The organism is Pseudodesulfovibrio sp. S3, from assembly GCF_004025585.1.
GTDB lineage: Bacteria > Desulfobacterota > Desulfovibrionia > Desulfovibrionales > Desulfovibrionaceae > Pseudodesulfovibrio.
The window spans coordinates 55,736-101,023 of record NZ_QTZO01000011.1 but is presented as its reverse complement, the minus strand read 5'-3'; the positions used below and the strand labels follow the sequence as shown (position 1 = coordinate 101,023).

Annotated in this window: 47 protein-coding genes and 1 tRNA gene (1 of these 48 running past the window's edge); 26 read left to right on the top strand and 22 right to left on the bottom strand. The window is 57.0% G+C overall.

Annotated features, from left to right (window positions below):
* On the top strand, positions 1-1,568 hold a 1,568-nt coding region (locus DWB63_RS12605), incomplete at its 5' end, for a molybdopterin cofactor-binding domain-containing protein (RefSeq protein WP_164879885.1).
* Positions 1,569-1,650: 82 nt separating this feature from the next.
* Here the strand turns inward: DWB63_RS12605 and DWB63_RS12600 are convergent.
* Positions 1,651-3,690: a methyl-accepting chemotaxis protein gene (locus DWB63_RS12600; RefSeq protein ID WP_128329196.1), complete on the bottom strand. Its 2,040-nt coding sequence runs from the start codon at positions 3,688-3,690 to the stop codon at positions 1,651-1,653.
* A complete protein-coding gene (locus DWB63_RS12595) occupies positions 3,675-4,754 on the bottom strand; it encodes an HD domain-containing phosphohydrolase (RefSeq protein WP_206613165.1) in 1,080 nt (359 codons plus the stop codon). Before DWB63_RS12595 ends, DWB63_RS12600 begins: the two co-directional genes overlap by 16 nt.
* Here DWB63_RS12595 and DWB63_RS17340 point away from each other — a divergent pair.
* The gene (locus DWB63_RS17340; RefSeq protein ID WP_206613164.1) at positions 4,753-5,037 is read left to right on the top strand and encodes a hypothetical protein; all 285 of its coding nucleotides are present in this window, start codon (positions 4,753-4,755) and stop codon (positions 5,035-5,037) included. The two genes, DWB63_RS12595 and DWB63_RS17340, sit on opposite strands and share 2 nt — an antisense overlap.
* 462 nt (positions 5,038-5,499) lie before the next feature.
* Here the strand turns inward: DWB63_RS17340 and DWB63_RS12590 are convergent, their stop codons facing one another.
* From DWB63_RS12590 to DWB63_RS12550, 9 genes are all read right to left on the bottom strand, one after another.
* Positions 5,500-5,925, bottom strand: coding sequence for a hypothetical protein (locus tag DWB63_RS12590; RefSeq protein WP_128329194.1), 426 nt, complete (start codon positions 5,923-5,925; stop codon positions 5,500-5,502).
* A 52-nt stretch (positions 5,926-5,977) separates the two neighbouring features.
* Entirely contained in the window at positions 5,978-6,475 is a 498-nt protein-coding gene (locus tag DWB63_RS12585) for a PocR ligand-binding domain-containing protein (RefSeq protein ID WP_128329193.1), read from the bottom strand.
* A 39-nt stretch (positions 6,476-6,514) separates the two neighbouring features.
* On the bottom strand, positions 6,515-6,889 hold the full coding sequence (locus tag DWB63_RS12580) for a CGGC domain-containing protein (RefSeq protein ID WP_128329192.1): 375 nt from the start codon (positions 6,887-6,889) through the stop codon (positions 6,515-6,517).
* Positions 6,886-7,362: an iron-sulfur cluster assembly scaffold protein gene (locus DWB63_RS12575; protein WP_128329191.1), complete on the bottom strand. Its 477-nt coding sequence runs from the start codon at positions 7,360-7,362 to the stop codon at positions 6,886-6,888. The genes DWB63_RS12580 and DWB63_RS12575 overlap by 4 nt, the downstream gene beginning before the upstream one ends.
* 79 nt (positions 7,363-7,441) lie before the next feature.
* Entirely contained in the window at positions 7,442-7,777 is a 336-nt protein-coding gene (locus tag DWB63_RS12570; protein ID WP_128329190.1) for a DUF5320 domain-containing protein, read from the bottom strand.
* A gap of 21 nt (positions 7,778-7,798) precedes the next feature.
* Entirely contained in the window at positions 7,799-8,338 is a 540-nt protein-coding gene (locus tag DWB63_RS12565) for a hypothetical protein (RefSeq protein WP_128329189.1), read from the bottom strand.
* Positions 8,339-8,515: 177 nt separating this feature from the next.
* Positions 8,516-9,904: a sigma 54-interacting transcriptional regulator gene (locus tag DWB63_RS12560; RefSeq protein ID WP_128329188.1), complete on the bottom strand. Its 1,389-nt coding sequence runs from the start codon at positions 9,902-9,904 to the stop codon at positions 8,516-8,518.
* Between the two features lie 46 nt (positions 9,905-9,950).
* Positions 9,951-10,244: a hypothetical protein gene (locus DWB63_RS12555; protein ID WP_128329187.1), complete on the bottom strand. Its 294-nt coding sequence runs from the start codon at positions 10,242-10,244 to the stop codon at positions 9,951-9,953.
* A 508-nt stretch (positions 10,245-10,752) separates the two neighbouring features.
* Positions 10,753-11,556, bottom strand: coding sequence for an IclR family transcriptional regulator (locus tag DWB63_RS12550; protein WP_128329186.1), 804 nt, complete (start codon positions 11,554-11,556; stop codon positions 10,753-10,755).
* A gap of 775 nt (positions 11,557-12,331) precedes the next feature.
* Here DWB63_RS12550 and DWB63_RS12545 point away from each other — a divergent pair.
* The 12 genes from DWB63_RS12545 to DWB63_RS12490 all read left to right on the top strand — a co-directional run bounded on the left by DWB63_RS12545 (position 12,332) and on the right by DWB63_RS12490 (position 24,624).
* Positions 12,332-13,402 carry a pyruvate ferredoxin oxidoreductase gene (locus DWB63_RS12545; RefSeq protein ID WP_128329185.1) on the top strand — a complete coding sequence of 357 codons (1,071 nt, stop codon included), beginning with the start codon at positions 12,332-12,334 and terminating at the stop codon, positions 13,400-13,402.
* 1 nt (position 13,403) lies between these two features.
* Positions 13,404-14,165, top strand: a complete 762-nt coding sequence (locus DWB63_RS12540; protein WP_128329184.1) for a thiamine pyrophosphate-dependent enzyme — start codon at positions 13,404-13,406, stop codon at positions 14,163-14,165.
* Positions 14,155-14,709: a 2-oxoacid:acceptor oxidoreductase family protein gene (locus tag DWB63_RS12535; RefSeq protein ID WP_128329183.1), complete on the top strand. Its 555-nt coding sequence runs from the start codon at positions 14,155-14,157 to the stop codon at positions 14,707-14,709. The genes DWB63_RS12540 and DWB63_RS12535 overlap by 11 nt, the downstream gene beginning before the upstream one ends.
* A complete protein-coding gene (locus tag DWB63_RS12530) occupies positions 14,706-14,927 on the top strand; it encodes a 4Fe-4S binding protein (protein ID WP_128329182.1) in 222 nt (73 codons plus the stop codon). The genes DWB63_RS12535 and DWB63_RS12530 overlap by 4 nt, the downstream gene beginning before the upstream one ends.
* 25 nt (positions 14,928-14,952) lie before the next feature.
* On the top strand, positions 14,953-17,118 hold the full coding sequence (locus DWB63_RS12525; RefSeq protein ID WP_128329181.1) for an acetate--CoA ligase: 2,166 nt from the start codon (positions 14,953-14,955) through the stop codon (positions 17,116-17,118).
* Between the two features lie 74 nt (positions 17,119-17,192).
* The gene (locus DWB63_RS12520) at positions 17,193-17,567 is read left to right on the top strand and encodes a Rid family detoxifying hydrolase (RefSeq protein ID WP_128329180.1); all 375 of its coding nucleotides are present in this window, start codon (positions 17,193-17,195) and stop codon (positions 17,565-17,567) included.
* Between the two features lie 227 nt (positions 17,568-17,794).
* Positions 17,795-19,183 (top strand): MFS transporter, encoded by a 1,389-nt coding sequence (locus DWB63_RS12515; RefSeq protein ID WP_128329179.1) that lies wholly within the window; start codon positions 17,795-17,797, stop codon positions 19,181-19,183.
* 167 nt (positions 19,184-19,350) lie between these two features.
* Positions 19,351-20,556, top strand: coding sequence for an FAD-dependent oxidoreductase (locus DWB63_RS12510; protein ID WP_128329178.1), 1,206 nt, complete (start codon positions 19,351-19,353; stop codon positions 20,554-20,556).
* 11 nt (positions 20,557-20,567) lie between these two features.
* Positions 20,568-20,876: a (2Fe-2S)-binding protein gene (locus DWB63_RS12505; RefSeq protein WP_128329177.1), complete on the top strand. Its 309-nt coding sequence runs from the start codon at positions 20,568-20,570 to the stop codon at positions 20,874-20,876.
* Positions 20,869-22,254, top strand: a complete 1,386-nt coding sequence (locus DWB63_RS12500; protein ID WP_128329176.1) for an FAD-dependent oxidoreductase — start codon at positions 20,869-20,871, stop codon at positions 22,252-22,254. Before DWB63_RS12505 ends, DWB63_RS12500 begins: the two co-directional genes overlap by 8 nt.
* A gap of 307 nt (positions 22,255-22,561) precedes the next feature.
* A complete protein-coding gene (locus tag DWB63_RS12495) occupies positions 22,562-23,470 on the top strand; it encodes a sulfite exporter TauE/SafE family protein (protein WP_128329175.1) in 909 nt (302 codons plus the stop codon).
* Between the two features lie 149 nt (positions 23,471-23,619).
* Entirely contained in the window at positions 23,620-24,624 is a 1,005-nt protein-coding gene (locus DWB63_RS12490) for a proline racemase family protein (RefSeq protein ID WP_128329174.1), read from the top strand.
* Positions 24,625-24,883: 259 nt separating this feature from the next.
* Here DWB63_RS12490 and DWB63_RS12485 read toward each other — a convergent pair.
* The 3 genes from DWB63_RS12485 to DWB63_RS12475 form a co-directional block, all read right to left on the bottom strand.
* Positions 24,884-24,960 (bottom strand) — tRNA-Arg (locus DWB63_RS12485).
* A gap of 36 nt (positions 24,961-24,996) precedes the next feature.
* Complete coding sequence (locus tag DWB63_RS12480; protein ID WP_128329173.1) at positions 24,997-25,434, bottom strand: secondary thiamine-phosphate synthase enzyme YjbQ; 438 nt, start codon at positions 25,432-25,434, stop codon at positions 24,997-24,999.
* A gap of 24 nt (positions 25,435-25,458) precedes the next feature.
* Positions 25,459-26,046, bottom strand: a complete 588-nt coding sequence (locus DWB63_RS12475; protein WP_128329172.1) for a hypothetical protein — start codon at positions 26,044-26,046, stop codon at positions 25,459-25,461.
* Positions 26,047-26,663: 617 nt separating this feature from the next.
* On the opposite strand from DWB63_RS12475, the gene speD reads away from it, so the two are divergent.
* Positions 26,664-27,071: an adenosylmethionine decarboxylase gene (gene speD / locus DWB63_RS12470; RefSeq protein WP_128329171.1), complete on the top strand. Its 408-nt coding sequence runs from the start codon at positions 26,664-26,666 to the stop codon at positions 27,069-27,071.
* Positions 27,053-27,994, top strand: a complete 942-nt coding sequence (locus tag DWB63_RS12465; RefSeq protein ID WP_128329170.1) for a spermidine synthase — start codon at positions 27,053-27,055, stop codon at positions 27,992-27,994. The genes speD and DWB63_RS12465 overlap by 19 nt, the downstream gene beginning before the upstream one ends.
* A gap of 94 nt (positions 27,995-28,088) precedes the next feature.
* On the opposite strand, the gene DWB63_RS12460 is transcribed toward DWB63_RS12465, so the two are convergent.
* Together DWB63_RS12460 and DWB63_RS12455 are read right to left on the bottom strand one after the other, a co-directional pair.
* Complete coding sequence (locus DWB63_RS12460; RefSeq protein WP_128329169.1) at positions 28,089-28,514, bottom strand: pyrimidine dimer DNA glycosylase/endonuclease V; 426 nt, start codon at positions 28,512-28,514, stop codon at positions 28,089-28,091.
* Between the two features lie 6 nt (positions 28,515-28,520).
* On the bottom strand, positions 28,521-29,069 hold the full coding sequence (locus DWB63_RS12455) for a hypothetical protein (protein WP_128329168.1): 549 nt from the start codon (positions 29,067-29,069) through the stop codon (positions 28,521-28,523).
* A gap of 361 nt (positions 29,070-29,430) precedes the next feature.
* Here DWB63_RS12455 and DWB63_RS12450 point away from each other — a divergent pair, with 361 nt between their 5' ends.
* Both DWB63_RS12450 and sppA read left to right on the top strand, forming a co-directional pair.
* Positions 29,431-31,314, top strand: a complete 1,884-nt coding sequence (locus DWB63_RS12450; protein ID WP_128329167.1) for a 30S ribosomal protein S1 — start codon at positions 29,431-29,433, stop codon at positions 31,312-31,314.
* A 12-nt stretch (positions 31,315-31,326) separates the two neighbouring features.
* Positions 31,327-32,223: a signal peptide peptidase SppA gene (sppA, locus tag DWB63_RS12445; protein ID WP_128329166.1), complete on the top strand. Its 897-nt coding sequence runs from the start codon at positions 31,327-31,329 to the stop codon at positions 32,221-32,223.
* 287 nt (positions 32,224-32,510) lie between these two features.
* Here sppA and DWB63_RS12440 read toward each other — a convergent pair whose 3' ends face one another.
* Positions 32,511-33,845 (bottom strand): histone deacetylase, encoded by a 1,335-nt coding sequence (locus DWB63_RS12440; RefSeq protein WP_128329165.1) that lies wholly within the window; start codon positions 33,843-33,845, stop codon positions 32,511-32,513.
* Positions 33,846-33,848: 3 nt separating this feature from the next.
* Positions 33,849-35,552 carry a hydantoinase/oxoprolinase family protein gene (locus DWB63_RS12435; RefSeq protein ID WP_128329164.1) on the bottom strand — a complete coding sequence of 568 codons (1,704 nt, stop codon included), beginning with the start codon at positions 35,550-35,552 and terminating at the stop codon, positions 33,849-33,851.
* Between the two features lie 208 nt (positions 35,553-35,760).
* Here DWB63_RS12435 and DWB63_RS12430 point away from each other — a divergent pair, with 208 nt between their 5' ends.
* The 6 genes from DWB63_RS12430 (at position 35,761) to DWB63_RS12405 (ending at position 41,659) form a co-directional block, all read left to right on the top strand.
* Positions 35,761-36,621: an NmrA family NAD(P)-binding protein gene (locus tag DWB63_RS12430; RefSeq protein WP_128329163.1), complete on the top strand. Its 861-nt coding sequence runs from the start codon at positions 35,761-35,763 to the stop codon at positions 36,619-36,621.
* Positions 36,622-36,625: 4 nt separating this feature from the next.
* Positions 36,626-37,399, top strand: coding sequence for an HD domain-containing phosphohydrolase (locus tag DWB63_RS12425; protein ID WP_128329162.1), 774 nt, complete (start codon positions 36,626-36,628; stop codon positions 37,397-37,399).
* Positions 37,400-37,404: 5 nt separating this feature from the next.
* On the top strand, positions 37,405-37,971 hold the full coding sequence (locus DWB63_RS12420; protein ID WP_128329161.1) for a GrpB family protein: 567 nt from the start codon (positions 37,405-37,407) through the stop codon (positions 37,969-37,971).
* A 67-nt stretch (positions 37,972-38,038) separates the two neighbouring features.
* Positions 38,039-38,422: a cupin domain-containing protein gene (locus DWB63_RS12415; RefSeq protein WP_128329160.1), complete on the top strand. Its 384-nt coding sequence runs from the start codon at positions 38,039-38,041 to the stop codon at positions 38,420-38,422.
* A gap of 11 nt (positions 38,423-38,433) precedes the next feature.
* Positions 38,434-39,225, top strand: a complete 792-nt coding sequence (locus tag DWB63_RS12410) for an AraC family transcriptional regulator (RefSeq protein WP_128329159.1) — start codon at positions 38,434-38,436, stop codon at positions 39,223-39,225.
* Between the two features lie 130 nt (positions 39,226-39,355).
* Positions 39,356-41,659: a PAS domain S-box protein gene (locus DWB63_RS12405; RefSeq protein ID WP_128329158.1), complete on the top strand. Its 2,304-nt coding sequence runs from the start codon at positions 39,356-39,358 to the stop codon at positions 41,657-41,659.
* A 33-nt stretch (positions 41,660-41,692) separates the two neighbouring features.
* Here the strand turns inward: DWB63_RS12405 and DWB63_RS12400 are convergent, their stop codons facing one another.
* Entirely contained in the window at positions 41,693-42,268 is a 576-nt protein-coding gene (locus DWB63_RS12400; RefSeq protein WP_128329157.1) for a flavodoxin family protein, read from the bottom strand.
* 9 nt (positions 42,269-42,277) lie between these two features.
* Positions 42,278-42,787: a nitroreductase family protein gene (locus tag DWB63_RS12395; protein ID WP_128329156.1), complete on the bottom strand. Its 510-nt coding sequence runs from the start codon at positions 42,785-42,787 to the stop codon at positions 42,278-42,280.
* Positions 42,788-42,969: 182 nt separating this feature from the next.
* Here DWB63_RS12395 and DWB63_RS12390 point away from each other — a divergent pair, with 182 nt between their 5' ends.
* Positions 42,970-43,347 carry a helix-turn-helix domain-containing protein gene (locus tag DWB63_RS12390; protein ID WP_164879882.1) on the top strand — a complete coding sequence of 126 codons (378 nt, stop codon included), beginning with the start codon at positions 42,970-42,972 and terminating at the stop codon, positions 43,345-43,347.
* Between the two features lie 43 nt (positions 43,348-43,390).
* Positions 43,391-43,777, top strand: a complete 387-nt coding sequence (locus DWB63_RS12385) for an Hpt domain-containing protein (protein WP_164879881.1) — start codon at positions 43,391-43,393, stop codon at positions 43,775-43,777.
* A gap of 78 nt (positions 43,778-43,855) precedes the next feature.
* On the opposite strand, the gene phoU is transcribed toward DWB63_RS12385, so the two are convergent.
* Positions 43,856-44,521 (bottom strand): phosphate signaling complex protein PhoU, encoded by a 666-nt coding sequence (phoU, locus tag DWB63_RS12380; RefSeq protein ID WP_128329154.1) that lies wholly within the window; start codon positions 44,519-44,521, stop codon positions 43,856-43,858.
* Between the two features lie 24 nt (positions 44,522-44,545).
* Positions 44,546-45,288: the 3' portion of a phosphate ABC transporter ATP-binding protein PstB gene (gene pstB, locus DWB63_RS12375; protein WP_128329153.1), read on the bottom strand. The gene runs 19 nt beyond the window's last position; only the last 743 of its 762 coding nucleotides appear in the window; the start codon falls outside the window, past its right edge; it ends in the stop codon at positions 44,546-44,548.

The window sequence follows — 45,288 nt, the reverse complement described above, 5'->3', positions numbered from 1 at the left end:
GCATTCACTCCAAATCCATCGGCCTGCACCTGCACCTGTACATGATCGCCCCGGGCCTGGGCGTGGAGCCTGAAAACCTCGTTCTGGTCCAGAACCCGACCGGCGGCACTTTCGGCTACAAGTTCAGTCCGACCATGGAAGCCCTTGTGGGCGCAGCCGCCCTGGCAACGGGCCGTCCGGTCTTCCTGAACTACACCTGGTACCAGCAGCAGACCTACACAGGTAAGCGTTCGCCCTTCATCACCTGGTTGCGCATGGCCGCCACCAAGGACGGCAAGCTGCTGGGCATGGAAACGGACTGGTCCGTGGACCATGGCCCGTACTCCGAGTTCGGTGACCTGCTGACCCTGCGCGGCGCCCAGTATATTGGTGCCGGTTACGACATCCCGGCCATCCGTGGCGAGGGACGCACCGTCTGCACCAACCACGCCTGGGGCGCGGCCTTCCGCGGCTACGGCGCACCTGAAAGCGAGTTCCCGTCTGAGGTGCTCATGGACGAGCTGGCAGAAAAGCTCGGCATGGACCCCCTGGAACTGCGCTACAAGAACGTCTACCGCAAGGGTTCCACCACCCCCACCGGCCAGGATCCCGAGGTCTATTCGCTGCCTGAGATGTTCGACATCCTGCGGCCCAAGTACAAGGAAGCGGTCAAGCGGGCCGAGAGGAACTCCACCGCCGACATCAAGCGCGGCGTCGGCATCAGCCTCGGTGTTTACGGCTCCGGTCTGGACGGCCCGGACAGCTCGCAGGTTGACGTCGGGCTGAATCCTGACGGCACGGTGACTGTCTACTCCTGCTGGGAGGATCATGGTCAGGGCGCGGACATGGGAACCTTGGGCACTGCCCATGAGGCCCTGCGTCCCATGAACCTGACCCCGGACCAGATTCATCTGGTCATGAACGACACCAGCCTGGCTCCCAATGCAGGCCCGGCAGGCGGCAGCCGCTCGCAGGTCGTGACCGGCCAGGCCACCCGCGTGGCCTGCGAGATGCTCGTGGCTGCCATGAAGAAGCCCGACGGCACCTTCCGCACCTATGCGGAGATGGAAGCCGAGAAGCTGGACCTGCGCTACGAGGGCAAGTGGACGGCTCCGGCCAACGACTGCGACGAAAACGGCCAGGGCAATCCCTTCTGCTGCTACATGTACGGCGTGTTCATGTCCGAGGTCGCCGTTGAGGTGGCCACAGGCAAGACCACCGTGGAAAAAATGACCACCGTGGCCGACATCGGCGTGGTCAACAACTTCCTGTTGGTGGACGGCCAGATCCACGGCGGCGTGGCCCAGGGCATCGGCCTGGCCCTGTCCGAGGATTACGAGGACATCAAGAAGCATTCGACCATGATCGGTGCGGGCTTCCCGTACATCAAGGACATCCCGGACAACATGGAGATCATCTACGTGGAAACCCCGCGTCCCGACGGTCCCTTCGGTGCTTCCGGTGTCGGTGAGATGCCCCTTTCCGCTCCCCATGCGGCAGTGATCAACGCCATCTACCAGGCCTGCGGTGTACGTATCCGTGAACTGCCCGCCTACCCCGAAAAGGTGCTGGCCGGACTCAAAGGATAAACTGTAACCGTCCCATAACCAACAAACAGGGCGAACGTCGGCATTACCGGCGTTCGCCCTTTCTTTGTTTCGAGAGACTTCCCTAGCTTTTCATGGAGGAGGGGACGGCTGATACGAGAGCGCTCTCCGGTATGGTTGCTTGGGCAGAATCGGATGTTTCTTCCCGGAGCATGTCTTTGATCATGGCCTTGAGTTCTTCAGCCATGGAGGTCAGTGACCGTACTGCGGCGAAAGAAGCGTTCATGCCTTCCAGGGATTGTTCCGCAATGTTGTTCACTTCGATGACGGCGATATTTATCTGGTCCGAAGTCGCGGATTGTTCCTCCGAGGCAGAGGCTATCCCTTCGATCTGCATGGTGTTGAGTTCCACCAGCTTCAGGATTTCCTTTTGGGACTCCCCGGTTGCTATGGCGAGCCGCGTGCTTTCCTCCACAGCCTCAACGGCGGCACGGGTGTTGTCGATGTTGGCTTCGGAGGCGGCGCAGATAGCCTCGATGCTGCATCCCACTTCCTGCGTGGCCAACATGGTCTTCTCGGCCAGCTTGCGCACCTCGTCCGCGACCACTGCGAAACCTCGTCCGGCATCTCCGGCGCGTGCGGCTTCGATTGCCGCATTAAGCGCCAGGAGGTTGGTTTGGTCGGCTATTTCGCTGATGACATCCATTACCTGCCCGATGCCCTGGACTTGTTGTTCCAGGTTTTCCATCCCGGTGCGCATTTCGTCGGTGTGGTCGTTGACCCTGGAGATGGCCGCGACAACGCTTTCCACGAGCTGTGCTCCGTTTTGCGCCTTGGACTTGGTTTCCTGGGCATTCATTGAGGCCTCGCTTGCGCTTTTGGCTACTTCGAGGACCGCACAATTCATCTCCTCCATGGCCGTGGCTGTCTGCTGCATATGTTCAGTCTGAAGCACGGCCCCCTGTTTTGCCTGTGCAATCATGGCTGAGAGTTCTTCGGCGCTTTGCGTGACCCGGAGAGTGAAGCTCTCCGCCCTGGTCGCAGAATCTTTCATCTTGTCCCGCAGTACAACGGCATGCGCTTGCTGTTTGCGGGCCTCCAGCATTGACTGGTGAGCGTTGTGTGCTTGCTCCCGGGCTTCGACCTGCTTGGCCTCGACTTCGGTGAGGCGCTGCTTGAGTTCCTTAACCATGTTCGAGATGTCGGTGCATAATACGCGGAATTCGGCTTGGAAACGGCCATGGGGGGCAGCGTCCAGATCGCCGCTTGCGACAGTGTTGGAATAGGTCGTCAATGAGGCAAGAGGGCGTGTGATTGATAGAATAACCCAAATGGATATGAGGATTATTGCCAGGACCGTGATCAACTCGATGGATATCAACCATGTAGAGACAGTTTGATCGGAGCGTTTTTTCATTGATGTGAAATAGTTGCGGGTGTCTGTAATGATCGGGTCCAGGACTTTGGTGTTCTCGATAAGCTGTTGGGTGATTGCCTGACTCTCGGTCCGGGCTTTCGTGTAGTTGTCAAAGGCGGTGATGTACGTGGTGAGCGCGCTCAACATGGACATGCGCTCCTCGTCATCGACGTCGATACTGTTGACCAGACGTGTCAGCTCCGCTGTTTTCTTGTGGACCGCATCCAGCTCTTTCGGCGTATGCCTGATCATGTAGTTTTTTTCCTGACGCCTCACCTGGAGCAGGGCGATGAGTATCGCGTCTTCGGAGTGGGTCTTGAACTGGGCTTCCATGGCGCGGGCCGCAGCAATGAATTGCCAGCGAAAGCCCTGAGTTTCTGTCAGGCCGATGGCTTTGGTGATTTCAACCAGCTTGTAAAAAGAGCTTCGATAGCTCTCAAGCTGGTTCTTGGCATGGGCAAGCGGCTTTTCTATTTCCGTGCCTTCGTTGAGTATGGTGGTAAGAGACTGTTCGGCTTGAGCAAAGGCTGCATCGAATTTTTCCAGGTAGCTTTCATCGAGCCGTTGCAAAAAGTTTTTTTCTTGCCGTCTGCACTGTAGAATGGATATTTCGATCTGCGAGGCTTCTTTTTCCAGCCTTTCCATTCTTGCGGTCGTTTTTTTGCCGAACATATCGGCTGTGAAAATGAGCGCATATCCGCTGACGGAGACAATGAGCAGGACTATAAGCTTCATCTTGACTGACATAAGACCAATTCTCCTTTTTGGGCAGTGATGACCCCCTGATCAACAATGCCGAATAACGCACTACAAACATTTGGATCGTATTTGATGCCACTATAGGTTTTCAGTTCATCAAGGGCGGCCTCAAGTCCCAAGGCAGGTCGGTACGGGCGATGTGCACCCATGGCTTCCAGAACATCGGCGACGGCGATGATCCGTGCCCCCAGAGAGATGGCATCTCCCTTGAGCCCTTCCGGGTACCCTGAGCCGTCTATCCGCTCATGATGTTGGTGGATGAAGTCCCCCACGGGATAAGGGAAGGGGATATCCTTTATGATGTCGAGGCCGGTTTCGGGGTGATTCCGCACCAGGCCCGCTTCGCTGACCGAGAGGGCTGAAGGCTTGCTCAAGATGGCCATGGGAATGCATATCTTGCCGATGTCATGCAGCACTGCGGCGATATGGATGGAGTCCAATGTGTCTTGATCCAGTCCCAGGTCCAGCCCTATCGCATGGGAGATGCAAGCCACTTTTTGCTGGTGTCCCGCAGTGTATTGATCCCGTTTCTCCAAGGTCATGGACAGGGCGTTGACCGTTTCGTCCAGAATGGTTCGCAGCTTGGCGTGACTTGTGCTGAGAGCCAGTTCCGACTCCTTGCGTTCAGATATGTCTCTGGAAACCAGCGACACGGCAGTGGTCCTGTCGTTGGACACGATGGGCGAATACGAGTCCGAAACCGGAAACTCGTGTCCCTTTCGATTGCACCGGACCGTTTCCAGGCGAACAACATGGCAGGCGTCCTTTACCTCTTTGAGCACCTGAAGCATCTCGTCTTTCAGGTGTGCCGGGGTCAGATCGTAGATGGAGCGGGCGAGCAACTCTTCCGTGGGATAACCATAGAGTTCCGAGGCACTGCTGTTGGCAAAGAAGATCGCCCCGTCAAGGGATATGGACAACATGGCGTCATTCGAGGAATTGATGATCTCCATTTGATGGTTTATCTTTTCCTCGGCCTTGAACCGTTCGGTGATGTCAGTGCATATGACCATGGCCTCCGGCCTCAACCCGAAGCAGTCGACTTTGGACATGCTGATCTTGAAGCGTCTGGGGCAATATCCGGTTTTTTCAAAGATTCGCTCGACGGTGGCAGTGTTGTCCGTGGTTTTTATGAAGCTTGTTACGTCATCACCCAACCAATCTTGTATGGTTTTGGTCATGCTGTCTGGATTCCCTGCTTCAGAGAAAAGAGTCTGTGCGTATTTGTTCGACTCCAATATGCTTCCTTCATGGGACAAGAGAATCGCAGGAATGGGAATGCTGCTGAAGATTGCCTTGTTGCTTGGCATGAGATTTCCTTATCGACAGGAATGAGAAAGGGTTGATTGTCGGCTGCCTCAGTCGGGGTTGCGTGAAAGTGCATGTGTGGAAATGCAAGCCGTGTGCCGGTGCCGTTTCCTGCACATGAATGCGAATATCTTATCCGATTTACCGTATTATCCCTTGTTTTCGCAGGGTTTTGCACGAAAAAAAGATCTCGCAAGAATGTGGCAATATTGCCAAAAGAAGAGGTATTTATTGTGCCGTAGCTTGATAGTCTTGCCAAGGCTGGGGCTTGGCCAAGCTTGTGGAATACGGCGGTAGAGAATCGGAGTTCGGCCCTGGCGGGCCGCTTCGGCAACGGATAGAGAAAGGGCGATCGTCGGCAATGTCGACGTTCGCCTTCCTTCTATCCGCTTTGAATTGCGCAGAGGGGAGCCGTGTCCCCGTATTTGATTTCTAGAGTGTCAGTTCATTGGACCATGGCGGCTGGCCCTTGGGTTTCTTGCTGCCCGGTTAGTGCTCTCTGGATGCGGCTTCACATGCGGCGCAGAGACGGTCCTTGATGTATTCCATCTTGGAATCGTCTGATTCGTACAAATCGAAACACTTGGCATCTTCCCCCAGGAGGCCGCCTGGGACTTCGTCTCCCAACCCCTTTGGGTCGTCCACCAGTTCATTGTAGAAACAGACCGAAAGCCACCGATCGGCCGGGTCGTCATCAATGATGTCCACCATGGCGAAGAGTCCCCGCTTTTGCTGATTGGCATGGGCCACTCGAAGGGAATAGGTGATGCCGGGGCGGGCTATGAAATTGAAGAGAACGCCGTCCAGGCTTTCAAGGTGTTCCTTGAAGGCCAGGAAACAGGGCTTTGTCCGATTGGGGTCCGTTGACCATGTGTCGAGAAACATTGTCAGTTCCTCGGTGAGTGCAGTGTCCATTGCAGGTGTCCTCTCTGGATTCGTCGTGAGTGTTCGTGGATGTGCGCCAATGTCAGGCGGCGGGGATATCTGCCACAAATCCTTCCAGGAAAGCAGCCACATTCCGGGCTTTTTCCATGGTGATGGTCGGTACTTCTTGCGCCAGTTTCTCCAGGGTTTCAAGGGGCACGCCAATGGCCTTGTGCACCGTGAAGGTCTCGACCTCAGAGTCTTGGGGCAACCGGCCACAGCCGCCCACAATGCCGATGAATTCACCCTTCACGAAGATCGGAGTGCAAATCTTGAGCAGCCCTGCGTCACATTGTTCGATGACGGTTTTCTTCGTGGCTTGCGCCTGCCGGGCCATGTTCTGGTGCGCCACCGAACAGATGGCCTGGATGCCTTCGGGGTGGGATTTGATCTCGGCACACAGCGGGTTAACAAAGTTCTTGAAGCCGGTAAAGGTCATGCCCTTGGAGTCGTAGGCGCAAGCATTGAAACCCCAATCGTTGTGCAGGCTTTTCTCAAAATCAGTCCATTGTTCCTTGGAAAGCAGATCGGTCATGAGCATGGTAAACTCCTCGGTTGGTAAGGGTGAAGGCAGACAATATCAAACTTCAGGCACAAACCCTTCGGGCAGGTGGGCCGTGCCTTGGATGCAGGGAAGCCCGGAGGCGTTGCGCATGCGGTCGAGCAGCGTGTCGAGTTTGTCGCAGAGTCCGCCGCCGTCCAGGGTCCATTTGCCGTCCACCTTGTTGGCGAACAGGCAAGTGGGAACGTGGATGGCCTCGACTCCCTTGGCCTTGAGTATCCGGGCCAGGTCTTCCACGTTGTCCTCGTCACAGCGGCAGGTGAAAACGCCTGCCAGTCGGGTCTGGTCATAGGACCCGAACGCTTGGGAACGTTGCTCCAGGCAGGTGATGCATCCGGTGAGCGGGCAGGTTTTCTCGTTTTTTTCACAGCGGATGATGCCTATCTTGGTCATGATGCCTCCGTTGGGGGAGTGTTGCTTCCAGTCCCTTTGGTTTGGTGTATGCTGCGTTTGAAATAATCTCCCACGGCGTCGTGCAGGGCGTTTGCCGCCAACCAGGCACAGTGTTCGTCATCCTTGAGCAATCCGCCAAGGCTGTCGCGAATCATTTCGCCGGTAACGGAAATCAGGTCGTCGCACCGTTTGAGCAGGGCCAGCTCGGCAGCCATGGAGCCGCTCATTATGCTGGATGCACAACCGTTGGTGAGAAAACCGGCGTCGCGTACTTCGTCGTTTTCGATGTGAAGGAAGATGTCTATGGTGTCGCCGCATTTGCCTGTGGATGTTCCTTGGCAATTCGTGGCGGGCGGTTTCCCCTGATGGGGTGTTTTACACCACCGATCAAAGGCCTTCTCGCCATAGGCGGATTTTGCCTGTTCGTTAATCTGGTGTTGCAAATCGTCTACGAAAACATCAAAGTCGGCCATTGTTTAATCCATGATTTTATAAGGTTTTACGGCGGTGTATGGGGTACACCGCCGCATAAACAGGTTGTCTTGGGAAAGGCTATTCAGCGCTTTCCTTTTCCATTTCAGCCATACGTTGGCGCAGGGTTTTCAGCTCGGCTTCCAGGGTGGCTGCGCGTTCTTCCAGGGATGATTGAGCCATGGGATACCCGCCGCCAAAGGCAGGGGTGTTTCCCCATGCACGGCCACCGCCGTAGCCCCTGCCGCCTCGGAATCCGAAGCCGGAGCCGTTGCGGGCGCGCATGCCGCCGCCCATGCCGTAGCCAGCGCCAAATCCTCCGCCGAAGCGGGGCGCGTTGACCCCGGTGCACATTCCAAGACCGCGCCCTGAGCGCGAGCCCATCCCATTAGGTCCTGTTCCGTCTCTGCGTGGCATGATTGCCTCCTTGTATTACGGTTACGCCCGCACCATTGGCGCGTGGCAGTTGGGGCACCGTTGCCTTGAGCAGGGCACGCCCGGTTCGTGCACGAGTGCGTATCCGCACATGGGGCAGCGGCACATGGCGTTTTCGGTCGGGATGACGGATGCTCCGTACGGCAACCCCGAACCGCCCCTCCGGCGGAACCGTTGTCCATGGCCTCCGGCATGTGCACGATCTGCGGCATATCCGCAGCCCGGCATGCGAAAACAATCCTCTTTCAGCCGTTTTTCCCGCCATGCCCGGATCACCGTTGCCAGTTCTCCGGCAACAAAGGGATGAACCGCTATGCCCCGTAAAACAAAGGTGTCGTGAAGCGGTCTTGAAATGGCTCCACAGATCAGAATGGACACCCGGCGTCCGAGAAGAGTGGAAATGACTGTCTCAGGCACATGGCAGGTCAGTGATATCCGGTCGGGTTCAGTGTCGCCCGACTCCTCGTCGACAATGGCCACTTGAGAGGCCACGTCAAAGACCGGTGCGATTCGTTCTTCCCATATGCTGAAAGCTGCATTCATGTCGGCTCTGCTCCTTGCCAAACAGAAAAGCATCAACCGTGCCAAGTCGCACCATTGCGCTCTTGTTGTTGCAACACCCTGTTCTTGAACTAAAATTGATAGCAAGAGGAGAGTGGAGGGGGTGTCCATGGGGTCGCGTTGTTGCTACTCTCCCGGGTTGTTGGGGTCGCATTTTCGCTACCTCTGGTCCGGGCCATCCAGACCCGTTTTGTCATTGCGGGTAGGCAGGTCAATACCCAATTGGCTGATTTTTCTGAACAAGGTGCTTTTATGGATGCCGAGTTCCCTGGCGGCGGCAAGGCGGTTGCCTTGGTTGCGCGAGACTGCATCCCGAATAAGCTGAATTTCCAGTTTTTTTATCGCGCCGGCCAGTCCTCCGTATGTTTGGGCTGCAACCGTGCCGGTCATCCTGAAAAAGTCTGGCGGAAGATGGCCCGGCTCGATCAATCCCTCATGGCAGACGATGAACGCGCGCTCAATGATGTTGCGCAGTTCCCGGACATTGCCCGGCCAGGAGTGGATCATGAGCAGGGAAAGGGTCTCGGATGCGAGACCGTCTACCTGCTTGCCTTGCAGCGCGTTGAAATACTGGATGAAGTCCATGCACAATAACGGGATGTCCTCCTTGCGCAGGCGAAGGGGGGGGAGTTCCACCCGGGCGACGTTGATTCGGTAGTAGAAGTCTTCGCGGAACGTCCCTTGCCTGACCATTTCGGCCACGTCGCTGTTGGTGGCGGCAATGATGCGCACGTCTGCCTTTTCCGGTGCGACGCTGCCCAGTGGGTCGTAGGCCTGTTCCTGGAGCACCCGCAACAGCCGTACCTGCATGGCCGGGCTGATGTTGCCGATTTCGTCGAGAAACAGGACGCCGCCCGCAGCCTGGGCAAAGCGGCCCGGTTTGTCCTTGGTCGCCCCTGTGAAGGCCCCGGCCTTGTAGCCGAACAGTTCCGATTCCAGCAGGGTCTCGGGCAGAGCACCGCAGTTGATGGCCACAAAGGGGCCGTCCTTGCGCGGGCTCAGGTCGTGGATGGTGCGGGCGATGAGTTCCTTGCCGGTCCCGGTTTCGCCGAGGATGAGCACGGTGCTCGAACTGGCGGCCACCGGGTCGAGTGAAGAGAATACCCGCTGCATTCGAGGGCTGCGGCTGACCAGATCGCCCACGCGGAAGCGGCCTTCCAGCTCGTTTCGCAGGGCTTCGACTTCGCTCAGGTCGCGGAAGGTCTCGGCCCCGCCGATGACCTTGCCGTTTGCATCACGCAAGACGGCTGTCGACAGGCTGATGGGAATGCGGTTGCCCGCCGCGTCGATGATGTACCCTGTGCGCCCAATCTGCGCCATACCCGTTCGTTGGGTCTCCCTCAGACAGCACAGGTCATTGCACATGGAAGAACGAAACACGTCGGAGCAACGCCTGCCAAGGGCTTCCTTGCGGGGGATGCCGGTGATCCTTTCCGCCGCGTTATTGAACGAAGTGATCCGCCAGTCCGTGTCCACGGTGAACACGCCGTCGGAAATGCTTTCCAGGATTGCCTGGTACTGCTCAGACGAAGGGCCATCATGGAACATGGCAGCAATCTCCTTTCGGCTGAAGCATCATTTCTCCGACACCTGATTACGTATCCGACTGCCCGGTCAGGGCGGCTGCCGCGGCAATGCAAATGGCCACTGCGGGCTGGGTATCCTCGGCAGAGAATTCCCTCTTGCCATGGGTCAATGTCGCCCGCCATCGGCAGTCATAGAGGCTTTTGGGGGCCAGGTCCGTTAGCTTGAAGGAAAACCCCTTGGATTCCATGCAGTCCACCAGCCGCAACGCCGCATTCACATCCGCACTGGGCGGCACGGGCAAGTCGACATCCAGGAGTCGGCCGAACAGTTCTTCAATTTCTTCCATGGTATGATTTGACATGCGATGTGTCCTATAGGGTCTCCGAGACATTGTTATATGAATATATGTACAATGAACCGTGACATTGAAGCACCGATACCAGCCAGAGTCAATTCACAACTTGCCCGATTGTGGCCCTGTAAAGGATAGGAGAATAAGGAGGCCGGATTGGCCTGCTTTCAGTTTTTGAATGGTTATCAGAAAAAATACTGAGCTATAAGAATCTCTACCTGTAATAACATGAGAAGTCTTGGCATTTCATGGGGAAGTCACTCGTCCTGCCATCGGTTCGGAAGGAGGCTGATTCTGAGGGCTGTGAGGACGGGGGATAGGCATGCCACCCCGCAATTTCTTGTCGCGTGTGGGAGCCCTCCACGGGGAACTGCGAAGATCTGTCAGCAGGGTGAAGGGAGCACTGAGTGGGCGTTGCCTTCGACAAGGGGCACCGCACGCGAATCGGGAAAACGGGCAAGAAAAAAGCTCGCGCATTGAAGGCGTTTCAGCGAGCTTTTTTCTTGCCCGTATGCCGCTATACGTTTTGTTCGAAAGGAAGACATGCGGGGGAAGCCCCGAGCCTCATGGAGATTTGTTGCGCTGCTCGGATAATGCTGCTTTTGATGTGGGCAGAGGTTTTTTCATTCAGTCGCGCTGTGGGGGCCGAAACACTCAGGGTTGCCACGAGTTTGTTTTGAACGTCGAAAATGGGTGCAGCCGTGCAGCGGACACCTTTGAAAACTTCTTCATAATCGTAGGCCAGTCCGGTTTGGCGAACTGCCTCCAACTCGGCACGAAGATCCTGCATTGCTTTGTCTGTGTCTGGGAAACAGGACTGTTCCTTGATGAGTTTGATCACCCGTTCGGATTCTTCCTGTTCGGCAAAAGCGAGAAAGATCTTGCCGGATGCGGACTGGAATAAGGGAAAGGAACTGCCGATGATGGAATCCTGCCTCAGCATTTGCGAGGTGACCTGCTTGTCAACCACGAGCATCTGTGTGCCGGAAGCAACGCATAGGTTGACCGTTTCGTCCACCGCATTCAAAAGTTCCTGACAATAGGGGCGGGCAACATCCACCATGCTGGAGTGCCGCAACATGCGGCTGCCGATGGAGAACAGCTTGAAGGTGAGGCTGTATTCGCCTCGTTCTTTTTCCTGAAGGACATAGCCGTTATCGCTCAAGGTCAGGAGCATGCGGTGTACGGTGGTCTTGGGTAGGTCCATTATTCGACTCAGTTCTGCCAACTCCCATGACTTTTTTGTCGAAAGCATTTCAATGACAGAACAAGCCTTTGTAATTGCTGTGATTTCGTAATATTTTTTGGTGCCTTTCGCCATATGGTCCTCCCCTGCTATCGCTGATATTCAACCGGCAGCACTATACATGTAGTTGTAATGAAAAAAACAAGTCTATGCACAGAACCGTGTCCGCGTTGGGCAGGATGTGCTGAAGGCCCCACATGGCAAGGCGTGCGACCCCGCTTTGAAACGGGCCAATCCTTCACCCTCCCCTGAAGCTCCTGCAGCGTCCGGACGAGTGCATAAATCGTTCGAGGTTGATGCTGTACAACATATACCTGCGGTTAGCTAGGTTCATAATGGCGAGAAATCAATTTTTCGGCCCATCATCCCGCATGGTGTTATGATCGAGATTCAAAGACGCCTGCTATTTGTTTGATAGATTGGACAAATAGAAAGTGGCAGATATCTATGCAAACATAGGCTGACCTCTATACCTCCATCTCAAAAAATAATTCCCGGAATGTTAACATATTTGGAAAACAACAGTTCTGACGTTTTTGTAATTTATGACGTTTGTTGATCAAAAAAACATCCCTTTTCGCCCCTCTGAAGATGGGGGGATAATCTGATTTGCGGTATAAAAAAAGATGCCTCAGCATATTTTTTACTGATTTACCCCATGTAATACGTTCAAGATTCTGAAAAACGAAGCTTTTTCGACTAAAATCAAGGATTCAAGTTTTTTTGTTGACATCCGGATTTTTTTCCCTGTAAATATTTTTTAAGAACGGTACGGCATACCGCAATGCGGAACAGAAGCCAAAAGAGCGCCTTCGAGCGCCGATACCTTTAAACTCTGCGAGGAGTCAGGATGAAAGAAACACTGTTTTTGAAAAACACGGAAGCGTTCGCCGAAAGCATGATTCGCTGCGGGATACGCTGCCACTTTGCCTACCCGATTACCCCGGCTACGGACGTCATGAAGTATACGTCCAGAATGCTGCCTGAGGTAGGCGGACGCATGGTGCAGATGGAAAGTGAACTGGCCGTGTCGAATGCGTTGGCGGGCTATGCCTGTGCGGGCAAACTGGGTGCCACGTCCTCTTCAGGGCCCGGCATGACGTTGATGCAGGAAGCAATCGGTTTCATGGCAGCTGGCGAGCTGCCATGCATTATGCTCGACGCCATGCGCGTCGGTCCCGGTGACGGTGACATCATCGGTGCACAGAGCACCTATTACCAAGCGACACGCGGCGGAGGTCACGGCGATTACCGAGTTATCGTGCTTGCGCCTTCGTGTGGACAGGAAATTGCCGAGCTCATGCCCCACGGCATCAAGCTGGCCCTGACCTATCTCACCCCGGTTCTTTTCGTTGTCGACGGCGTCACTTGCCAGATGACCGAAACTACGACTTTCGACGAACCGTATGATTATACGGCAGATTTCGACACCTCCAGCTGGGCCTACACCGGCACGGCAGACCATCCCAAACGGTTCCTTCTCACCGGCAGTTACACGCATGAGCAGGGCTACGAGATGAACGAACGTATGCGCCGTAAGTATGTTGAAATCTCGGAAAACGAACAGATGTGGGAGCAGGAGAAAGTGGACGATGCAGAAGTGCTTGTAGTCGCTTTCGGCATCCACGGACGCATGTGCAAGGACCTGGTCGAATCCTTCCGGGCCCAGGGAAAGCGCGTAGGATCCATCCGTCCCATCACGCTCTGGCCTTTTCCGAACAAAGCCTTCGAGAGCATCCCCGCTTCGGTGAAGTCCATTTTGGTTGTGGAAATGAATCACGGCCAGATGGTTGACGATGTGCGTCTGGCAGTAAACGGGAGAGTGCCGGTGCATTTCTTGGGCAAGACCGGTGGAGACATCCCCATGTGTACCTTGGCGGATATGACCCGCGAAGCCAGCAGATTGCTTGAGGGAGAGTAGCATGCAGACATTAGCAGATTATTACGGCGAAACGCTGAAATTTGATAAGCTTACCAGTTATTGCCCGGGCTGTGGACACGGAATTGTCACCCGTCTGGTGGCCGAGACCATCGAATCCATGGGGATTCGGGAAAAAACCATGTCCGTGGTTGGCATCGGCTGCGGCGGTTTTTCGCACCACTATCTGGAAGTAGACGCCATTGAGGCCATACATGGACGTGCTCCGGCAACGGCTATTGGGTACAAGGTCGCTATGCCCGATCATGTCGTGTTCACTTACCAGGGTGACGGCGACACGAGCGCCATCGGCCTGCATGAAATCATGCATGCCGCCAACCGCGGTATGCCCATCACCTGCATCATGGTGAACAACTCCGTGTTCGGCATGACCGGTGGGCAGATGTCCCCGACGACCATTCCAGGACAGGTAACCACCACATCGACCAAAGGGCGAGATGTCCATATCCATGGCTATCCGCTGCTGGTGCCGGAGATGATGCGGGCAATGAAGGGCGTTGCCTACCTCGCCAGGGAAACCGTTGTTGACGTGAAGAGCATCAACAGGGCCGCCAAGAGTATCCGCAACGCCTTCGAGTGTCAGGTTAAGGGTTTGGGCTTCGCCTTCGTGGAAGTCATTTCGCCTTGTCCGACCGGACTCCACCTGTCGGTGCCCGACGCATACGCCTACGCCGCCAAAGAGACCCTCAGCTACTTCAAACCTCAGATTTTCAAAAATGAATTGGAGAAAAGCGATGAAGTATAAGTGTGCATTTTCAGGTTCCGGCGGTCAGGGTGCTGCGCTGATGGCAAAGCTCACCTGCTATGCCGGCATCAAAGAAGACAAGCAAGTGGTCATGACCCAGACTTACGGCGTTGAGCAGCGTGGCGGCGACTCCACGGGCTTTGTCGTTGTTTCCGACACCCCCATTGGCAACCCCATTGTCGAGTCCGACGCGGATATCGGTGTGGCCATGAGTGAAAGCATCTATCAGGCCACCTTGGAAGGCATGAAGGAAGGCGGGGTGCTGTTTGTAAACAGTTCCATGGTCAAGAAGGTGTTGACCCGCCCTGAGGTGACACAAGTGCATCTGCCTGTTTCCGGAATGGCCCAGGACATGGGGAATGTGCGTGTGGCCAATATCATCATGCTGGGTGCCGTGGTTAAAACCACCGGCATGTTGGGCATCGATTCCGTTGTTGCCGCTCTTACCGATGCCATGGGGAAAAAGAAAGCCGCTTTACTTGAAATCAATATCCAGGCCCTGAACGCCGGCGTTGCGGCTGCGGAAAAGGAGGCTTGCAAATGAGCAAGAAAATGAAACTGCATCTGATTGAGAGCGTGCGTTGCAAGTCTTGCGGCCTGTGTGTCGATGCTTGTCCCAAGCAAACCCTTGCCATCGGTACCGAGCTCAATCCGCAGGGCTATGCCTACGTGGTTCAGGTTGCTCCCGAAAAATGCATTAAATGCAATGTTTGCCGTATCGTCTGCCCCGATGTTGCCATTGGCGTCATTGAAGCGAACTAATCATTTGGAACAAGGAAAATAGAACATGTCAGATTTGAATCCTCTTTTTCGGCCCAAGAGCGTAGCGCTCATCGGCGCTTCGTCGGATCCGAAAAAATACGGGTACTGGACCGCCAAGGGCTTGATTGACAGCAAGTTCACCGGTGACCTGTACTTCATATCAAGAACTGCCGCTGCAGATATTCTGGGCAAAAAACCGTATGCCAGTATTTCAGATGTTCCTGGTCCGGTAGACATGGCCATCGTTGGTATTTCTCCCAAATATATTCTGCCGGTTATTCAGGAGTGCGCCGACAAGGGCGTGAAGGCCCTGGTTGTGGTCGCCACCGGCTTCGGTGAGACAGGTGCTGAAGGGAAGGAACTGGAAAAGAAAATAGTCGCCATCGCCAAAAAGACGGGCATGCGGATCCAGGGTCCCAACTGCATGGGCATCTTCAGTTCGCCCGTCCATCTTAACGCCAGCACCATTGACCTGGCCGACGGCCCCATGGGGCTGGTGCTCCAGAGCGGCAACTTCGGCATTGATATCAACTTCAACGCCAAGACCCGCGGCATCGGCTACAGCGGATGGGCCAGCATCGGCAACCAAATGGACCTGCGTTTTGCCGACTTCGTGGAGTACCTCGGCCAGGACGAGGCCACGCGCGTGGTCATGATGTATATGGAAGGGTTGCGCGTCGCCTCAGTGGACGACGGCCGCAACTTCTTGAAGAATGCCCGCGTGGCAACACTCAAGAAGCCTCTGGCCGCCATCAAGATTGGCCGCAGCCAGGCGGGTGCCCGCGCCGCCGCTTCGCATACGGGGTCTCTGGCCGGCAGTGAGAGGATCTTTGACGCCGCCCTTAATCAGGCCGGAGTGGTTCGGGTGGAAACACCGCAGGAACTTCTGGATGTGGGCGAGGCCTTTTCCCGTTGCAAGAAGCCCAAGGGCAACCGCATTGCCATCCTTACCGATGGCGGTGGGCACGGTGTCATGGCCACGGATATGGCCGAGCCTCTCGGGCTGGATGCCTTTGTGCTCTCCGAGGAGACCCAGGAAAAGCTGCGTGCCATCCTCATGCCCCATTGCCCCATCAAGAACCCTGTCGACCTTGCGGGTACGCCCGAACACGACATGTGGGTGTTTGACCGCTGCGCTGAAGTGCTGCTGGCCGATCCCGAAGTGGACGGATTGGTCATTGCAGGACTGTACGGCGGCTATTGCGATTTCTCAGAGGAATTTCGCCAGTTGGAAATGGATGTGGCCAAGAGCCTGGTCGAGCGGGCGAACAATTCGGACAAGCCTGTGCTCATGCATTCCATGTACTACGCCCAGCAGCCCGAAAGCCTGACCTATATCCGCAAGCACGGCTTCCCTGTCTACGGTTCCATCGATTCTGCCATGCGGGCCATGGGCGCTTTGGTCGGTTTCAATAGCCGCCAGGAAAAGATCAAGGAGGAAATTGCCGCGACACCGCCGCAGCTTCCCGAGGATCGCACGGCCAAGGTCAACGCCATCTTCAAGACTGTTCGCTCCCAAAACAGAGTCAATCTGGTGGAGACCGAGGCTCGTGAAGTGTTGCGAGCCTATGGCTTCGACCTTCCGGGACACTTGCTCGCCGCCAGCGCGGACGAAGCAGCCAGGCTGTTCACCCAAATGGGTGCAGACAAGGTGGTTATGAAGATCGTCTCGCCCGACATCCTCCACAAGACCGATGCCGGCGGAGTTATTCTGCACGTTGACAGCGAGGCCAAGGCTCGGGAGGCCTATGACCAACTGATCGCCAACGGCAAGGAGTATAACGCTTCCGCCGATGTTTTCGGCGTGATGTTGACCCCCATGCTGCCCGGCGGCGTGGAATGCATCATCGGCAGCAGTTACGACAGCACCTTCGGACCTGCTGTCATGTTCGGCCTGGGCGGTATTTTCGTCGAGGTTCTCAAGGATGTGGCCTTTCGCGTTGCCCCCGTGAATGCTCCCGAAGCGAACCGCATGGTCCGCGAGATCAAGGGGTACCCGATTCTGACCGGAGTTCGCGGGCAGGCAGGGGTCAACGTGCCCGCCCTGGTGGAGGCTATCAGTCGGCTTTCGTATATGGTCGACGAGCTCAGTGAAGTGGCCGAGGTCGATTTGAACCCGGTGTTTGCAACAGCAAACGGCATTGACGTTGTGGATGCCAGAATCGTGTTGCAGCCTACAGATAACAAGTAAAACTCCCCCGGTGGCTTCGGCCGCCGGGGGGCTTTTTCTCAACAACTGTTAAACTTTATCCAAAAGAGATTGTTATGGAATTCATTAACGACAAGAATGCTCCGGCCCCATTGGGTCACTATACGGATGCGATCCGAAGCGGCAACACGCTCTACCTTTCGGGCCAGGGGCCTTTTGGAAAGTCCGGTGAATTGGTTGGGACGAATATTGCGGAGCAAACCGAGCAGGCCATGCAAAACTTGGAATCACTTCTGGATTCAGCCGGCCTGAGTATAAAAAACGTGGTCAAAGCCTCGGTCTACCTTGCCAATTGGGACGATTTCGCAGGGTATAATGAGGTCTACAAGAAATACATGGGCGATCACAAACCGGCGCGTGCCACCGTTGAAGTGAGCCATATTGCCATGGGCGCACTCATTGAAATGGTATTTACGGCAGAATTCTCTTAACCAACGCCCTTGGCGGGCGGTGGTCTGCGCTTATCAGCCCCCGATTCTCCATGATTCGGATGAGCGCGACCGCCGCCTGCCCCCCGGGCCAATTGGGTGACGACATGAACAAGGTCGCTTGATTTGAGAACTTTTTGCGGGCCTGAGGAGAATCGTATCTGCGTGAAGTGGTTAAATTGTTCCACAGAACAGGAGACATGTATGCGACATATTTGGAGGATAGTGTAATGGAAAAGGAGTTCTTGACCGAATTATGTGACAATTCTCCCCTAAACAGTTTTCATAAGCATCTGGCCGTGTATTCTGCCGGGGGGCCTTTTTTGGATGGTTACGTGATGGGCATGATCGGTATCGCCTTGGTGCAGATCACGCCCTTCATGCAGTTGTCTCTTTTTTGGGAAGGGATGATTGGAGCTGCCACCTTGGCTGGCATGTTCCTCGGCGGTTTTGCCGGGGGCTGGTTTACGGACAAATACGGCCGCCAGGTGCTCTACACTATCGACCTGATCGCGCTCGGCGTGTTCTCGCTTGCCCAGTTCTGGGTCGACGGTCCTCTTTTCCTTTTCATCCTCCGCTTTCTGCTTGGTATGGCCATTGGCGCTGATTACCCCATTGCCACCGCCCTTCTTGCTGAATTTACCCCCAAACGTTTTCGTGGCCCCTTTATAGGCACGTTGCAGGCCATGTGGTTCGTCGGGGCCAGCTGTGCCTACATCGTCGGCGACATCATGCTGGGTTATGGCCCGGAAGCATGGCGGTGGATGCTTGCCAGCGCTGTTCTGCCCTCCGTGCTTTTTCTCTTCATGCGCCGTAATACGCCGGAATCGCCCCGATGGTTGATTCAGAAGGGGCGCTACAGTCAGGCCCGTGCTGTTCTCAAGCGAGTTTACGACCAGGATATTCCCATCGAATTGATGCAGAGAGTGTCCATGACCAGCAAGCCTGTCAGCATACGGCGTCTGTTTCAGTCGGGATACGGTACCCGCATGTTGTTCATCACCATCTTTTGGACCTGCGCCATCGTTCCCTTGTTCGCAGTGTATTCCTTTGCACCCAAGATCATGGCAGCCCTCGGACTCGCAGGGAGCCTGGGCCATACCGGAGCCGCGATTCTTACGGTCATTTTCATGATCGGCTGTATCGTCCCCCTGCCGTTGGTCAACACAATCGGCCGCCGCTCCCTGCTGCTGCACAGCTTTTTCTGGTCGGGTGTGGCGTTGCTGTTGCTCGGTGTCTTCACCGACAGATCTCCGTACCTCATCCTGGCGCTGTTCGCGATATACGCGCTGGCCACCGGCGGTTCGCAGAACCTGCAATTCATCTATCCCAATGAACTTTTTCCCACGGAAATTCGCGCTTCGGCCGTGGGACTTGCCTCTTCATTGAGCCGAATAGGCGCGGCCATCGGCACCTATCTCGTGCCCTTGGCCCTGGCGCGGCTGGACATCAAGGTCACCATGATGATCGCGGCCGGAATAACATTCCTGGGCTATGTGGTCAGCCTGAAAATGGCTCCAGAAACCCGCGATTGCAGCCTGGAGGAAGCAGCGTGTTGCGAAGAGAATGAGACGGTCGGCGGTTTCATACCGGAGGTCTCCGATTCTGTTGTTCGTTGATATGTATGTGGCATTCTGGTGTTTTTCCGTGGATAGGTCGGGCCACGATCTTCCCGGAGGGGAATGGATCTTGGTTAACTTTTCAAGAATCTAATATTTAACAACCTTTCTGGTCTTCGGGCGTGTTGCGGACGCTCAATGGATGCAGGGCAATAAGGAGAAATGACATGAGCAGCAAACGAACAGCCGGAGCCGTCGTCATCGGTGGTGGGGCCGTCGGAACGGCTGTTGCCTGCTACCTCGCCATGGACGGGGTGGACGTAACACTGGTGGAACGGGGAGAATTCGCCTGGGGCACCAGCCGCCGTTGTGAAGGGCACGTGGTCACCTACGACACGCCTCCTGGTGACTACAGCGTGTTCTGTAAGACAGGACAGGAATTGTTTTATGAAGCCCAGAAATTCCTGCCTGTGGACTTCGACTTCACCCCCGAAGGCATTGGCCTGTTGGTGGACGATGAGAGCCACCTTGAAACGGTCAAGGCAAACTACGAAGGCAAGAAGAAAGAGGGATTCGATGTCACCCTTTGGGACAGGGACGAGTTGCGTCATCGCGAACCCAACATCGGTGATAATGTCCTTGCCTGCCTGAACTTCAACAATGACTGTACATTAAACCCCATGCGCCTTTGCTTTGGCCTTGCCAAGCATGCCGAGGCCAATGGTGCGACCATCTTGCCGCGTACCCGGGTAACGAACCTTCGCATGGAGAATGGGCGGGTGAGCGGAGTGGAGACGGACAAGGGCTTGATCGCCACGAAAAACGTTATCCTCTCTTCCGGTGTGTGGACACCGCAAATGGGCGCCATGCTTGGTGTGAATATTCCCATTCGCCCACGCCAGGGTCATATTATCGTCACTGAGCGCGTCAAGGGTCTGCTGGGCAAGGCCTATGTGGAATATGGATATCTGCTGACCAAGCATGGTTTGAAACGTGAAAATGTGACACCCGACATGGATAAGTTCGGCGTGGCCTTTGTTATTGAGCCCTCTTCGGCAGGAACCGTGCTGATCGGCAGCAGCCGCCGCTTTGTGGGCATGGATATACGCCCCCACCCCGCAGTCATGCGCGCTGTGGCCGAACGGGGAAATCAATTCTTCCCGACCTTGTCCGACATGCGCATCCTCCGCTGTTACGCCGGCGTCCGGCCTGCAACGACGGATGAATTGCCCATCATATCCACCACCCATGTCCCTGGTTTGTTCGTGGGGGCAGGGCATGAGGGCCTCGGCATCAGCCTCTCTCTCATAACGGGCAAAATCATGTCGGAACTTGTCCGTGGTCAAGCTCCGTTCATCGACACCAGCTACATGAGTATTGATCGGTTTGGCTTCAACCCTCCGGCGCTGCCCGCCGGAGAAGCGTCGGTGTAAGGAGGAATAAAATGTTCAAAAAAGTCAGTGCCTCCAAAGGCAAAATTGTCACAATATACTTCGAGGGCCAACCCGTTCAGACCGAGGAGGGCATGACTGTGGCGGCCGCGGTCCTTGATCCTTCCCACGGCTGGTCCCGCACCTCTCACGGAGGACAAAAGCGGGGCCCCTATTGTCAGATGGGCGTTTGTCACGAATGTCTCATGACCATAGACGGCATTCCCAATCAACAGGCCTGTCTGACGATGGTAGTCGAAGGCATGCAGGTATACCGCCAGGATGGTGCACCCGATTTCCACAAGGAGAATAGCCATGAGTAGTGTTTGGGATGTCATTATCGTCGGCGCGGGGCCAGCTGGAATGTCTGCGGCTATTGAGACTGCCCGGCATGGTTTGTCCACTCTGGTAGTGGATCGGCAAAATGAGCCGGGAGGTCAGATATACCGTAGCGTCGGTTCTTCGCCCATGTCCGGCAAGCTGGGCAGCGACTATGCCGCAGGCCTCCCGCTGGTGAAGCGCTTTCTCGAATGTGGCGCGCAGTTCGAGGCGGGTGCCAACGTCTGGGATATCGCCCCGGACCGGGTATATTACAGCCAACAGGGCAAGAGCCGATTCGTCAGGGCCAGGCAGGTCTTGTTGGCCACCGGTGCCATGGAACGTCCGGTGCCTCTGCCCGGTTGGACCCTGCCCGGCGTCATGGGCTCAGGCGCTTCGGACGTGCTGCTGAAGTCGGCCGGCCTGTTGCCGGAGGGACCGGTTGTTTTGTGCGGCAATGGACCGTTGATTCTTCAAGCGGCTGTACATTTGAGCCATTTCAAGGTGCCTGTGGCCGGTGTGTTGTTGACGGGCAGGCTGGGTAACGCCCTGCGAGCCATGAAGCATGCTGCCGGAGCCCTGGCTCGTCCGGGGTATTTTCTCCACGGCGTCAGCATGGCGGCAAAGACGCTGCTGAAACAGAAGTGCGTGATGGGCGTACGGGATGTGGCCATCAGCGAGAACGGACAGGGCCTGGATGTGAGTTTCGCCACCCAAGGCGGCAAGCGCAAGAATCTGTCTGCCTCCACAGTACTGCTGCACGAGGGGGTTATCTCCGAAAGTCGTATTACCCGACTGGCGCGTCTCCGCCATGCCTGGGACCAGACCCAGCGCTACTGGCATGTGGATGCGACCGTGTGGGGCCAGACCTCTGCTCCCGGCCTGCGTACAGCCGGCGATACCGTGACGGTGCGCGGGGCAGTGGCAGCCCGGGCCGAAGGAAGTCTCGTTGGCCTGGATATCTGTCGTGAGCTTGGCCGCCTGCCGCTGGCCGATCGTGATAGGGAGGCCCGGCCTTTCCTGCGGACGCTTAAGCGCTGCAATGCATTGCAACCTTTCCTGGATGAATACTTCGCTCCCACGCCATCCATGCTGCAGCCGCATCCGGACGCAATCGTCTGCCGATGCGAGGAGCTGACAGCCGGGGATTTGAACGCAGTTATCCGCGAGGGCTGCTATTCGCCTGATGGCCTGAAAGCTCAGGCTCGACCAGGCATGGGAACCTGCCAGGGCCGCATCTGTGGTCAGGCCGTCGTTGAAATGATTGCCGATGCCCATGGACTCCCGTTGGAGAACCTGCCGCTATATACGGCACAACCTCCTCTCTTCCCCCTACGCCTGGGGGAACTCATTGAGATGCCCAGCCCATCTGACCTTTTGTAGTCAAATGGCTGTAGGCCCTGTTACATTGGAAGATTTGAGCATGCTCCCTTTATTCCTCCTTACCCGGAGCATGAAGCCCTGGCGGTTGTGCCTGCCAACATATTCCGCCGGGGCTGCCCTCAAAGCTCAATTTCGAGCACCGTTTCGGGAGAGGCGTGGGCCGTCCCTTCCGAAGAGGCAAACAGTGTTGAGATAGCGACGTTAGCAAAGGGCGCGGTGAGAGATTGTACCGGCTGTCGGATGGCCAACGGCCCCGACCACGAAACAATAAAGGTATCAAGCTTGCCGTTATGCGGCGGAGGGAAAAATGGTTAGAATTCTCACCGGTTTGCTGGTTCTTTTGGGTGCATACTTTTTCTATGTCTTTTTGAGGGACTATCGAGCGAATCGTCATGTGCAAAGTCCGGCTTCTGCCTATAAGGTGGCTCCCATTGGATTGTTGACGATGTTCGGCGACACGCTTGGGATAGGCAACTTTGCTCCCGCAACCGCTTTACTAAGATTTTTCAAACAGATTGATGACAAGAAAATCCCGGGGACATTGAATGTCTTCACCTCCCTTCCCGAGGTCTTTTCGGGCTGTATCCTGATCACGACCATTGAGGTGGACCCGGTGACCTTGATCAGCATGCTCATTTCCAGCTCTGTGGGAGCGTATTTCGGTGCTTCCATAATTTCGCACTTTTCAGTGCAGAAGGTTCGCCTGACCATGGGAATCGCCCTGTTCGTCACTGCCGTAGTGATGTTTTTGGGTATGATGGGCTGGATGCCCAGCGGCGGCGATGCAACGGGATTGACTGGAATCAACCTGATCATTGCCGTGGTTGGCAACTTCATCCTGGGCATCCTGATGACAGCGGGCATTGGCCTGTATGCGCCCTGCATGGCCCTGATCTACTTCCTGGGCATGTCCCCTCGCGCAGCCTTCCCCATCATGATGGGGTCGTGCGCGTTTCTCATGCCCATTGCCTCTCTGAAGTTCATCAAAGAAGGGGCGCTGGATCGCAAGGTAGCCTTGATTTACATGCTGGCCGGCATCCCGGGGGTGCTTATAGCAGCATTCGTAGTCAAGTCTTTGCCGTTGTTCATGCTGAAATGGGTAGTCATTGCCGTTGTCCTCTACACCTCCGGTTCCATGATTTACTCCATGTTCAAGGACAGGGGAGAGCAAGCCTCCTCCAAGGTGGTCGGACTGCCGGAGAGCAACGTTCCTTAAATCGCCCCATAGATAACAACATTCCCTGGTCAGAACTGACCTGATCAGGGAATTGTTTGGTGGCAATAACCTTGTTGCCACCACAGCAATGGATTCAAAATGAATATACTGTGCTTGGTAATTGCAGCACAATACCATGGAGTTTTTTTATGAAATCCAATCGTCATATATTTACAGTAGAGTCGCACACAATGGGTGAGTCCTTGAGGTTGATAGTTGGCGGATTCCCGAAAGTGATGGGCAGTTCCATGCCGGAAAAGAAAGCATATTTCATGGAGCACTATGACTATTTACATCGGGCACTGATCCTGGAGCCGAGGGGCCATAGTGACATGTATGGTGCAGTCCTGACTTCGCCATGCAATCCAGAGGCTGATTTCGGTGTAATTTTTATGCACGGACATGGTTATCACAATATGTGTGGCCACGGAACGATCGCCACCAACACCATTCTGGTGGAAACAGGTATGATTGAAGTTCAAGAGCCGGTGACCACTGTAAAAATGGAGACCCCTGCGGGGTTGGTTGCTGTGAAAGTGGCAGTGGAAGACGGCAAGGCAAAGAGCGTGTCATTCGAAAATGTTCCCGCTTTTTTGTACAAAAAAGACGTGGTAGTTGACGTCCCTGAATATGGGAAATTGACAATGGACATTTCTTTTGGCGGAAGCTTTTTTGCCATCATTGGCTGTGAACAGTTGGGAATCGAGATTTGTAAGGAAAATTCTTTGAAATTGACAGACATAGGCATGGCCATTCTCCGGGCAGCCAATGAACAGATTGAGATCATTCATCCCGATTTGCCGCACATTACAACCATAGATTTGTGTGAAATCTATGGTCCCGCCAAATCGCCGGATACGGATATGCAAAATATAACCATCTTTGATGGCCAGGTTGATCGTTCGCCCTGCGGTACCGGAACCTGCGCAAAAGTCGCTACGCTATGGGCACGGGGCGAGTTGGCTTTGGGAGAACCCTTCGTCTATGAAAGTGTGATCAATACCAAATTCATCGGTAAGGCATTGCGAGAAACAATGGTTGGGCCGTATAAGGCGATTATCCCGGAGATCACCGGCAGCGCATTCATTACAGGCTACGGACAATATGTGATCGATCAGGAAGATCCTGTGAAATATGGATTTTCATTGCAATAAAAAAGACACGATGTGCCTGTCAAGGGATACTACCCCTCCCCACCCCACCCCCCGGCTTTGCCGGGGGGAACTTGTTGAAACAGGATTGGATCGACACAGATCACGGGTCAGCTGACATCACGTCTGCAGCCTTCCTTTTCCTCATGCCCGCGTCCGCGATATGAACGCCGTGAGGCGGGCTCAGGTCTCGTGCGATGGTCATTTGCCATCGCACGACAGAAAAGGGACCTACGGATTCCCGTAAGTCCCTTGAAATGTCTGGTGCGCCAGGGAGGATTCGAACCCCCGGCCGTCGGCTTAGAAGGCCGATGCTCTATCCAACTGAGCTACTGGCGCACTTGGTGGCCTTGATAATAAGGCGCGTGGCTGAGGTCAAGGATATTCGTACACCCGGCTATTCCCGATGATCTTGACCAGGACGCGCTTTCTGCGGCGGCCGTCGAACTCGCCGTAGAAGATGCGTTCCCAGGTGCCGAAGTCCAGGCGACCATCGGTCACGGCCACCACCACTTCGCGGCCCATGACCTGCCGCTTCATGTGCGCGTCCGCATTGTCCTCATAGCCGTTGTGCCGGTACTGGCCGACCGGTTCATGCGGGGCCAACTTCTCCAGCCAGACCTCGTAGTCATGGTGCAGGCCGGCTTCATCGTCGTTGATGAACACCGAGGCCGTGATGTGCATGGCGTTGACCAGGCACAGTCCTTCGGTGATACCGGATTCATGCAGGCAAGCCTCAACTTCGTCGGTGATGTTGAGAAACGCCCGGCGGGTCGGGACTTCAAAGAAGAGTTCTTTCCGGTATGATTTCATGCGGTCCTAAGGCCCTTTTGCGGCTCAGGGGCGGCCGTCTTCTTGGGAGAGGTGATGCTGATCTTCAGTATCTTCCAGCCAGTCTGGGTAGTAGCTCTTGTATTTTTTGACGACAGCCGCCTTGTTCTGTTCAAACCATTCCATGGAGGCCGGGGTGTTCTGGACAAAATGGCATTCTGCAAGATCGTCCTTGAAATCCTGGGTGTCAAACTGCGATGCGGGTACCGGGTCCAGTGAAAAGCGGGACTTGAGAAAGCCCAGATGCGGCTCGACAACCACGTAATAGATGCGGTTGGGGGCCAGGTCGGCCTGGAGGAAATCGGCATTCTCTCCCATGATCATGAAGAGATGCTTTCCCGCAGGAGTCTGGTAGGCGATCTTGTAATTGGTGGATATGATGCCGATGAATTCCGGTTCATCGTCATCATACAGAAATGCATAGGATTGAATGGCACCGCCAAAGGATGAGGGGCGCATGAAGACGACCGTGGCTTTTTCCGGGTCAGCAGTGAAAGGGGCAACGTCGGTCGGCACCTTCATCATTTGGGACGATGCGCATCCGGTCATTATCAGAATGGAAAAGAGCAAAAGGGCGTTGAGGCACTTGTTCATGGCTGATTCCTTTGTAGAATTATGTCAGATCAGGCCCTAGTATAGGATATACCCGATAATGTCCATCGACCTTGTTTATTTGGCTGGCTCCCCGGGTGTCAGCGCCTGCCTTGTGGGCTCCGGCTGTCGAGTTTCGATCGCGAGCCCCGATTCCCGATGGAGGCGGTGACGCCCTCAGGTTTTCGTCCGGTTTTGTGCAGTTTTGAGAGCAAAGATCAAGTCCTTGAAACCGGATGACTGCCGTTGCCGTATATGGCCGGAAGGCGGAAGGAAATTGCCGTCAGGGGAAAAGGTGTTTTTGGGTGCTGTGACGCCCGTCTCGCCTGCATGGTATAGGGGCAAAAAAAAGGCTTGCATTCGGCGAAGTCTTGTATACAAGCTCCATTCACATGGTTCGTTTTCGAGAAGGATTGACCGGTCCGAAACGAGAACGACCAAGGCAGGATGCCCCTGGGTGTATACCCGGAAGCGGCTCCCGCCGGGTCCGCGTCATTTCGGCGCGTGGCCAACGTCACCAAGGGGGTTTTATGTGCTTAGTGTCTGATCTGGTCTGCTGCTTGTCCTGTGCGGCAAGGAGGTTTTTCGGTCGTTAACCCATAATTACGAGGTGTTGATGAATGAATACTGTAGGTATGCATTGCATTCTTGAACTCAAAGGTTGTCCCGCCCATTTGCTCGATGACGAGCAGCATATTCTTTCCAGCATGGCCAGAGCTTCCGAAACGGCCATGTCCACTCTGCTCAATCTCTCAAGTCACAAATTCGAACCACAGGGCGTCACTGCGCTGGCCCTTTTGGCTGAATCCCATATTTCCATTCATACCTGGCCGGAATCCGGGTATGCGGCGGTGGACATCTTTACCTGCGGCGAGACCGCAAGGCCGCGGCTTGCCTGCGAATATCTCATTGAGCAGCTCCAGGCTCAGGACCACACCCTGACCGTGCTTCCGCGCGGCAACGGCTGTGGTTGTCATCTTCCCTTGACACAACCCGAGGAGGCGACCCTGTGGCAGGTTCAAAACTGACATGTGACTACTGGATAACCGAGTACATGACCCAGGACGATGTTCACCTGCACGGGGTGGAGCAGATCCTGGAGTTCAAGCGGACCGAGTACCAGGAGATGTCCATTGTCCGTTCCAAGACCTTTGGCACTGGTTTGGTTCTGGACGGCAAGTGGCAGACCACGGTACTCGACGAATTCTTGTATCACGAGCCGTTGGTGCATACGTCCATGCACCAGCACGGTTCGCCGTCCAGGGTTTTGGTTCTGGGCGGGGCTGACGGCGGCGCCGTGCGCGAGGTCCTGAAGTGGAAGTCCGTGACCGAGGCCGTGCAGGTGGAGATCGATGAAGTGGTCTTCAATGCCTGCCAGGAACACCTCGGCGAGATTCATCAGGGATGCTTTGAAGACCCCCGCGCCGAAATCCGTTTCGGGGATGCCTTCGAGGTGCTCGAAAATCAGGGTGAATCCTGGGACGTGATCATCTGCGACCTGTCCGATCCCCTGGAGGACAGCCCGGCGATGAACCTGTTCACCAGGGAATTCTTCACCACCTGCCGCAACGCACTGGCTCCTGGCGGTGTCTTTACCATCCAGGCGGGGCCGGTCACGCCGCCCTTTGACGACAACCACGCGATGATCGTGCGTACCCTGGGGACGGTGTTCGAAAACGTCGCCCATTTCTTTTCCTGCACGCCCACCTATGTGGTGCCCCTGGGCTTTGCCATGGGCAGCCTCAAGCCCGTGGACACCAACCCGGACCCGGAAACGGTGGACGCGTTCCTTGCCGCTGCCGTGGAAGGCGAGCTGCGGTTCTTCGACGGCATTGCCCTGCGCGGACTGATGAGTCCGCCCAAGTACCTCAGGGACAAGGTCGGGAAGGGCGAGACATTGAGCACGCTCAAGGACCCGGCCCGGTATACCGGGACCGGCGTCAGGTCGTAGCAGTCCGCTGCAATCGTATATTCCCAACGCCGACGGGCCGGGCCGGTGCAGATGCGCCGGTCCGGCCTGATCTTTGTGCGGGATTGAGAAGGGGTCAGCGTTTTTCCCAGCCGCGGACATCGCCCTTGATCAGGACGAACAGCGGGTGGGGCTCCGGGCGTCTCGCCCTGAGAGTCTCGTGGCGGACAGGGTCGCGTTTTGCCAGTTTTGCCAGCAGGTGGCGCCATTCGAACTCAAGCTGGCCCGTGGTCTCTTCCATGGGCGCTGCCTGGGCGGTGCTGTCGATTTTGGTCGCGTCGAATGCGTAGCCCCGGTGAAGTGATTCCGCCAGCACTCCTGCCAGATAGGCGTCCATGGCGGAAAGCGGGGCAGGGTGGTTGCGGAACCGGATGAGCTGCGGATGATTGACGTATCCCCTGGTCAGCCCGCGCAGCACCTTGCGCGCCAGCAACCCTTCGCGCCAGAGCGCGGTCAGCCCCTTGGCGTCAAGAAACGCGGGATGGACGGTCCACAGCCGCATGGGATATCACCGGGTCTCGGCCAGGTAGCCCAGTTCCCGGGAAAAGTCGTCGGTGTCCTGGGGCAATCCGTGGAGCAGATGCCCGAGGCGCATCATGGGGCCGGTGGGAAAATCCTTTTCCCAGCGTGCGTAGTAGCCGGAGAAACCGTACATCCAAAGCATTTCCGAGGCCTGGGTGAAAACCTGTTCGGCCAGGTCCCGCCACGTGGTGGAGGCGGTGATTTTCCAGACCGGGTATTCAATGCCGCCGACTTCGCGTTTGCCTTTGAAATCTATAGTTATATCCAGTTCTCCGCCGGGTTTCGGGGTCACGACCCAGTAGTAGAGCCAGCCTTCGCCGCCCCATTCGAATTCCGTGTGCCGGTAGTCTGCTTCCATGTCCGTGGGGGCGTCCAGGCCATGGATGTCGCACAGGCAGAGGAACAGATCCTTGAGGGGTTCGGAAAAATTGGAATGCACGCTCAGGTCAAAGTGGGAATTGCCGAGTACGGCCCGGAATTCCAGCCAACCGGCCCGCGCTTCGGTCAAAAAGATTTCAAAACGAGTGTCAGACACGCCTGCCTCCCTGTCGCTGTTTCAGGGAATCCTACACAACTCCGCCTTGTTAATCAAAGGGAGCCTCGGGTCCTGGAAGGTGGAAATCCGTGGGAATGCTTGACGGAAAAGGGTTTACAGGCTCATCAAATTCGGCTACGTACATAATTCTTCTATATATGGAAGAATGCTATTGCTGTAACCGGCTTGAATTGCTGGTTTTCTTTAAATCGAACGTAAGGATGTCGGAATCGGCCTGTTGTGCCGACCGCGCAAACGGGGCTCGCCTGCCTCGGAAACGATGACCCGGATGCGCCGGTACCCTCATCCCGAAAATATGCGTTAATACTAATTTGACCGAGGTCCGTTGTGGAGGTAACCCATGGAAAAAACTACTGAATCTGTTGAAATGCCTGAAATGGAAATGAACTTTGCTGATGCTCTTGACGAGTATCTCAATTCCGATTTCGGCGACCTGGACGAAGGCACCATTGTTGCCGGTGAAGTCGTCAAAGTCGACAAGGACTACGTGCTTGTTGATGTGAATTTCAAGTCCGAAGGGCAGATCCCCGTGTCGGAATTCACCGAAGTGGACGGCACCGTGACCGTTTCTGTCGGTGACAAGGTCGACGTTTTCGTCGCCCGCAAGAACGAAGCCGAAGGCACCATCTACTTGTCCCGCGACAAGGCCAAGCGGATGCAGCTTTTTGATAAACTTGAAGAGCTTCAGGAAAAGGACGGCGACGTCATCGGCCGCATTCTCCGCCGCATCAAGGGTGGTTACACCGTTGATCTCGGCGGTGTCGAGGCCTTCCTGCCCGGCTCTCACGTTGACCTGCGCCCGGTCCCGGACATGGACGCCCTGGTCAACAAGGAATTCGAATTCAAGATCCTCAAGATCAACCGCCGTCGTTCCAACGTCATCGTCTCCCGCCGCGTGCTTCTCGAAGAGATGCGCTCCGAGCAGCGTGACAAGCTCCTCGACACCCTCGTGGAGGGCCAGGTCGTGGAAGGCAAGGTCAAGAACGTCACCGAATACGGCGTGTTCATCGACCTCGGCGGTCTCGACGGCCTGCTGCACATCACTGACATGTCCTGGAAGCGCATCAAGCATCCCAAGGAGATGGTCAACCTGGGTGATGATCTGCAGCTCAAGATTCTCAACTTCGACCGCGAAGGCCAGAAGGTCTCCCTCGGCCTCAAGCAGCTCGTGCCTGATCCGTGGGAAAACATCGCCGAGAAGTACCCCGAGGAGTCCCGCTTCACCGGTGTCATCACCAACCTCGCCGACTACGGCGCATTTGTTGAGTTGGAAAACGGCGTGGAAGGCCTGGTGCACATCTCCGAGATGTCCTGGACCCGCAAGCTCCGCCACCCCTCCCAGATGGTCAAGGTCGGCGACGAAGTCGAAGTCATCGTGCTCGGCGTGGACCAGGACAAGAAGCGCATCAGCCTCGGCATGAAGCAGATCTCCCCGAACCCGTGGGATGTGGTTGCAGAGAAGTACCCCGAGGGCACCGTCCTCGAAGGCGCTATCAAGAACATCACCGAATTCGGCGTGTTCATCGGCATCGAGGAAGGCATCGACGGCCTGATCCACGTGTCCGACATCTCCTGGACCAAGAAAATCCGTCACCCTTCGGAAGTCTACAAGTCCGGCGACTCCGTCCAGGCCAAGGTCCTCACCGTGGACAAGGAGAACGAGAAGTTCACCCTGGGCGTCAAGCAGCTGACCGAAGACCCGTGGTCCCAGGTTCCGGCCAAGTACCCCGTGGGCCAGAAGGTCAACGGTCTCGTCACCAACATCACTGACTTCGGTCTGTTTGTTGAGGTCGAGGAAGGCATCGAAGGACTGGTTCACGTTTCCGAAATCAGCCGCAAGAAGATCAAGTCCCCCTCCGAGATGTTCAAGGAAGGCGACACCATCGAAGCCAAGGTCATCCATGTCTCTGCTGACGAGCGCCGTCTGGGCCTGTCCATCAAGCAGACCAAGGAAGAGGCTGCCCGTCCTGCCGGCGGCAAGTCCAAGTCCTTTGGTGGCGGTGGCGTAGACGCCGGTTCCACCCTGGGCGACCTGCTCCGCGAGAAGCTGGAAGAAGCTGCCGGCGATGCCCTTGCTGAAGCCGCTGCCGAGGCCGAGGTTGAAGAAACCGTGGAAACCGTGGAAGCCGTGGAAGCCGTGGAAGCTGTCGAAGCCGTGGTTGAAGAAGCTGTTGAATCCGAGGCCCCGGCAGAAGATGCCGCTGCCGAAGAAGAGACCAAGTAAGGTAAATCCATCATGCGTTCGGCAGGAACTCACGACCGTTTCTCCCAACGCCACCCCTTCTTGTTTGGGGTGATGATGATCATAATGGCCGTGGCCCTCATTGCGGGGGCCATGGCCTTTTTCCGTTCCGTGGGACTGACTCCGGGGTCCATTGCCGGGTCCGACAAGATCGGTGTGGTCTATGTGGAGGAAATGATCCTCAGTTCCTCGAAGGTGGTCTCCTTCATTCAGGCCCTGAAAGAAGACAAGTCGATCAAGGGCGTGCTCCTGCGGGTGAACTCTCCCGGCGGGGCCATCGCGCCCTCCCAGGAAATCTATCAGGCCGTCAAGGAGCTGAACGCAGTCAAGCCCGTGGTGGCATCCTACGGGTCCGTGGCCGCCAGCGGCGGCTACTACTGTTCGGTCCCGGCACGGCTCATCTTTGCCAACCCCGGTTCCATCACCGGCTCCATCGGCGTCATGGCCGAATTCGTCACCGTGACCGAAGCCATGGAAAAACTCGGCATCAAGCCCGAAGTCCTGGCCACCGGCAAGTACAAGGCCGCCGGAACCCCCCTGCGCGAACTCTCCTTTGAGCAGCGCGAGCAGATGATCGGACTCATGCAGGACTTGCACGAACAGTTCGTGGATCATGTTGCCGAGGCCCGGGGCATGGACCGCGCGCGTATCGCCGCCATCGCGGACGGCCGCGCCGTGTCAGGCCGTCAGGCATTGGCTTTGGGACTCGTCGACCAGATAGGCTCCATGTCCCAGGCCATGGACAAGCTCAAGGAACTGGCTGAAATCGAAGGCAGGGCCTCTCTTGTCGAAGGTCCGGTCGAGGAAAAGACCCTCATCCAGGAAATCCTGGGCTCCATCAAATTCGATATCTCGTCCAGCCTGCCTGGCTGGTCCTTTTCTTACAAATAGACGCGGCTTGCGATAGCGGGCCATCTGCACATTTCCCGTGCACGGTTCAATCCTCACCGTAGCCAGGCTACGCCTCCGGTTGAACCGCACCCGGGAAATGCACATCTGACCCACTCTCCCAAGCCTGATCGCGCTCGCGGAAAAGAGCCGCTGTTTGCGTGCTGCGCACTCAAAGACGCTCCAAGCTGGGAAGAGCCTGGCAGGAAGCACCCGCGAAGCGGCGATAAGAAGTTTTGGAGGGTCCAGGGAACCTTTTTCAAAAGGTTCCCTGGCCGCCGGAGGCATTCCTAAAATCCGTAGCGCAGGTATTCCTTGTCCAGCCGGTTTATCATTTGGATATACCTGTAGGTTCCCTTGATCTGGGCTTCTTCCACTATGTGGTAGCCCTGGTTGCGGCAGGCCGGGCAGGCGTCTATGGGGATTTCCACGCCCAGGCACAGCGGGCCGGAGTCGGCGCGGGTTTCCACTTTGAAGAGGCCCCGGCATTTCTTGCAGAGCGTGACGGTTTCCTGCTGCACCTCGTTGATGCCGTCGGTGTCATAGTAGACCTGTTTGTGCCGGATGAAGGTGTCACCGGAGACGACGCCCTGCTGGCGGTCGCCGCCGGGGTCGAAGCCGGGCGGGTTGAAGTAAAGCTTTGGGAGCTGTTTGCAGAGTTCTTCGATGTAGGCAGTGGTCCGAGTGTCCTGGCGGATTTTTTCGGCATTGTAGTTGGGTTCCCGGACATGGGAATAGTCCACCCCGGCCATGGCCAGGCAGATGCCCAGGTTGATGTAGGGCAGGGCGCCCTGGATGGAATAGCCGCCTTCGAGCACGGCGATGTCCGGTTTGAGCATCTCGTTCATGGTGGCGTAGCCCCTGGCCGAGAAGTTCATGTTGGTGATCGGGTCGGTGAAGTGGTTGTCCTGGCCTGCGGAGTTGATGATCAAGTCCGGCTTGAAGTCGTCGAGGATGGGCATGACGATGCGTTCCATGGCCATGAGGAACCCCTCGTCCGAGGTATTGGGCGGCAGCGGGATGTTGATGGTCTTGCCCAAGGCGTTGGGACCGCCCAGTTCCTGGGGAAAGCCGGAGCCGGGATAGAGGGTGCGGCCGTCCTGGTGCAGGGAGATGAACAGGGTGTCCGGGTCATGCCAGTAGACGTCCTGGGTGCCGTCCCCGTGGTGGCAGTCCGTGTCCACGATGGCGATCTTCTTGCGTCCGTATTTTTCGCGGATGTGTTCGATCATGACCGCTTCGATGTTGATGGTGCAGAATCCGCGTGAGCCGTGCACCACCTTCATGGCGTGGTGACCGGGCGGGCGGACCATGGCAAAGGCGCAGTCGCGCTCGCCCTCCATGACCAGATCAGCGGCTTTCATGGCCCCGCCTGCGGAGATGAGGTGGGACCGGGTGGCCACGGCCGCCACTTCCGGGAAGCAGAAGTGGACCCGCTCCACGTCCTCGATACCGGCAACATCAGGCTTGTATTCTCCCACGCCTTCGATGTCGAAGATGCCTTCTTCGCGCAGTTGATCCTGGGTGTAGAGGAGTCGCTCCTGCCGTTCGGGGTGGGTGGGGGATATGGCCCAGTCGAATGCCGGGAAAAATATGATGCCGAGTGTGTTTTTCGATTTGAGCATGGCTTAGCGTCCCTTTCCGAAGGTCTTCACGACGCCGGGTCTGACCTGGCATTTCACGCGGATGTTCTTGCCCACCTGCTCCATGCCTTCCACCATGTTGAAGCTGGAGGAGTGGGTTATCAGGGCGTCCTCGGTCCGAAGGAAAACCCCCATGGAATCGAGCTGCATGGTCAGTTGGTTGACCGCGTCCTTTTCCGCGTCCGTCTGGTCGTAGCTGGTGTGCACGTTTTCGCGGTAGGACAGGGTGGGGATGAACAGGACATGGCGCTGGGTGTCGGCGAACAATTCCAATTCCCAGGTGGTGCGGGTCAGGGCCGCTCCGATGGCGTTGGCCACGTCAAAGTTGTCCGGGACCTCGGTGGATATCTGGAAACGGCTGAAGATTTCCATCTTCATGGCTTGGGCCGGTCCGCCCATGAGGTAGATCTTCTTGGGGACGATCTTCTTTCCCTCGATCAGTTCGTGGATGGTGTAGACCGGCTTGGCGTTGATTTCAGCCACCAGTTGCCGGGAGGCGTCATGGATGGCGTCCGCTGCATGGGCTATGGCTGCCTCGGCCAGCTTGTCGGCGGAGAAGGAATGCTTGTCGGCAAAGCTGGCTATGGCGGATAGAGAGGCGGCAGTGTCGCCCACGGAGCAAATCCCGGCATGATTCAGCGCGTCGGTCAGGGTGACGTGTTCGCCGCCCAGGCACACGGACGGGCCGATCCGGTTGGGGCCAACGCGGACCTCGTCCCCGACCACGGTGATGGCCGAATCCCCGCCGATGCCGATGGAATGCACCTTGAGTGCCGTGACCAGGGTGGGGTGGGAGCCGATGTTGATGCCCTCGGGTTCGATGAGCGGTGCGCCCTCGGCAAAGACCGCAATGTCGGTGGTGGTGCCGCCGATATCCAGGATGATCGAATCGTGGAAGATGTCCGTCAGGGCGATGATGCCCATGACCGACGCGGCGGGACCGGAAAAGATGGATTGCACGGGCATGGTGCGCGACTGGGGCAGGGGCATGGTGCCGCCGTCGGCCTTGAGGATGTTCACCTTGACGTGGGCCAACCCCATGTCGTTGAGGGACTTTTCCACGGCGGTGGCAAAGTCGTTGTAGATCCGCCACACAGCGCAGTTGAAGTATGCGGTGGCAACGCGGCGCGGGAAATTCAGGGAGCCGCCCAGTTGATGGCCCAGGGTCACGAAATCGGCCGGTTCGTTTGAGTCTCGGCCCGGGCCGCTGGACAGGGTGCGGCGGATGAGGTTTTCGTGCCGGGGGTTGCGTGTGGAGAACTTGCTCACGGCCGCGAACACGCGCACGCCGTTTTCGCGGCAGGTTTCAATGGCGTTGGCAAGCTGTCGGGTGGACAGGGCGCGGACCTCGTTTCCCCGGTGGTCGATGGATCCTTCGATGACATGGAAGTCCTTGCACGGCATGAAATTGTGCGGATCGATGCCTGGACCGGAAGAGACGATGACGCCCACATCTTCGGTCTTGCCCTGGACAATGGCATTGGTGGACAGGGTGGTGGACAGGTTGAGTTGGGTGATCGAGCTTTGGTCCACCTCTTTCAGGATGGTTTCAAGCGCCTCGGTGACCGAAGAAAGCAGATCCTTGTGCCGGGTGGGAACCTTGCAGGAAGCAGCCACCCGAACGCCGTTTTTGGTGTCAATGGCGACCGCATCCGTATGGGTACCGCCCACGTCAATTCCAAGCAGCATTTGAACTCCGTATTTTTTCAAGCATAGACTGGATTTAGCACTCACTGCGCCAAGGGCGCAATCATATTCGGCCAGTGGTCAAAATAGTTCGGGGAGCGGTCGTGCGGATACGTGTTTCCTCGTTTGCCTTTCCTTGCCTTCTTCGTGTAGCGTACTGAAGTCACAATGAATCAGCCCCTCCGACAGGTCAGGAGGAAGGAGACCATACATGAGCAAGATTTTCATAGCAGGCGCTGCCGGAAACATCGGTACGGCCCTGATCGACACCCTGGAAAACACGGCCGACATTGTTGCCGGAGTCCACTCTCCGGCCAAGGCCGAGATGCTGGCGGGAAAGGGAGTGGAGGCGCGTGTCTTTGATTTCAACGACGTGGATTCCATGGTTCGGGCCATGGAAGGGTGCGACCGCATGTTCCTGGTTATTCCCATGCAGGAGAAGCTGGCCCGTTTCGGCCGGTTGGCCGTGGACGCGGCCATGAAAGCGGGCATCGGGTATATAGTGCGCTCCAGCGGCTACGGCGCGTCCTCGGACGCGCACTGGCGGCTTGGCCGGGAACAGGGCATGGTGGACCAGTTCGTGGAGGATTCCAAGATTCCTTACACCATTCTGCGCCCCAACACTTTCATGCAGAATTTTTCCACAGTCTATGCGGGCATGATCAAGTCAGGCACCATTGCCCTGCCCGAAGAGGACTATGCGGTCAGCTACATCGACGTGCGCGACATCGCAGCCTGCGCCGCCCGCCTGCTGAACGACAACGACGGTTTCACGAACAGTTTCTATGCCCTGACCGGCCCCAGGGGATTGACTCTTTCCGAAGTGGCGGACGTCATCGGACAGGCCGCCGGTATCAACGTGAAGTATGTCCCCATTGCCGAAGAGCAGTTTCTGGAAGGGCTTGATGGGGCCGGGGTGCCCGAATGGAACCGGAATATGTTGGTCAGCCTGAGCCGTGTGGTCAAGCTCGGCATGATGGGCAACGTGACCCAGGCCGTGCAATTCCTGACCGGAAAGGGTGCCAGGACATTTGACGATTTTGCCGCCGAATGCAGCGGGGTCTGGAGGTAACTCCATGGCTCCGCTCAAGGGTCAGGAAGATCTGCTGCGGATCATCCGCAAGATTTCCGCAGGCACGTACACCGACGAGATTCACCATCTGACCGGACCGGCCTGTTCCCCGGAAATCCAGGAACTGGCAGAGGCCGTGTCCCTGATGATGGTCAAGATCGAGGCCAGGGAGGAGCGGTTGGAGCAGCTTCTGGAAAAGATCCGGCGCGATACCGTGAACACGGTGACCTCGGTCGTTCATGCCTTGGGTGCGCGTGATTCCTACACCGAGGGCCACGGCGAGCGGGTGGGTGTCTATGCCCGGCGTCTGGCCCAACGCCTCGGTCTGCCCAGTGACGAGGTGGAACGCATCCGCATAGCCGGGACCCTGCACGACATCGGCAAGATCGGATTCAGCGATCGTGTCTTCACCTGCGAGGACACGCCGCTCAGCCGGGATATGATCGATGAGATACATCATCACCCGGAATGGGGCCGGGACATCCTCAAGAATCTCGACTTTCTCGGGCCGGCCCTGGAGTACGTCTACGCCCACCACGAGCTCATGGACGGTTCGGGTTATCCCCGCGGTCTCAAGGGGGACGAGATTCCCTTGGGTGCGCGCATCCTGTGCGTGGTGGATTACTTCGACGCCATGACCACGGACCGGCCCTACCAGAAGGGCAGGCCCCTGTCCGAAGCCGTTGACACCCTGCGCAGCCTGGCCGGATCATCCCTGGACCCTGAATTGGTGGAGACCTTCATCCTCGAGATCGAGACCAACGGCCGGATCGGGTGATTCCCGTGGAAACGTTGGAAGCAAAAATCGAGCGGGTGTTGCGGGATCGGATCGAGCTGTTGCCCTACGATCCTGCGTGGCCTGAGCGTTTCGAAGAGGAAAAGCGTCATTTGCAGGGCTGCCTACCGGAGGGGCTGCTGGTCCGTATAGAACATTTCGGCAGCACATCCCTGCCGGGAATGACCGCCAAGCCCGTGATCGACATGCTGGTGGAGGTGACCGACCTGGATATGGTCAGGACCGAAGCGGTACCCATCCTGGAAGCCCAGGGGTATGACTGTTTCTGGCGTCCTCAGCCCGAAGGATGCACCCCGCGGCACTATCCCTGGTCCATCAAGCGGGACCGTGACGGGCGGCGGACACACCACATCCATATGACCGTCCGGGACTCCACGCTGTGGGAAGGGCTCGCGTTCCGCGACTACCTTCTCGGCCATCCCGATGCCGCTGCCCGATATGGTGAGCTCAAGCGTGACCTGGCCGTGCGTTTCCCTGATGACCGGGTGGCCTATACCGAAGGCAAGACCGATTTTGTCAGGGAAATATTGGACACGGCCCGAAAACAGGGCTGACGACAAGATCGTGCAAGACCGGTATGCCCGGTTGGCCGTATCCTCCCTTGAAACCAAAGGAGGCTCCATGAATATCTTCACCAAGTTCGATACGGGAATCATTGCCGGGCCGGATGCGCCCAGGGGTGCGGCCGGTCTGGAATGGAATGCCCATCCTGCCTTTGCCGGGGTGTCGCTCAAGCATCTGATCACCGGGCATGAGACCGAAGGCCGGTTCAGCGCCCATCTGGTGCGCCTTGAACCCGGCGCGGAAATAGGCGACCATGTCCACGAAACCAATTGGGAGCTGCATGAGGTGGCCGAAGGGAGCGGACAGTGTTTCCTTGACGGCAAATGCATCCCCTATGAGCCCGGCGTGGTCGCCATCATGCCGGAGAGCGCGTCCCATCGGGTGCAGGCGGGCGAGAACGGCCTGTGTCTGCTGGCCAAATTCATGCCGGCGTTGCTCTGATCTTGAGGACTATGACCGAAAGCTGTACCGAATATGCCGAAATCCCCGGACTGGACGGCGTCAGCGTGGTCCGCCATGCAGGCATGCCGCCCACCGGGGCCCGTCATGCCCATCGATCCGTGTGTGTCGGCGCGGTGGTGGCCGGGGTCAGGCATACGGACATTGCCGGGGTCCGTCATACGACTGCGGCAGGGCAGGTCATGGTCATACCCCCGGATGCTCCGCATGCCTGTTCGGACAGCGGCACCAGTGAATACATCATGATCAGCATTCCCCTGAGCTGTTTCGAGGAGGCGGGTCTGGACCCTGCGGATCTGGCCGCGGCGGAATTGATATCGGACGATCCGGCCCGTTTCGGGGCAGTGCTCCGGTTGGCGAATATGGCCCGGCAACCGGCCTCACGGCTGGAACGGCAGGCAGCGCTTCTGGAGGTCATGGAGCCGCTCTGCACAGGGAGCGCGTCCATGGTTGCCCTGGTCCCGGAACAGGACAGGATAGCTGCGGTCCGCCGTCATCTGGAGGAATGCCATGCCGATGATGTGCCGCTCAAGGTCTTGGCCGGGATGGCCGGGTGCAGCCCATGCAGATTGAACCGGGTCTTTGCCTCGGTAGTGGGCATGCCGCCCCACGAGTATCAGATCATGCAGCGGGTGCGGCGGGTCAAGGAGTGCATCCGCAACGGGAAGAGCCTGGCTGACAGCGCAGTGGAGGCGGGTTTTTCCGATCAGAGCCACATGACCCGTTGTTTCCGGAAGGTCATGGGCATGACGCCCGGCGTCTTTGCCGGAGGGTTGGCGGAGTAGTTTTCGAGCGTGAAAAAAGTCGGCTGCGGCGCAGTTTCTTCACACGGTATTCGTTTCACTTTGAAGTCAGTTTTGCTATGCTGCCCAAGAAGCGGCCGGATCACTGGCCTAGAACACGGATTGCCATATCATGCTCAAGCGCATAGTTCACCTGATTCCCCTGCTCGCCGGTCTGGTCGTGGTAGTGGTAGTCACCATCGGCTACAGGGCCGACCAGGAAAACCACGCTCAAAAGGTCCGGGCACAGGTCGTTCACGCCCTCACGACCGTCAAGTCCCAACTGGAGATCCGGTTCGAGTCAACTTTCCAACTGGTCAATTCTCTCAAGGCGTTTCTTCAGGTCAATCCGGAAATGGACCAGGCGGAGTTCCAGAAGATTGTCGAGATTCTTCTTGCCGGCAGGAACGCTGTCCGGTCTTTGCAGCTTGCCAAAAACGACATTATTTCGCATGCATATCCGGCCGATGAAAGAGAACATGCCTTTGGTCGGGCGATTCCCCTGAGCGGTTCCGCAGCCCTTCGGGTCTCGGCCATTCGTGCCAAGGGGACCGGGCAGGTCCAGATACTGGTTTCGAATCCGCGCTCTCCCGACAGGAGTGAAGTTGTTGTGCTGACTCCGGTCCTGTTGTCGGAGGCCGATGGTTCTGCCCGGTACTGGGGGTTGATCAGCGTCACGCTGGACTCCGGCGCTTTTTATTTGGGCAGCGAGTTTGTTGCATTCGAGCCTGAAGTGATGCTGGCCTTGCGTAAACCGGAATCCTCGCCAGCCCGTGATCTGGTGCTGGCGGGCGACCCCGTGGTGTTCGACATGGACCCCATTGTCGAGGATATCCATTTCCCCTCCGGGCATTGGCAGTTGGCGGCGGCTCCCGGCACCGGCCGGACCTTTTCGCCCTATGGGGTCTACATCCTGACCTTCGGCGGCCTGCTCGTACTGTTGCTTCCCGCTTCGTTCTGGGCCGTGATGGTCATGATTCTCGGCCGTCTCAAGGATCGAGAACGCTATTACCAATTGATCCATAATGCCAAGTCCATCATCCTGCGCATCGACATGTCCGGTGAAATCGATTTTTGCAATGAATACGCCGAGGAATTCTACGGGTATGCGCCGGGCGAGTTGCTGGGAAAGCCCTTCGTGGGTACACTGATTCCCCGGAAAGATGCGGAAGGGCAGTCCATGCGCCGGTACCTGAACCGGTTGCTGAAAAATCCCCTGGATCATTCCTTTGACGAAACCATGAGCCTGCGCAAGAATGGTGAGATTGTCTGGGTGGCCTGGGCCAATGATTCGGTCCTGTCGCGGGATGGGGCCATGGTCGGGGTATTGTGCGTGGGCACGGACATAACGGACCGCAAGCTCATGGAGGAAACCCTGCGCCAGCGGGAGAAACAGTACCGTCTGCTGGCTGAGAACGTCACGGATATCATCTGGGGGGTGGACGCTGATTCCCGGTTCACCTACGTCAGCCCTTCCGACGAGGTCATTCGCGGCTTCAAGCGATATGATGTGCTGGGCAGGCCCATACAGGATTTTCTTTCAACGGGTTCCCGAACCCGTTTCAATGATGTCCTGACAGTGCTCAACGACCAGGTCGAACAAGGCGATTTCCATGCCTCAATCACGGAGGATATGGAGTTCCTCTGCGTGGACGGTTCTACTGTGTGGCTTGAATCCCGAGTGGGCGTGCTGCTCAATGACGAGGGGGACAGGATCGGTCTTCAGGGCGTGAGCCGCGACATTACGGACCGCAAGTTGGCCGAGACCCTGCGTGACGATATGGAACGGATGGCCAGGCATGACCTCAAAACGCCCCTTGGCGCAGTCGTGGGGTTGCCCGAGGAAATCCGCAGGATGGGCGGCTTGACGACCCCCCAGGCGGTCATGCTCGACACGATTGAAAAGGCCGGCGACACCATGCTCCACCTGATCAACCGGTCCCTGGATCTCTATAAAATGGAATGTGGCACGTATGTCCTGGAGAGAACGACCGTGGACGTGCTCCAGGTCATTGAGCGTATCAAGGTCGAGGCCCTGTCCCATATCCGGGAAAAGGGGATCAGCGTAGGCATTGAGGCAGGGAACGGGCAATTCTCCAAAGCCTTTCCGATCACCGTGGACAAGGAACTTTTCAAGTCGATGCTCTCGAACCTGATCCGCAACGCCCTGGAAGCTTCACCCGAATCCGGTTCCATTTCCATCCTTCTGGAGAAGGGCGAGAACGTGACCATCCGCATCCGCAATCAGGGAGAGGTGCCCTGGGTCGTGCGGGAAACCTTTTTCGACAAGTATTCCACGTCCAATCCGAGTCGGGGTTCCGGGTTGGGAACCTATTCCGCCCGGCTTATCGCCCGTACCCACGGCGGTGACATAACCCTGGACGCCGGTCACACCGGCGAGACCTGCGTGGTGGTTACCCTGCCTCTCCGAGGATGAGGAAAAGCCCCTGCGTGCAGGGGCCTATCCTTTCTAGTCCTGGAGTTTTTTCATGAGCCAGGCCATGTTCTGACCGAGCACATCCATGGTCTCCAAGCCTTCGGCGTCATTGAGCACTTCACCTTTTTCCCTGCCGAAGCCCATGTTCCAGTAACGGGATCCGGGCACGACCATCTGTTCGATGAAGAAGAAGGAATTGAGCGTGTTGAAGGTCTGCATGGCCCCGCCGCGCCGGGCGGTCACGACCGAGGCCCCGACCTTGCGGGCGAACATGCTGCCGTTGACCAGGCCGACCATGCCCGCCCGGTCGATCAGCGCGCTCATCTCGGTGGTGATGGTGGCAAAGTAGGTGGGCGAGCCGAGGATGATCCCGTCCGCCGCGTCCATGGCCTCAAGACATTCGTTGAAGAAATCGTTTTTGACCGCACAGCGGCGGTCCTTGTTTTCCGCGCATTTGCCGCAGGCGAGGCAGCCGTGCATTTTCTTGCCGCCCAGCTCGATCAGTTCGGTCTCGATGCCTTCGGCCTCGAGTTTGGTGAAAACGCGCTGGATCATTGCTGCGGTATTGCCGCCCTTGCGGGCGGAACCGTTGATTCCGACTACTTTCATGACGGTCTCCTAATAGGTGTTGTAGTGAACCCGGTCTTCTTTGAACCGGCTTTCGGACGAGAGTTGCTGGGCGGGCCAACCGATGGGGGCGAACCCGAGGGGGACGATGTGCTCCGGCAGGTTGAACATCTTGCGGAAGGCGGCGACCCGGTCCTCCATGGGATAGATGCCGGTCCAGACCGCACCCAAGCCGAGGCCGTGGACGGCCAGCAGCAGGTTTTCCATGGCTGCGGCGCAGTCCTGGACCCAATAACCGGGGTACTTCTCCAGGCTCAAATCTCCGCAGACAAGAATGCCCAAAGGAGCCTGGGTGACCATCTTGATATGGGGATGCAGGTCGGCCATGCCGTCCAGGCGTGCGCGGTCGTTGATCACCACAAATTGCCAGGGCTGGGCATTGCCTGCACTGGGGGCCATCATGGCCCCTTCCAGTATCTCCCTGACCATATCGTCAGGAATGATCCTGTCCTCGTATTTCCTGATGCTGCGCCTGGTGCGCAGGGCTTCCAGTATTTCCATACTCATTTCCTCCGGGGTTTTTCGAGCTGGCTGTGTTTACGTTTTTACTGTTCTCTGATAATGGTGAGAAAAGATCAAGTACGCACTTTATAGTTCTATAGTAACCAATTGGATACTATTGGCCGTTGTCCGGAGGGCGTATTCCGGGCGTTCGGTTGATGGTCGTATTATCGGAGAGAATAATGAGTATTTCGTGCCCCCTGAAGATGTGCGGCGACAAGAAGTATTATTGCAGCATGGAGTTGACGCTCCAGGTCATTGGCGGCAAGTGGAAGCCGATCATCGTCCACAGGCTGGGCAGCGAAGGCACGCTCCGGTTCAGCGAGGTGAAACGGTCCATTCCCAGCATTACCCAGAAGATGCTCACCCAGCAGCTCCGAGAGCTGGAGGCGGACGGCGTGGTTCGCCGCGAGGTCTATGCCCAGGTGCCGCCCAAGGTTGAATATTCCCTGACCGAGTTGGGGCAGAGCGTCATGCCGGTCCTCGTCAACCTCTGCCAGTGGGGGACAAAGTATGAGGAATGGCATGCACGGCAGGAATGCCGGGCACAGGCCGTCTGACAGGTTGTCTCCCTGCCCCCCCACCTTGTTGCTGGAGATTGTAATGTCTGAACCTCAAGACTACTTGCCCGGTCCGTCCGATGAACCGGATTCGGTTCTACCAAGCGGATTCGATCTGGATGCAGCCTGCAAGGCCATGGAATTGAGCCGGGAGGAGATGCTGCTTTTTCTGCCTGAGGCCGCAACGGAAATCAGGATCAGGATTGATGCGGCCAGGAAGGCCCTGCTTGCTTCCGCCCTTGGGGCGGTGACCCTCAACAGCCATACCATCAAAAGCGTTGCCGCGTCCCTGGGTGTTGAATCCGTCCGCCTGGCAGCGGAAGTGCTGGAAAAAAATGCCCTGGAAGGCAATGGACAGGCCTGTGCTGCGCTATTGGATTCCCTTGAGCGCAGAGTAGCCGGTCTGCTCGTTGAGCTGGACAGCCCCTAGACCGCCGACTGCCTTCTTCAAACAAGAAACCGCCCTGCCCGGATCAAGCCGGACAGGGCGGTTTTTCGGGTGCGGGAATCAGCCTCTGCAGTTGTGTTTCATGCTGGTGCCTTCGACGATGAAGACAACGGATTCGGCAACGTTGGTGGCCAGATCGCCGATGCGTTCAAGGTGGCGTGCGCCGATGATGGCATGAACGCCGCGTTCCACGATGCGTGATTCGGAGACCATCTCGGCCACCATCTGGCGCAGGATGGAGATATTCAGGTCATCGGCCTTGTCATCCATGCGGCAGACCTGACCGGCCAGGGTCACGTCGTCGTCCACATAGGCCTTGAGGGCTTCGGACAGCATCAGTTTGACGATGTTGGCCAGATTTTCCATTTTGGGGTTGTGGGGCATGGGCGGCCTGGATGCGAGGAACATGGCCCTGTGTGCCAGGTTGACGGCTTCGTCTCCCAGTCGCTCCAGATTCACGGTTATGCGCTGTGCGCCGATAATGGTCCGCAGGTCAACGGCCATGGGCTGGTCGAGTGCAAGTAGTTCCAGGCAGAAATTGTCTATCTGGTCTTCCATTTCGTTGATGGCGTCGTCGCCCACGATGACGGCTTCGGCCAGGTCGGAGTCGTTTTCAAGATATGCCTTGATGGCCTTGTGCACGGCGGATTCGGAAAGGGCTGCCATGCGCAGGACTTTGACCCTGAGGTCTTCGAGTTTTTTTGAAAAATGTGCGCGTTGTTCCATTGAGTAGGTCCTCTGAGCTTCAGCTTAACCGAAACGCCCCGTTATATAATCTTCTGTCTGTTTGTTGGCCGGATTGGTGAACATCGACTTTGTATCGTCCATCTCGATGAGCTTGCCCATGTAGAAGAACGCCGTGCGGTCGGAAACGCGGGCCGCCTGCTGCATGGAGTGGGTGACTATGATGATGGTGAAGTCCTTTTTCAACTCGTGAATCAGGTCCTCGATTTTTTGGGTGGCGATGGGGTCCAGGGCGGATGCGGGTTCGTCCATGAGCAGGACCTCGGGCTCCACTGCCAGGGCGCGGGCGATGCACAGCCGTTGCTGCTGTCCGCCGGACAGACCCAAAGCCGACGTTTGCAGGCGGTCCTTCACCTCATCCCAAAGGGCGGCGCCCAGGAGGCTCTCCTCCACTTTCTGTTCCAGGTACTGCTTGTCCTTCATGCCGTTGACGCGCAGGCCGTAGGCCACGTTCTCGAAGATGGTCTTTGGAAACGGGTTGGGTTTCTGGAAGACCATGCCGATGCGGCGGCGCAGGGAGACGACGTCAAGGCCGGGTGCGTAGATGTCCTCGCCGTCCAGGACCATCTTACCGGTCACGCGGGTGCCGGGTATGAGGTCGTTCATGCGGTTGATGCACCGCAAATATGTGGATTTGCCGCAACCGGAAGGTCCGATGAGAGCCGTGACTCTGTTGAGTTCGAAATTGATGCTGATGTCTTCCAGCGCCTTGAAGTCTCCGTAATGGAAATCAAGGTTTGTGGAAGCCA

What these genes read in the sequence shown, in the direction of transcription:
- DWB63_RS12415 (WP_128329160.1), top strand. Translation starts at nt 38,039, where the DNA reads ATGAATATCTTCACCAAGTTCGATACGGGAATCATTGCCGGGCCGGAT.
- DWB63_RS12585 (WP_128329193.1), bottom strand. Translation starts at nt 6,475, where the DNA reads ATGCTCATGACCGATCTGCTTTCCAAGGAACAATGGACTGATTTTGAG.
- DWB63_RS12410 (WP_128329159.1), top strand. Translation starts at nt 38,434, where the DNA reads ATGACCGAAAGCTGTACCGAATATGCCGAAATCCCCGGACTGGACGGC.
- DWB63_RS17340 (WP_206613164.1), top strand. Translation starts at nt 4,753, where the DNA reads ATGCTGATCTTGAAGCGTCTGGGGCAATATCCGGTTTTTTCAAAGATT.
- DWB63_RS12390 (WP_164879882.1), top strand. Translation starts at nt 42,970, where the DNA reads ATGAGTATTTCGTGCCCCCTGAAGATGTGCGGCGACAAGAAGTATTAT.
- DWB63_RS12540 (WP_128329184.1), top strand. Translation starts at nt 13,404, where the DNA reads ATGCAGACATTAGCAGATTATTACGGCGAAACGCTGAAATTTGATAAG.
- DWB63_RS12530 (WP_128329182.1), top strand. Translation starts at nt 14,706, where the DNA reads ATGAGCAAGAAAATGAAACTGCATCTGATTGAGAGCGTGCGTTGCAAG.
- DWB63_RS12550 (WP_128329186.1), bottom strand. Translation starts at nt 11,556, where the DNA reads ATGGCGAAAGGCACCAAAAAATATTACGAAATCACAGCAATTACAAAG.
- DWB63_RS12435 (WP_128329164.1), bottom strand. Translation starts at nt 35,552, where the DNA reads ATGCTGCTTGGAATTGACGTGGGCGGTACCCATACGGATGCGGTCGCC.
- DWB63_RS12500 (WP_128329176.1), top strand. Translation starts at nt 20,869, where the DNA reads ATGAGTAGTGTTTGGGATGTCATTATCGTCGGCGCGGGGCCAGCTGGA.
- DWB63_RS12520 (WP_128329180.1), top strand. Translation starts at nt 17,193, where the DNA reads ATGGAATTCATTAACGACAAGAATGCTCCGGCCCCATTGGGTCACTAT.
- DWB63_RS12560 (WP_128329188.1), bottom strand. Translation starts at nt 9,904, where the DNA reads ATGTTCCATGATGGCCCTTCGTCTGAGCAGTACCAGGCAATCCTGGAA.
- DWB63_RS12600 (WP_128329196.1), bottom strand. Translation starts at nt 3,690, where the DNA reads ATGTCAGTCAAGATGAAGCTTATAGTCCTGCTCATTGTCTCCGTCAGC.
- DWB63_RS12505 (WP_128329177.1), top strand. Translation starts at nt 20,568, where the DNA reads ATGTTCAAAAAAGTCAGTGCCTCCAAAGGCAAAATTGTCACAATATAC.
- DWB63_RS12515 (WP_128329179.1), top strand. Translation starts at nt 17,795, where the DNA reads ATGGAAAAGGAGTTCTTGACCGAATTATGTGACAATTCTCCCCTAAAC.
- DWB63_RS12580 (WP_128329192.1), bottom strand. Translation starts at nt 6,889, where the DNA reads ATGACCAAGATAGGCATCATCCGCTGTGAAAAAAACGAGAAAACCTGC.
- DWB63_RS12450 (WP_128329167.1), top strand. Translation starts at nt 29,431, where the DNA reads ATGGAAAAAACTACTGAATCTGTTGAAATGCCTGAAATGGAAATGAAC.
- DWB63_RS12575 (WP_128329191.1), bottom strand. Translation starts at nt 7,362, where the DNA reads ATGGCCGACTTTGATGTTTTCGTAGACGATTTGCAACACCAGATTAAC.
- DWB63_RS12535 (WP_128329183.1), top strand. Translation starts at nt 14,155, where the DNA reads ATGAAGTATAAGTGTGCATTTTCAGGTTCCGGCGGTCAGGGTGCTGCG.
- DWB63_RS12555 (WP_128329187.1), bottom strand. Translation starts at nt 10,244, where the DNA reads ATGTCAAATCATACCATGGAAGAAATTGAAGAACTGTTCGGCCGACTC.
- DWB63_RS12570 (WP_128329190.1), bottom strand. Translation starts at nt 7,777, where the DNA reads ATGCCACGCAGAGACGGAACAGGACCTAATGGGATGGGCTCGCGCTCA.
- DWB63_RS12400 (WP_128329157.1), bottom strand. Translation starts at nt 42,268, where the DNA reads ATGAAAGTAGTCGGAATCAACGGTTCCGCCCGCAAGGGCGGCAATACC.
- DWB63_RS12430 (WP_128329163.1), top strand. Translation starts at nt 35,761, where the DNA reads ATGAGCAAGATTTTCATAGCAGGCGCTGCCGGAAACATCGGTACGGCC.
- phoU (WP_128329154.1), bottom strand. Translation starts at nt 44,521, where the DNA reads ATGGAACAACGCGCACATTTTTCAAAAAAACTCGAAGACCTCAGGGTC.
- DWB63_RS12590 (WP_128329194.1), bottom strand. Translation starts at nt 5,925, where the DNA reads ATGGACACTGCACTCACCGAGGAACTGACAATGTTTCTCGACACATGG.
- sppA (WP_128329166.1), top strand. Translation starts at nt 31,327, where the DNA reads ATGCGTTCGGCAGGAACTCACGACCGTTTCTCCCAACGCCACCCCTTC.
- DWB63_RS12385 (WP_164879881.1), top strand. Translation starts at nt 43,391, where the DNA reads ATGTCTGAACCTCAAGACTACTTGCCCGGTCCGTCCGATGAACCGGAT.
- DWB63_RS12490 (WP_128329174.1), top strand. Translation starts at nt 23,620, where the DNA reads ATGAAATCCAATCGTCATATATTTACAGTAGAGTCGCACACAATGGGT.
- DWB63_RS12460 (WP_128329169.1), bottom strand. Translation starts at nt 28,514, where the DNA reads ATGCGGCTGTGGACCGTCCATCCCGCGTTTCTTGACGCCAAGGGGCTG.
- DWB63_RS12495 (WP_128329175.1), top strand. Translation starts at nt 22,562, where the DNA reads ATGGTTAGAATTCTCACCGGTTTGCTGGTTCTTTTGGGTGCATACTTT.
- DWB63_RS12595 (WP_206613165.1), bottom strand. Translation starts at nt 4,754, where the DNA reads ATGTCCAAAGTCGACTGCTTCGGGTTGAGGCCGGAGGCCATGGTCATA.
- DWB63_RS12405 (WP_128329158.1), top strand. Translation starts at nt 39,356, where the DNA reads ATGCTCAAGCGCATAGTTCACCTGATTCCCCTGCTCGCCGGTCTGGTC.
- DWB63_RS12475 (WP_128329172.1), bottom strand. Translation starts at nt 26,046, where the DNA reads ATGAACAAGTGCCTCAACGCCCTTTTGCTCTTTTCCATTCTGATAATG.
- DWB63_RS12510 (WP_128329178.1), top strand. Translation starts at nt 19,351, where the DNA reads ATGAGCAGCAAACGAACAGCCGGAGCCGTCGTCATCGGTGGTGGGGCC.
- DWB63_RS12425 (WP_128329162.1), top strand. Translation starts at nt 36,626, where the DNA reads ATGGCTCCGCTCAAGGGTCAGGAAGATCTGCTGCGGATCATCCGCAAG.
- DWB63_RS12525 (WP_128329181.1), top strand. Translation starts at nt 14,953, where the DNA reads ATGTCAGATTTGAATCCTCTTTTTCGGCCCAAGAGCGTAGCGCTCATC.
- DWB63_RS12440 (WP_128329165.1), bottom strand. Translation starts at nt 33,845, where the DNA reads ATGCTCAAATCGAAAAACACACTCGGCATCATATTTTTCCCGGCATTC.
- DWB63_RS12545 (WP_128329185.1), top strand. Translation starts at nt 12,332, where the DNA reads ATGAAAGAAACACTGTTTTTGAAAAACACGGAAGCGTTCGCCGAAAGC.
- DWB63_RS12480 (WP_128329173.1), bottom strand. Translation starts at nt 25,434, where the DNA reads ATGAAATCATACCGGAAAGAACTCTTCTTTGAAGTCCCGACCCGCCGG.
- speD (WP_128329171.1), top strand. Translation starts at nt 26,664, where the DNA reads ATGAATACTGTAGGTATGCATTGCATTCTTGAACTCAAAGGTTGTCCC.
- DWB63_RS12395 (WP_128329156.1), bottom strand. Translation starts at nt 42,787, where the DNA reads ATGGAAATACTGGAAGCCCTGCGCACCAGGCGCAGCATCAGGAAATAC.
- DWB63_RS12565 (WP_128329189.1), bottom strand. Translation starts at nt 8,338, where the DNA reads ATGAATGCAGCTTTCAGCATATGGGAAGAACGAATCGCACCGGTCTTT.